General features: G+C 38.2%; 36 protein-coding genes, 2 tRNA genes, 1 pseudogene and 1 other annotated feature. Of the genes and pseudogenes, 11 read left to right on the top strand and 28 right to left on the bottom strand.

The window, feature by feature from the left end; genetic code table 11:
- The coding region (locus JEM49_RS04725; protein WP_201873894.1) for an RNA-guided endonuclease TnpB family protein at nt 1-1,021 on the top strand (1,021 nt) is incomplete at its 5' end.
- A 92-nt stretch (nt 1,022-1,113) separates the two neighbouring features.
- Here the strand turns inward: JEM49_RS04725 and JEM49_RS04720 are convergent.
- Nucleotides 1,114-2,094: a cytochrome C5 gene (locus JEM49_RS04720; protein ID WP_201873892.1), complete on the bottom strand. Its 981-nt coding sequence runs from the start codon at nt 2,092-2,094 to the stop codon at nt 1,114-1,116.
- A gap of 148 nt (nt 2,095-2,242) precedes the next feature.
- Between JEM49_RS04720 and JEM49_RS04715 the strand changes: the two genes are divergently transcribed.
- The gene (locus JEM49_RS04715; protein ID WP_201873891.1) at nt 2,243-3,490 is read left to right on the top strand and encodes an MFS transporter; all 1,248 of its coding nucleotides are present in this window, start codon (nt 2,243-2,245) and stop codon (nt 3,488-3,490) included.
- Between the two features lie 403 nt (nt 3,491-3,893).
- On the opposite strand, the pseudogene JEM49_RS04710 reads toward JEM49_RS04715, so the two are convergent.
- The 18 genes and pseudogenes from JEM49_RS04710 to glpK form a co-directional block, all read right to left on the bottom strand.
- A pseudogene (locus tag JEM49_RS04710) lies at nt 3,894-4,232 on the bottom strand (IS30 family transposase); the annotation flags it as partial.
- Complete coding sequence (gene tet(W), locus JEM49_RS04705) at nt 4,220-6,145, bottom strand: tetracycline resistance ribosomal protection protein Tet(W) (protein WP_201873889.1); 1,926 nt, start codon at nt 6,143-6,145, stop codon at nt 4,220-4,222. The pseudogene JEM49_RS04710 and the gene tet(W), both read right to left, overlap by 13 nt.
- 786 nt (nt 6,146-6,931) lie before the next feature.
- Complete coding sequence (locus JEM49_RS04700; protein WP_233187043.1) at nt 6,932-7,522, bottom strand: multidrug ABC transporter permease; 591 nt, start codon at nt 7,520-7,522, stop codon at nt 6,932-6,934.
- A gap of 158 nt (nt 7,523-7,680) precedes the next feature.
- Nucleotides 7,681-8,328 (bottom strand): ABC transporter ATP-binding protein, encoded by a 648-nt coding sequence (locus JEM49_RS04695; RefSeq protein WP_239464623.1) that lies wholly within the window; start codon nt 8,326-8,328, stop codon nt 7,681-7,683.
- 116 nt (nt 8,329-8,444) lie between these two features.
- Nucleotides 8,445-9,590, bottom strand: coding sequence for a hypothetical protein (locus tag JEM49_RS04690; protein WP_025006262.1), 1,146 nt, complete (start codon nt 9,588-9,590; stop codon nt 8,445-8,447).
- Nucleotides 9,591-9,898: 308 nt separating this feature from the next.
- A complete protein-coding gene (locus JEM49_RS04685) occupies nt 9,899-10,555 on the bottom strand; it encodes a helix-turn-helix domain-containing protein (RefSeq protein ID WP_236697258.1) in 657 nt (218 codons plus the stop codon).
- A gap of 114 nt (nt 10,556-10,669) precedes the next feature.
- On the bottom strand, nt 10,670-11,527 hold the full coding sequence (locus JEM49_RS04680) for a sugar ABC transporter permease (RefSeq protein WP_025006263.1): 858 nt from the start codon (nt 11,525-11,527) through the stop codon (nt 10,670-10,672).
- A gap of 2 nt (nt 11,528-11,529) precedes the next feature.
- Nucleotides 11,530-12,888: a carbohydrate ABC transporter permease gene (locus tag JEM49_RS04675; RefSeq protein WP_201873888.1), complete on the bottom strand. Its 1,359-nt coding sequence runs from the start codon at nt 12,886-12,888 to the stop codon at nt 11,530-11,532.
- 79 nt (nt 12,889-12,967) lie between these two features.
- Nucleotides 12,968-14,191 carry an extracellular solute-binding protein gene (locus tag JEM49_RS04670; RefSeq protein WP_201873886.1) on the bottom strand — a complete coding sequence of 408 codons (1,224 nt, stop codon included), beginning with the start codon at nt 14,189-14,191 and terminating at the stop codon, nt 12,968-12,970.
- Between the two features lie 90 nt (nt 14,192-14,281).
- A complete protein-coding gene (locus JEM49_RS04665; RefSeq protein ID WP_191451270.1) occupies nt 14,282-15,388 on the bottom strand; it encodes an ABC transporter ATP-binding protein in 1,107 nt (368 codons plus the stop codon).
- 22 nt (nt 15,389-15,410) lie between these two features.
- The gene (gene pgmB, locus JEM49_RS04660) at nt 15,411-16,073 is read right to left on the bottom strand and encodes a beta-phosphoglucomutase (RefSeq protein WP_025006267.1); all 663 of its coding nucleotides are present in this window, start codon (nt 16,071-16,073) and stop codon (nt 15,411-15,413) included.
- Nucleotides 16,066-18,330: a glycoside hydrolase family 65 protein gene (locus tag JEM49_RS04655; RefSeq protein WP_191451271.1), complete on the bottom strand. Its 2,265-nt coding sequence runs from the start codon at nt 18,328-18,330 to the stop codon at nt 16,066-16,068. Before JEM49_RS04655 ends, pgmB begins: the two co-directional genes overlap by 8 nt.
- Before the next feature lie 173 nt (nt 18,331-18,503).
- The gene (locus JEM49_RS04650) at nt 18,504-20,225 is read right to left on the bottom strand and encodes a glycoside hydrolase family 13 protein (protein ID WP_201873883.1); all 1,722 of its coding nucleotides are present in this window, start codon (nt 20,223-20,225) and stop codon (nt 18,504-18,506) included.
- A 3-nt stretch (nt 20,226-20,228) separates the two neighbouring features.
- Nucleotides 20,229-21,890, bottom strand: a complete 1,662-nt coding sequence (locus JEM49_RS04645; protein ID WP_098044198.1) for an alpha-glucosidase — start codon at nt 21,888-21,890, stop codon at nt 20,229-20,231.
- 119 nt (nt 21,891-22,009) lie between these two features.
- Nucleotides 22,010-23,188 (bottom strand): acetate/propionate family kinase, encoded by a 1,179-nt coding sequence (locus tag JEM49_RS04640; RefSeq protein WP_191335517.1) that lies wholly within the window; start codon nt 23,186-23,188, stop codon nt 22,010-22,012.
- Nucleotides 23,189-23,321: 133 nt separating this feature from the next.
- On the bottom strand, nt 23,322-24,272 hold the full coding sequence (locus JEM49_RS04635) for a LacI family DNA-binding transcriptional regulator (RefSeq protein ID WP_201873882.1): 951 nt from the start codon (nt 24,270-24,272) through the stop codon (nt 23,322-23,324).
- Between the two features lie 7 nt (nt 24,273-24,279).
- The gene (locus tag JEM49_RS04630; RefSeq protein ID WP_201873880.1) at nt 24,280-25,053 is read right to left on the bottom strand and encodes a tyrosine-protein phosphatase; all 774 of its coding nucleotides are present in this window, start codon (nt 25,051-25,053) and stop codon (nt 24,280-24,282) included.
- Nucleotides 25,054-25,108: 55 nt separating this feature from the next.
- A complete protein-coding gene (glpK, locus tag JEM49_RS04625) occupies nt 25,109-26,608 on the bottom strand; it encodes a glycerol kinase GlpK (protein ID WP_201873878.1) in 1,500 nt (499 codons plus the stop codon).
- Between the two features lie 119 nt (nt 26,609-26,727).
- Here glpK and thiD point away from each other — a divergent pair, with 119 nt between their 5' ends.
- The 4 genes from thiD to JEM49_RS04605 all read left to right on the top strand — a co-directional run bounded on the left by thiD (nt 26,728) and on the right by JEM49_RS04605 (nt 29,673).
- Nucleotides 26,728-27,546, top strand: a complete 819-nt coding sequence (thiD, locus tag JEM49_RS04620) for a bifunctional hydroxymethylpyrimidine kinase/phosphomethylpyrimidine kinase (protein ID WP_446720528.1) — start codon at nt 26,728-26,730, stop codon at nt 27,544-27,546.
- Between the two features lie 133 nt (nt 27,547-27,679).
- Complete coding sequence (locus JEM49_RS04615; protein WP_201873875.1) at nt 27,680-28,675, top strand: SEC10/PgrA surface exclusion domain-containing protein; 996 nt, start codon at nt 27,680-27,682, stop codon at nt 28,673-28,675.
- A 32-nt stretch (nt 28,676-28,707) separates the two neighbouring features.
- Complete coding sequence (locus tag JEM49_RS04610; RefSeq protein WP_087176595.1) at nt 28,708-28,920, top strand: hypothetical protein; 213 nt, start codon at nt 28,708-28,710, stop codon at nt 28,918-28,920.
- A gap of 66 nt (nt 28,921-28,986) precedes the next feature.
- On the top strand, nt 28,987-29,673 hold the full coding sequence (locus JEM49_RS04605; RefSeq protein WP_087176611.1) for a type 1 glutamine amidotransferase: 687 nt from the start codon (nt 28,987-28,989) through the stop codon (nt 29,671-29,673).
- Nucleotides 29,674-29,719: 46 nt separating this feature from the next.
- On the opposite strand, the gene JEM49_RS04600 is transcribed toward JEM49_RS04605, so the two are convergent.
- On the bottom strand, nt 29,720-30,205 hold the full coding sequence (locus JEM49_RS04600; protein WP_087176594.1) for a C40 family peptidase: 486 nt from the start codon (nt 30,203-30,205) through the stop codon (nt 29,720-29,722).
- 226 nt (nt 30,206-30,431) lie between these two features.
- Between JEM49_RS04600 and JEM49_RS04595 the strand changes: the two genes are divergently transcribed.
- Complete coding sequence (locus tag JEM49_RS04595) at nt 30,432-30,788, top strand: ABC transporter substrate-binding protein (protein ID WP_201873872.1); 357 nt, start codon at nt 30,432-30,434, stop codon at nt 30,786-30,788.
- A gap of 12 nt (nt 30,789-30,800) precedes the next feature.
- Here the strand turns inward: JEM49_RS04595 and JEM49_RS04590 are convergent, their stop codons facing one another.
- The 7 genes from JEM49_RS04590 to JEM49_RS04560 form a co-directional block, all read right to left on the bottom strand.
- Nucleotides 30,801-31,721 carry an EamA family transporter gene (locus JEM49_RS04590; RefSeq protein WP_201873870.1) on the bottom strand — a complete coding sequence of 307 codons (921 nt, stop codon included), beginning with the start codon at nt 31,719-31,721 and terminating at the stop codon, nt 30,801-30,803.
- A complete protein-coding gene (locus JEM49_RS04585) occupies nt 31,714-32,634 on the bottom strand; it encodes a DMT family transporter (RefSeq protein WP_201873868.1) in 921 nt (306 codons plus the stop codon). Before JEM49_RS04585 ends, JEM49_RS04590 begins: the two co-directional genes overlap by 8 nt.
- 98 nt (nt 32,635-32,732) lie before the next feature.
- Complete coding sequence (locus JEM49_RS04580; protein ID WP_098037091.1) at nt 32,733-33,374, bottom strand: hypothetical protein; 642 nt, start codon at nt 33,372-33,374, stop codon at nt 32,733-32,735.
- A 261-nt stretch (nt 33,375-33,635) separates the two neighbouring features.
- Nucleotides 33,636-34,130 (bottom strand): hypothetical protein, encoded by a 495-nt coding sequence (locus JEM49_RS04575; protein WP_201873866.1) that lies wholly within the window; start codon nt 34,128-34,130, stop codon nt 33,636-33,638.
- 92 nt (nt 34,131-34,222) lie between these two features.
- On the bottom strand, nt 34,223-34,582 hold the full coding sequence (locus tag JEM49_RS04570; protein ID WP_013438734.1) for a hypothetical protein: 360 nt from the start codon (nt 34,580-34,582) through the stop codon (nt 34,223-34,225).
- Nucleotides 34,583-34,667: 85 nt separating this feature from the next.
- Complete coding sequence (gene purB / locus JEM49_RS04565; protein ID WP_087176900.1) at nt 34,668-35,963, bottom strand: adenylosuccinate lyase; 1,296 nt, start codon at nt 35,961-35,963, stop codon at nt 34,668-34,670.
- A gap of 3 nt (nt 35,964-35,966) precedes the next feature.
- Nucleotides 35,967-37,256, bottom strand: coding sequence for an adenylosuccinate synthase (locus tag JEM49_RS04560; protein WP_087176899.1), 1,290 nt, complete (start codon nt 37,254-37,256; stop codon nt 35,967-35,969).
- A gap of 197 nt (nt 37,257-37,453) precedes the next feature.
- Between JEM49_RS04560 and JEM49_RS04555 the strand changes: the two genes are divergently transcribed.
- From JEM49_RS04555 to JEM49_RS04545, 3 genes are all read left to right on the top strand, one after another.
- The gene (locus tag JEM49_RS04555; RefSeq protein WP_201873864.1) at nt 37,454-38,446 is read left to right on the top strand and encodes a GMP reductase; all 993 of its coding nucleotides are present in this window, start codon (nt 37,454-37,456) and stop codon (nt 38,444-38,446) included.
- Between the two features lie 200 nt (nt 38,447-38,646).
- Nucleotides 38,647-38,720, top strand: a tRNA-Arg gene (locus JEM49_RS04550).
- 8 nt (nt 38,721-38,728) lie between these two features.
- Nucleotides 38,729-38,802, top strand: a tRNA-Pro gene (locus JEM49_RS04545).
- 83 nt (nt 38,803-38,885) lie between these two features.
- On the opposite strand, the gene JEM49_RS04540 is transcribed toward JEM49_RS04545, so the two are convergent.
- Nucleotides 38,886-39,941, bottom strand: a complete 1,056-nt coding sequence (locus JEM49_RS04540) for a DUF871 domain-containing protein (protein WP_191451122.1) — start codon at nt 39,939-39,941, stop codon at nt 38,886-38,888.
- Nucleotides 39,942-40,067: 126 nt separating this feature from the next.
- Nucleotides 40,068-40,315, top strand: a binding site (T-box leader).
- A gap of 60 nt (nt 40,316-40,375) precedes the next feature.
- Here JEM49_RS04540 and asnA point away from each other — a divergent pair.
- Nucleotides 40,376-41,389 carry an aspartate--ammonia ligase gene (gene asnA, locus JEM49_RS04535; RefSeq protein ID WP_201873861.1) on the top strand — a complete coding sequence of 338 codons (1,014 nt, stop codon included), beginning with the start codon at nt 40,376-40,378 and terminating at the stop codon, nt 41,387-41,389.
- Nucleotides 41,390-41,489 lie beyond the last annotated feature (100 nt).

Below are 41,489 nucleotides of genomic sequence, written 5' to 3'. Positions count from 1 at the left end.
GAATTATCTGCTTAAGCCGCTTAAAAAAGAATATCCTTTTTTGAAAAACAGCGATTCTTCAAGCTTGCAGGTAGTTAATGAATTTCTAACTCAGTCTTGGAAGAACTTCTTTCAAGATAAAAGTGGTCAAATTGGCAAGCCTCGTTTTCATTCACGCAAGTATCTGAAAAGGTCTTATACTGGTAAATCGACTATCAGAATTGCAGGTAAAAGATATTTAAAGATTCCTAAATTAGGCTGTGTCAAAACCAGCAAGACTGGAGTTTTGCAAGATGTTAAGATTAAGCGCTACACTGTTCTGCTTGAACCAACAGGAAAATATTATTTGTCTCTACAGGTAGAAATATCTGAACCAGAGAAGTACAGCTTAACTGGCAAACAAGTTGGAATTGATGTTGGCGTAGCTGATTTAGCAATTCTATCTAATGGTTTAAAGTACTCTAGTTTTGACAGCTCTTATTTTGAAAAGAAAGCTAGAATTTGGCAGAAAAAGTATTCTCGACGTAGACATTTAGCTAAATTACTAGTTTTACAAGATAAGAATAAAAGGGTACTTTGTCCTAGAAGCTTAGAGAGTTTCACTAATTGGCAAAAAGCACAAAAGTCAAAAGCCAGATGCCAAGCAAAAATAGCTAATCAGCCCAGAGATTACCTGCATAAATTAACTACGCATTTAGTTAAGCAATATGATGTAATTGCGATTGAAGATTTGAAAACCAAGAATCTTCAGAAAAATCATCACTTAGCCAAATCAATTGCCAATGCTTCATGGCGAATGTTTAGACAAATGCTGGAGTATAAGTGTGAATGGTATGGGAAAAAGCTAGTTGCAGTTGATCCTAAGAATACTTCCAAAATTTGTTCAAAATGTGGCTATAACAGTGGTGCTAAGCCATTAGAGATTCGTGAATGGACCTGTTCTAAGTGTCAAACTAAGCATGACCGAGATATTAATGCGGCAGTTAATATCTTGCATAAAGCAAAGCTAAATGGTCAGGGACTGACCATGGTAACAAGCTGAGTTCCGTGAGTTAGGTATTTGAATAATTCAATGTAAGATCCTAAACACTACTCAGTGTTCCCAGAAATCCGGCACTTCAGTGCCGGTGTAGTTCATTCAAAATTATCTTGTTTAATTACCCGGTAGGTTGCAATTATTAATACCAGGATCGAGCAAGCCATTCCTACGTAGGCCATCGTCCCAATGCGAACAGCATTATTAGCCGCTTCTCTTGCCAGTTGGTTTTCCATAGCATAACCAACTACCCATTTACGCATTAAAACAGGAGTTAAGATAAAACTAAATGTGGTAATCAATGAAGTAATCAAAGTCACATTTCTAGAATATGGTTCTTTAAAAAATTGTGCTAATACACAAAAAGCTGGAGCAATCATCAAAAGCATGATCCACATAATAATCCAGCGACCAGAACTACTATTCATCATTTGCGCACTATTTGTGGCATAACGGTATGAACTCCAGAGCTGACCACCAGTGACTGTATTTAGTAAACTCAAAAAGTATGATCCTTGTTGACCATAATAGCCACCATTATTAGACAATGCTCCTTGAATAATTTGGAAACTATCGGTTGACCCTGCCGATGAAAAGTCGACAGTTACCACTTGCTTCATATAGGTAGCTAAAAACATAGTAACTGAGCCACCTAATTCTAAAGCTCTCAGCATACTTAATTTTCTTGAAGCTTTTAGATGAAATTCAAGACTAAGTACTTGATGGGGATGATGACTGTGGCCGATGACGTATATTCCAACAATTACAACTGCCAATAAGATTAATAATCCCCACCATAATTTGATCATGGCAAGAAATAGTGCCAAGACAATAATTGCAACTGAAATATATGGTCGATCAGAAAAGATTGTCCAGAAATTGAGCTTTACGTGATTATAATTTTCACGTGAAAGATCGATTTTGGTATTAGCAGCAGGTTTAGGATTGCTAATTTTTTTGCTTCTAAATTCTTCACGACTATTTACTCTACTTTTAGAATAATTGATTCGTGATCGATCAGCACCATCTTGTCCATGTTCCTTCTTCATACGATATTCTCGCCGCGACATGTGTGCCATAAAGATAACTCCCTTCTAGAACCATTATCGTAGCACATTATTTCATTAATAATCTTTTTATTATAAAAAATTGGAAAAATATTTAATTTTTTGTATGTGCTAAAATAAACATTAAAACTTATTCTTATTTTTTGAAAGAGATGACACTTTGACTACTATTAAATCACGCAATCTGCCTGCAGGTTGGCATAAAGCTTTTTATACTCTGTGGTTAGGTTGCTTCATCACTGGGATGGGCTACTCAATGACTATGCCCTTTATCTCACTGTTTATTTCTGATTTAGGTAATTATTCTAAGCTGCAAATCAACTTATACTCTGGGCTGGCATTTGCTATGACCTTTATTGCCCAGGCAATAATTTCTCCATACTGGGGCAGCTTGGCTGACCGTAAAGGAAGAAAACTAATGTGTATGCGTGCATCCGGCGTTATGGCAATTACTATTACCTTGACTGGTTTTGCACCAAATGCGATTTATATCGTTGTCATGCGCTTCATTCAAGGGTCATTTTCTGGTTATATCAACAACGCTACGGCATTGATGGCCAGCGAAACGCCGCACGACCGTAGTGGATGGGTAATGAGTCAGATGATGACCGCTGGTACTGCTGGCAACTTGGTTGGTCCATTATTAGGTGGTGCCCTTTCTAGTTTCTTTGGCAATATCTTTGGCGGTGCATGGGGCTATCGTATTCCGTTCTTTATTACCGGTGTCTTGATGTTCATCGTATTTTTAGGAACAACATTCCTAGTTCATGAAGACTTTACTCCAATTTCTCGCGAAAAGATGAAGCCAATGGGCGAAATCATGAAGAGTTTGCCAAGTGTTAAATTAATTATCGTTATGTTCATCACTACGATGTTGGTTCAATCTTCAACTATGTCAATTGATCCTATCGTTTCATTATACGTAAAATCAATGATGCCTCATGGTTCTGATGTTGCATTTGTTGCTGGTATCGTAGCAGCAACGCCAGGACTTGGTACTTTGCTTGCTGCTTCTAAGATCGGTCATAAAATGGATGAAATTGGGCCATTACATGTATTGCGTGTCGGTTTAGTCATCGGCTTCATTTTATTTGCACCAATGGCTTTAACTAATAATCCATGGATGCTTGCCTTCTTGCGTTTCTTATTAGGTATTGCCAGTGCGGGGATGTTGCCTGCAGCTCAAACTGTTTTAACTTTGAATACACCTAAGGAAAGTTTCGGTCGAATTTTTAGTTATAATCAGTCTTTCCAAGCAGTAGGTGCAGTACTTGGATCATTAATGGGTTCTGCCATTTCTGGTTTTTCAAACTATGCGACTGTTTTCTGGGTAACCGGATTTACTTTATTATTGAACTTTATTTTAATTTTGATCTTCGCATGGGGTATTTCTTATCGAAATAAATAAGTAATCGCTTTCACTGCTTTTACTTTTAATCCATAACTGAAACTTGAAAGCACTAAAACTAGCCGAATCCATATTGGATCTGGCTTTTTGTCTCTTAAATTAGTTTTTAAGCTGTCCGCAGCAGCTGCTTTTGCATGAAAACCGGCAATAACTTAATAAAGTTGTCTAATATTTGTTCCACTGTGGCGGAGATCTCTGCTTTTACTTCTTTAAGAGCGATAAGCAGGTAGACCAATGCCTCTTCAAAGGCTAAATCAGGCAGCGCTTCATAATTATTTGTATAAATAATTTAAATAATTTTTTGAGTGCCACGCACAAAGTCTTAATAAAAATAAGGCCTATCAGCGGCTAAACGTGCTTTCACTGATAGACCTTATTCATAAATATTTGGTAGATTGCAAATTTAATCCGAATTTTTGGACAAATTTGTCAGCATAACCTGATACGGTGTTTGCCAGTCGAGTATTTTAAGCGGTCGCTGGTTAATTTGGAGTAACGTCGTCGTTAAATCTTGAGCACTAATGTGCTCAAAACGAGTCCCTTTAGGATAAAAATAACGTAAATTCCGATTAAAGCGTTCATTACTACCACGTTCAGCTGGCGTATAAGCATGGCAGTAATAGGTCTTAATACCATATTGTGATTCAAGTGATACTAGCCCACTAAACTCAGTGCCACGGTCCACAGTAAAGCTGTGCACCGGACCATTAAAAGTGGTTAGGAACTTAGTTAGTGCTTCATTATCTTCTGAAACATATAGCGCACCTTGTCCAGGCGGCTGTTTGGACGGCGGGGCTGGATGACTGGCTTGCCGACAGCGGCCTGATACCCTTTCAGTTCTGTAAGGCATACGCTCTGCCCGTTGGTGTAAAAGGCCAGATCAGTACGGTATGCCTGTATACAGCGGGCGGGAATCTCGCCAGTAAAGACAACTTCATCCTTTTTTACCTGGACCGTTTCGATGGTGGCACAGTATTTCGGTGCATCATGATAAGCCCTGGAAAGATATTCCCGGGGCGCATAGAGGGTGAAGGAGAGATAAGGTTCCAGCAGTTGCGTCCCTGATTCCTTCAATGCCTGTTCCAATACAATCGGGGCCAATGAGCGGAAGTCCGCCGGCGTGCTGACCGGACTGTAATAAAGCCCGTATTCAAAGCAAATCTTACAGTCCGTTACGTTCCAGCCGAACAAGCCCTGCTCCAGCCCGTAACGGATACCATCCCTGACAGCGTTTTGAAAACTCTGGTTCAAGTATCCCAGCGAAACCCGGCTCTCGTATTGTACACCGGAGCCAAGCGGGAGTGGTGTAACAGACAGTCCGATGGATGCCCAAAACGGGTTGGGCGGCACCTCGATATGGATGGTGTGGCTGGCTGCTTTGAGCGGCCGCTCCATATAAATGACGGTGGGTTCCTTTACCACTGTTTCAAGCTTGTATTTTTCCGACAGCAAAGCGGAAACAACCTCCAACTGCACCCGGCCCAAAAAAGAAAGAATGATCTCATGGGTGATGGAATCCACCTCGCAGCGCAAAAGCGGGTCAGTATCCGCAAGTTGCGTAAGAGCGTCCAGCAGCCGTTCTCTTTGCGCTGCCGTTTTCGGCGCAATCGACGTCCGCAGCATGGGGAGGGGGTCCTCACGCCACCTTTTACGAGGGAGCCGGGTTGGGTCCCCTAATACATCGTTTAACCTCACGCTGTCGCTGGGAAGGATAACAATTTCACCCGGATAAGCGGTGTCTGTCCGAACAATTTCCCCTTTGGATGGAATACGCATCTCTGTGATTTTCAGCTTTTCTCTCCCGGCCAGGGCCACCGTATCCCGCAGGCGCAGCGTTCCGCTGTATAGCCGTAGATAGACACGCCGCTGGCCGCAATCTGTATACTCCACCTTGAAAACGCTGCCGCATAGGGCGGCGCTCCCCTGTTCCCCAATCGGTTGGAACAGCCCTGTCACCGCATCCATCAACGGTTGAATGCCAAGGCCCTTTTTGGCGCTGCCATAATAGACCGGGAACAGGGAGGCGTCTTGAACCCGCCGCTGTTCCTCCCGCACAAGTTTTTCCCGGCTGATTGGTTCTCCTGCGATATACTTTTCCAATAATTTATCGTTATTTTCGATGACCGCATCCCATGCTTCTATGTCGGTATTTTCCTCCAGGACTATTTCCGGGGACAGCGACACCGTCTGCTTGATGATAATATCGGCGGAGAGCTTATCCCGAACAGACTGAACCACGCTCTGCAAATCAACGCCAGCCTGGTCGATCTTGTTGATAAAGATAACGGTGGGAATGTTCATTTTCCGCAGGGCATGGAACAGAATACGGGTCTGGGCCTGCACGCCATCTTTAGCGGAGATCACCAAGATGGCCCCATCTAAAACAGCCAAAGAGCGGTACACCTCCGCCAAAAAATCCATGTGGCCGGGCGTATCCACAATGTTGACTTTACATCTGTGCCACTGGAAGGAAGTGACTGCCGCTTGAATGGTAATCCCACGCTGCCGCTCCAAAAACATGGTGTCCGTCCTCGTTGTCCCTTTTTCGACGCTCCCCGGTTCTGAAATGGCTCCGCTGGCATATAGCAGGCTCTCCGTCAAGGTCGTCTTTCCAGCGTCTACATGGGCAAGAATTCCAATATTGATTATTTTCATGTGATTGTCCTCCCTTTACTGCCCCGAAGGGCATAAAAATCCCCAGCAGTAAAATACTTTTACCACTGGGGATGATAATTTGCGGACATACACATATACAGCATACACCTGTTTGTGAGTGCTGTTTTTGGGGATATGTCAAAATTGATAAGGCAAAAGTATTCTTAAATTGGGTACAAAAAACTAAGCCCCTACAAAAGGGACTATCATAATCCTTTGTTCCCACTATTTGATTATAGTTTTATTTAAGAATACCTTGCCGCATATTTTTTACTCCTTTTCTGGAATTGAATTATTATATCACATCAGTTTTAGGAAAACAAGTATCTAAAAGAAATTTTTCTTCCCCTTATATGTAACAATCATACCGGCTTCCTAACGTTCAGAATGGTTTCTACTGTCTGCTGCGGTGTTTGGTTGGAATTGTCCAGCCAAAAGCCGATCCGTGGTGTTGTCTGCATTTTACTAAATACAAATTCAATGTATACAGAAAGAAATATATAAGGAGTGGGAGGGATTCCGCCGTAGTCGGCATTGTAGGAAAATCCAAAAGTTTAGATTTTCTCAAAATGCTTATCTTTTGGTCTTTGGTTCGGAATAGTGTAGTGCTGGCGGTCTATCTATTGTTTTCGGTTGCTTGCTTCTTTACCGTACATGAGCATTGATTGCTGTATTGTAGATCAATTAATACCAATAACAAAAGATTAATAATAGGCAAAATTAAAAAATAAACAAATCGTGTTTTCCAATTTGCCAAAAATGAAAGTGAGGAAAATTGTGTTGCCATTAGATTATCTTCAACGTTCCTTTCTCTCGCGCTAAATCATTAATTTTTCTAACCATAACTAAAATTAACAATATCCAGATCAGCATACTGCAGATATAGGCCAAAATATTGGTCATATTCCCTGAATAAAGCAAAACCCTAACTGGCATAGTCATTGGCAAAAAATATTGTGATACTTCCATCAATGGTAGAGAAATCACTCTATTACCAAATAATCCTGTTAATAGTAAAATTGGAATATTAATCAACGCTTCGTAGACTAACGCGTTAGGAGTTAAGGTGAAGAAAGCCGCGATTAAAATATCCATTGTAGCTGCAGCAATCCAAAGCAAGATAACTATCCCAATGAATTTTAAATCAATTGTGCCCGTTGCTACTGAGAAGATTTTTGCTAAAAGAAATGACAAAGGAAAAGCAAGCAGGCCATAACTCGAAGCTGGTAAAAGAAGAGCAATCAAGGATGCTCGCTCATCATAGCGCGTGTTAATAATATAAGGAAGTGTTCCTTGAAAACGCTGATATCCTATACTTCCTGCAGCGGTAGTACATGAAGCCCATAAACCAAATACTGCACTTCTTATCCAGACCATTGGATCATTTAACCCATGATTAGCGTAAGCAATTGTGTACTGTAAAACGAAAATACTAACTGTACTAGTTATTGTCAACCAAAAGAAATACTGATTAGATATGTACAGCTTAAATTGAAACCAAAAAAGTCTTAAAAACCTCATTAATTCATCCCTTATTATTCTCTTCTAAGTTGTGGTGCTAAGGCAAGGTATGATTCTTCAAGTGTTGCTGGTCTATCAATTCGTTTAACTTTAGACAATTTCACAATATCTTGAACTGTACCTTTTGCGTGAACTTTGCCTGCACCTAATAAAACAATTTGATCTGCTAATGCTTCAACTTCTGACATCATGTGACTAGTTAACAAAATACTAATGTCATTTTGTGCTAAATTCTTAACTACATTTCTGATATTAGTAGCAATTTCTACATCTAAGCCATCAGTAGGTTCATCTAATAATAATAATTTAGGATTTCCTAGAAGTGCACGTGCAATGTGCATTCTTTGTTTCATTCCTTTAGAGAAAAATTGTACCTTTTTATTCATGTCATTACTTAAACTAACTAAATCAAGTACACGTTCTATTTCCGCTTTTTGCTTACGATAAGGTATTTTAGCCAAATCTGCAAAATATGAGAGATTCTGTTTAGCTGTAGCTCGACCGTAAAAGCCCAAGTCCCCACCAAAGGAAACTCCAATATTATCACGTAACCTGGTCTTAATAATATTCTGACCACCGACAATCACTGAGCCAGATGTGGGTAATAAATAACCGCCTACAATAGAGACAATAGTAGTTTTACCAGCACCGTTGGGGCCCAATAAGGCAGCAATTTCACCTTTTTTAATATTAAAAGAAACATCGTCTAACGCTACAAATTTTTTCCATTGTCATGATATACTTTTCGTAAATTTTGAATAGAGAGATAATTTGTCATTTATTTTCTGCTTCCTATATTTTCCTTCTTAAAAGATTTATCTAAAATCAATTGCGCCTCAGCTTTAGCCTCTTCTTTCATGCCTAATTTTATATAGCAACTAATCAGCATTTCTCTAGAAGCTTTTACTCCATCGAAGTTTCCAATATCTGCATGTTCATTAAGAGCTTCTTTAGATGTCATCAATGCATCATGATAATTTTTTAATAAATATTGAGTATAAGCCAAAATACTACATGCTTCAGCAACGTAACCTTTAGAATAAATTCTTACATGCTCTAAATTATTAATTGCAATATGGTAAGCTAATTTATAATCATGTTTTTGAATTTCTAATTGAACTAAATTAATAGCTACTTGTCCCTTATATCGTTCCGCTTGGCTTTTTCCTTTTATACTAGAACAAGTGGAAACATACTTATTAATTCTATCAGTTGCATTTACTAGTAGAGTTTTAGCCATTACTAATGAAAAACTATTTGGCTCCATTACAACTGCTAAACCCAACATATTATCGAATAATGCCATATACAGATCTTTATCTTTGGATCTAGGAATTTCTTTAGATATCAAAGTATATAGTAATTCTTGAGCGCCTTCATAATCATGAAATCTTTTAAGCTTAGTTATTATCAATCTATGGTAAGCTGTAATTACATGATTAATATCTCCTGCTCTCTGAATTGCCTTAGAAAAATATAAGTATGAATCTTTAGAGCCTTTACTTGCACATACAGTTCCACTATATATTAATGCATTATATGTTCCATGCTTTAGAATTTCACTTTTTCTTCTAGATACTATGTCAAAAACTGCATCAAAATTACCTGTTAACAAGATACAGGCATCCATAATATAAGGTAATAATCCTATCTCAGCTTGTAACATATCTGAAACCAGTTTATCGTATGATGGTATTTTTACATTTATTTTTTTAGTATTCCACTCCACAAATTCTCTAGGACTTGTTGTAAACCTCACACCTAAATCATTTAAAAAGAAAGGACTCCGTGAAGATCTGTCTCTTACCGAAGTCCCTTCTAATAATTTTTTAGATATGTTAAGTCGTTCGAGAAAAGCAGAATCTATTTTTTTATCAAATTTAGGAATTGATAAAATTTGATTTATAAAATCTTCTAAATACATCTTCATCTCCTTCCAATTAAACTACAGACGTTATTTTATAATTACAGGTAACACCCAAATCATTGATAATGTCCCCTTTCCTTAAGAACAATTATATTATCATTCATATTTATGCTCTCGACTTATTAGTTTCGTCACACGAAACTATATTTTCCAAGATATTACTCTATTGCCGTATCCCCACATAATAAGTTGATCTTTTATTTGTTTTGCTTTCATCCTATTTCCTTCAAACATATACTTAAAGAAGAAACCTGCAATTCTATAAAACATATAGTGACTTCTACAATCCAACTTTTCTAAATAATCTAGACATTTGTAATATTAGTTTCATTTCTATAACCATAATAGTAGCAGTAATATAGATAATTATTACAAATAATAGCTATTCTCTCGATCATTCTTTCTGAGGCATTATTATTTGAATATTGTTTTAATATTTGACTTATACAATTATTTAATTGTTTTTCAGTGAAGACTTGCATGCAGTTACCAAATAATCTTAGTGCATCAATATCTCCTAACCAAGTATCATGCCTTGTAAATTCTTTTATTATATCCTCTTTTATTCCTACACTTAATTCATCTAATTGTCCTCGAAAAGCTGCTATAGCTACAATGATTCTATACTTAAACACCTTATTACCTGGCAATTTAAGCACTTCTTGCAAACAATTTTCTATTTCATTTTTATCAGAGGTATTAAAAGCTATCCTTACCTTATTTTCAAGTTCTTCAGCTCTTTTCTCATTTTCTGAAATATACTCGTTTTTAATTAGCTCCAAAAAACTGTCTACATCGATATGGTGTGCAAACAAGATTTTAAATAAACTTTCTGCAGAAATTCCTTCTATTCCTCGTTCAATCTTAGAATAATGACTTTTATGAATAATTCCTTGGATCATTTCATCTTGTGTCAATCCTAGACGAATTCTTTGGTGTTTTAACGCTTCACCGATAGTCATCTTTCATCCCTCCAATTTAACTTCAACTATACTATCTTTTTAATTTTCTCTCCATACAAAAACGCCTTGCCCGAAAGCAAAGCGTTTTTTAGCATAAGCAATTTTAAATTTACCTTAACCCTTATCTGCACCAGCAGTAATTCCGTTAACGTAGAACTTCTGCATGAAGACAAACAAGATAGTAATAGGGATCGCGATGATTACACACCCTGCAACGAATTGTGCGAAGTATGCAGTCGCATTACCTTTGGCTGTGTGCACCATGTTGTACAAACCATAAGCGACAGTATAAGTCTTAGCATTTCCTGAAGTTGAAAGAATAATACCTGAGAAAATGAAGTCTGTCCATGGAGCGATGAATGCAGTCAAAGCGGTGTAAACGATCATTGGCTTTGAAAGTGGCAAACCAATGTGTAAGAACACTTGCCACTTAGTAGCACCATCAATTTCAGCAGCTTCGTCAATTGATCTAGGAATAGTATCAAAGAAACCTTTAGCAACGTAGAAGCCAAGTCCGGCACCACCAACATAAACAAGTAACAAACCGAAGAGGTTTAACATGTTCAAGCCTTTTAAGATGTAGTACAAAGCGATCATAGACATGAAGCCTGGGAACATCCCTAAAACCAAAGCAATTTGCAAAAATGGTTTTCTAAACTTAAAGCGAAGTCGTGACAGAACATAGGCAACTGAAATAGTTAAGAATGTCGAAATAACCATCGAGAGAAGAGAAACAATTAATGTGTTAATGATCCAGTTACCGAATGGGTATTGCGGATTAGTAAAAATACCAACATAGTTCTGCAACGTGAATTGTTCTGGCCAGAAGGTCGAAACGAATCCAGTATCATTGTATGAAAAACTTGCTAAGACGATCCACACAATTGGTAAAATCCAGATAATAGCAAGTAATGCTAAGAGGATATACCGAAAGATTAATGAGAGCCGTCTTTGATTTGAATATGACTTCATGTCTAGCCCTCCTTATAAGCGTTAGTGTGGCGATATGCAATCAGCGAGACGACCGCACTAATAATGAAGATTAAGATACCTAGTACAGCTGACGCGTTATAACGCTGTTCCTGACCGAACGTCAAGTTATACAGCCACGTTACCAGCAAGTCAGTCGACCCGGCTCCGTTATACTTACTGTTCATTGGTGCACCACCCGTCAGCAAGAAGATAACGTTGAAGTTGTTGATGTTACCAATGAATTGTTGAATAAGTGAAGGTGCCATAACGAATAGAATTTGTGGGAAAGTGATTGAGCGGAAAATTTGTGCAGCGTTGGCACCATCGATCTTGGCAGCTTCAATTTGATCTTCTGGCAAGTTTTGAATAATTGCAGTTGAAACCAACATTGAAACTGGGATACCGATCCACATATTAACAAGGATAACGGTGATTCTAGCTACTAATGGAGAAGCTTGGTTATCAATGAAGTGAATTGGCGAACTAATCCAGTGTAAGTTCATCAAAATGTTGTTCAAAGCACCTTGGTAGTCTAAGAACTGAGCCATCATCAAAAGTGAAACGAATTGAGGAACAGCCCAAATAATTACAAAGACTGTTCTCCAAAAGGCCTTATACTTAATGCCTTTGGATTCAATCAACATTGCAAGCAAAACACCAAAGAAGAAAGTAGTAGCAGTTGCAGCTACGGCCCAAATCAAGGTCCAGCCCAATACTGGGAAGAAAGTACCAGCTAAGTCACCACTCAACACATTACCGAATGCTTGGAACCCTGTCCAAGAAAAGGCGATTGGGTGCTGACGATCATAGTTAGTAAATGCCATTGAAATCATGAAGACCGTTGGCAAAACTGTGAAGAATAGGATACCCAATAATGGAATAACCATTAAAGTTGCATGTAAACGTGTATCAAGCAAACTCTTAAGTTCCTGAACATTGGTTGGAATATGTTCACCATCACGTTTCAAAATGTAATTGTGTCTAGTAGATCTTAAATTAACAATGTAAAGATAAATCATTGCTATACACAAGATGATTGCTAAAACACCGAACAGCAAAATCAAAACTGAGTTTGAAGGCTGTTTCGTGATATACACACCCTGAGCAGCGTCATAGACAACTTTTTTGCTCTTAATCGGACCTAATGTAGCCAGGATACCTAAAGTTGAGATACCACTAAAGATAAACCAAACAATGAATACAATTTCAGAGATTAATAATGCAAGACCTTTAACCCATTGCTTGTTGGCTAAGGCATTACTACCCATAATGAAGAATGATAACTTGGTAGCAATATCGCCTTTAGACCATACTTCGTGATATGTTGCTTTAGGAGCTACATGCTTTTTCTTTAGAAACATAACTTCTCCCCTTCTTAGGCAAAAAGGTTGGAATTTTTTGCCAACCTTTGCTTATGCTTTAAGAAATATTTGATTTAAATTATTTCTTTGAAATATCTTTTTGCAATTTAGCAAGCTTTGCCTTGTATTGTGCTGGCTTGATCTTGCCGTCGTAAGTACCACTGATAAGTGGAGCTGCTTCGTTCCAGAATGTTGCCATTTGTGGAAGCATTGGTTGCAATACTGAGTTACCTGGCTTAGCCATTTCAATTACAGATTCAGCAACTGGGTCACTCTTAACAGCGCTTGAGTTTACAGCAGCCTTAAGTACAGGAATTTGACCAGCTTCCTTGTGGGCAATTAATTGAGCTTTCTTGTTAGTGATGTAAGCAGCTAAATCTGAAGCGGCCTTAGCATTCTTGGTGTGTGAGTTAACTGCGAAGCCTTCGATACCAAGGAATGCTTCCATTTGTACGTTCTTACCACCAACGTCAATCTTAGGATACTTAGCAACTGCGAAGTTCTTGCCCAAGATCTTCTTAATGTTAGCTGCATTCCATGGACCATCAAGAATAGCTTGTGCGTTACCCTTCTTTAATTGGTTCAAAGCGTTTGAAGTTTGCATTACGCCCTTGTTGTTCTTTTGAGCTGCGTACCACTTCAATGCGTTTACACCGTTAGTTGAGTTAAATGTTGAACCCTTAAGGTCTTCACCGTTAGCGCCGTAAAGCTTTGTACCTGCTGAGAACATTACTGGCCACATTACGTATGCGTTAGTAAAGTCAGTAGCTACAACACCCTTAGAAGTTAAAGTCTTCCAGTCCTTAACGTCGTTTGCAGAAAGCTTAGACTTATTGTAGTAAATGGTTTGAGCTTGTTGTGCGTATGGGAATGCGTAAATCTTGCCCTTCCAAGTTACACCCTTTGAAGCAACATCAATGTAGTTTGCCTTAATGTCTTTAGTTGCTGAAGGTGAAAGTGGGTTAATGTAACCAGCTTCAGCCATTTGACCTAATTGGTCGTTAGGAACTTCGAATACATCGGCAGCCTTTGATGGGTCCTTACCAACGTCAGTCTTAGCGTTAGCTGAACCGTTAGGACTTTGAACAACACGAACCTTGATGTTCTTGTTCTTCTTAGTAAAGTCCTTAGCAATTTGCTTGTAGTAAGGGACTTGTTCAGTATCTACCCAAAGGGTCAAATTAGCACTCTTGTTTGAGCTGCTACTACTTGATGAATTTGATGAGCCGTTTGAACAAGCTGCAAGTGACATAGCAGCTAAAACAGCAGTACTACCTAAAGCCATTTTCTTCCAAAACTTCATGACTTTTTCCTCCTAAAAAACCAAAATAATAAACAATTCTTAACAACAGTAGCCTTTGCTACTTATGGTTGTAAGCTTTAATAAGTTAAATTAGTTAACGATTGCCTTGGTGGTATCTTTGTCAAAGAAGTGAGCCTTGTTAACATCGAAGCCCATCTTGACCATATCACCTGGCTCGTGATAATCACGTGAATTTACAATAGCAGTAAATTCAGTACCATCGACTTCTTGGTGAAGTTGAATGGTTGCACCCAAAAGTTCTGAAACAACAACCTTTGATTCAATTACTGAATCTGGCCAAGTTTCCATAAATGCTTCTTCTGAGTGGATGTCTTCTGGACGAATACCGAAGACTAAATCTTTATCGTTGTAGCCCTTTTCGTTGAGCATCTTTGCTTTACCTTCAGGGATACCGATGTTCAAACCTTTACCGTCTGAAATACGGCCATCCTTGTAGTGAACATTGAAGAAGTTCATTTGAGGGGAACCAATGAATCCAGCAACGAACATGTTAACTGGCTTGTTGTAAACCTCAAGTGGTGAACCGATTTGTTCAACATGGCCAACAGACATAACAACAACTCTGTCAGCCAAGGTCATAGCTTCAGTCTGATCGTGGGTAACATAAATAGTAGTGGTACCCAATTCTTGGTGAAGCTTGGCAATTTCGGTACGCATCGTTACACGTAATTTCGCATCCAAGTTTGATAATGGTTCGTCCATTAAGAAAATAGGAGCTGCACGAACGATTGCACGTCCTAAGGCTACACGCTGACGTTGACCACCTGATAAAGCACCTGGTTTTTTATCCAAATATTCTTCAAGACCCAACATCTTAGCGGCTTTTTTAACTTTTTCATCGATTTCAGCCTTAGGCGTGTGACGAAGCTTAAGTCCAAAAGCCATGTTGTCGTAAATAGTCATATGTGGATACAAAGCATAGTTCTGGAAAACCATCGCAATGTGTCTGTCTTTTGGAGCAACATCATTCATTACCTTGTGATCAATTTCCAAAGTACCTTTACTGATGTCTTCAAGTCCTGCGACCATTCTTAATGTAGTTGACTTACCACAACCTGATGGACCAACGAAAACGATGAATTCCTTATCTTTAATATGTAAGTCAAAGTCATTTACAGAATATTTATCATTACCTTGATACTTTTTGTAAATATGGTTTAAATCAACCTCAACCATTGTTTTCCCTACTCTCTAACTTTTATTTTTCATTAAAAACTTTTTCAATCTCACTAAGTTTCAAATCTGCAGTTGTTGGTACGATGTAGTCAGCTTCTTTTAAAAGTTCCTTATCACCAATACCAACTGCAAATTGACCAGCGGCTTTAATTGATTCCACACCAGCTTTAGCATCTTCAAAACTAATTACTTCATCAGCCTTAAGCCCTGCAATTTCTTGTGCTTTTTCATAAATTTCAGGATCTGGCTTACCGTGATGCAATGTGGCAGGATCAACGATGCCATCGAATTCATCCATAATGCCTAATCTGGTCAAAATCTTAGGTGCATTCTTAGAAGCTGAAGCAATTACCATCTTAAGGTTTTGCTTTTTAGCATCTGCCAAAAGTTCTGGAATTCCTGGCAAGATATCCTTTGGTGTCATTGTTTCAACTTGCTCAACGAACTTGGAATTCTTTTCTGCAGCGAATTTTTCTTTTTCAGCTTCAGTATATTTATCTTCTTGACCACCATATTTCAGAATCAATTCCAATGAATCCATTCTTGAAATACCACGTAAGCTATCAAGTTGAGCATCGTTTAAAGTAATGCCTAATTCTTTTGCCAAGTTGTTCCAAGCTGTTAAGTGAAACTTAGCTGAATTGGTTAAAACACCATCTAAATCAAACAATAATCCTTTAAGCATTCTGAGTTTCACCTTCTTTAAGAGTAAATTTCTTTCCCTTAACTACAACATCTAAGTCTTCACCTTTATGTAAAGTAATCTTAGTTTCCTTATGATCTACATAAACTTCAATCAAGCGACCGCGGTAGTTAATCTTAAAGCCATAGTGATCCCACTTATCAGGAACAAATGGATCAAATTTCAATTGATCATGATCATAACGCATCCCTGCGAAACCTTGAACAATTGCAAGCCATGAACCACTCATTGAGGTGATGTGCAAACCATCAACCGTATCGTTGTTATAGTTATCAAGGTCTAAGCGAGCAGTTCTTTCATAAAGCTCAACGGCCTTCTTTTGCTTGCCAAGTTCTGCAGCCAAAATTGAGTGAATACATGGTGACAGTGAACTTTCGTGAACTGTTAATGGTTCATAGAAGTCGAAGTTCTTTTCCTTTTCTTCCTTGGTGTATTGATCATTTAAGAAGTAGATACCTTGTAAAACATCGGCTTGTTTAATAAATGGTGATCTCAAGATCTTGTCCCATGACCAGTGTTGGTTAATTGGACGTTGATCTTCAATTTCACTAACTGGACGAATGTCTTTGTCTAAGAAATCATCTTGTTGTAAGAAGATGCCGCGTTCCTTATCTTCTGGAAGGTACATCTTATCAACGATGTCTTGCCACTTTTCTTTTTCTTCTTCAGTGACGTGTACTCTTTCTTGAGCTTCCTTTGTAGCAAGTGGCAAACGCTTCAATGTGTATTGCAGAAGCCATCTTGCCATGGTGTTAGTGAACCAGTTGTTGTTAACGTTGTTTTCGTATTCGTTAGGACCGGTTACACCGTGCATAACGTACTTGTTACGCCACTTGGACCAGTGAACTCTGGCTGCCCAGAATCTAGCAGTTCCAACTAAGACGTCCATACCTTCGTTCTTAACGTAACTATCATCACCAGTGTAATCAGTGTACATAGCGATTGCGTGTGGAATGTCTGCGTTACGGTGAATTTCTTCAAAAGTAATTTCCCATTCGTTGTGACATTCAATTCCGTTAAATGTAACCATTGGGAACAATGCACCTGGTAAGCCTTGCTCTTTAGCGTTGTGGTAAGCACCTGGTAATTGATCGTGACGATATTGAAGAAGTGCTCTTGTAACGCTTGGATCAGTTACACATAAGTACATTGGAACGATGTAAGCTTCTGTGTCCCAGTAAGTAGCACCACCGTATTTTTCACCGGTAAAGCCTTTAGGACCTACGTTTAAGCGTTCATCTTCACCGTAGTAAGTCATAAACAATTGACAAATGTTAAAGCGAATACCTTGTTGAGCGGCATCATCACCTGCAATAACAACATCTGATTTGTCCCAACGCTTCTTCCATACAGCTTCATGATCAGCTAAGTTTTCGTCAAATGACTTAGATTGAAGTTTCTTCATCAAGTCATTTGCTACATCGGCTTGATCTTGATCCTTAACGTCACGGCTAGTTACTACAATGACATCTTTTTCAAGTTCATAACTTTCATTTTCAGCTAATTCAACTGATAGCTTTTCACTTAACTTCGCACTTTCAGTTGAGACATCGCCTTGAACAATTTCACCGTTGTGACGCAAGCTTTGCTTAAGCAAAACAGTGAATTGAGGAACATCATAAGGATTTTCTTTAGTCTTGACTTGAATTGTTCTAGCTTTTTCATCTTCACCTAGTGGCAACCAGAAACGTTCATCATAGTTACTATCTTCATTAACAACTGTGCCATCTAATGTAGAATCAAAATCAATCTTAGCGTGACCTTCAAGCACTGTAGCCTTTACTTGAATCAGAGCAGCTTCTTTTTGAACGATATGAAGGAAACGCTTAAATTCAAATTTAACTTTGGCATCTTTTCCTTCGTAAATAAAACTTCTTGTAAGAAGGCCTTGATGCATATCAAGAGATAATTCAAAGTCATCAAATTTGACTTTGGCTAAGTCTAGTTTTTCACCATTAATGGTAATGCCAATGCCAATAAAGCTTGGTGCGTTAGGTGTTTTACCGAAATATTTAGGATATCCGTTCTTCCACCAACCCACACGAGTCTTATCTGGGAACCAAACACCTGCAAGATATGTACCTTGTAAGCTATCACCAGAATAGCCTTCTTCAAAGTTTCCTCTCATACCCATATAATCATTACCGATTGCAGTCATGCTTTCCTGTAATCGTTTATTTTCTGGATCGAAATTATGAGTAATGACCTTCCAAGGATCAATTTCAAAAATTCGTTTCATATACTTTATATCTCCCACAAAATTAAGTGCTCTTTTGTTTACGCTTTCATTATCCTTAAATTGAAAGCGGTTTACAATATCAAAACCATTGTTACCGGTATCAGAATTTGTTAATAAAAAAAGAAGATAGTTCTTAATCTATCCTCTTTTCGTACACTTATTAAAAGTAATTTTTAATCAACCGTGATTACAAAGCCTTTTGGAGCTAATACTCCATTTTGATAATCTTGACTAAATGAATTTTTACAATCAATTTTTACATCATGATCCGTGGTGTTAAAGTACGCTTTAACAGATTCCATTCCGTTTCTATCTACCTCAATCAGGCCATTTTCTGTTACATGTAACTTAATTGTCCCTTTACCGAAGGTTTCATCATGATCTAAACGGAACTTAATCAATTCATGAACTCTTTGCCAAACAGGACCATCTTCCTTTGACCAATCCATTGGTTTACGACAATCTGGATCATTGCCACCTGTCATTCCCATTTCAGTACCGTAGTAAATACATGGACTGCCTTTTTGCACAAATTCAAAGGTTAATGCCTGCAAAGCCAAGTCTTGGTCGCCATTAGCCACTGTTAAAATTCTGGCAGTATCATGTGAATCAAGCATATTCATCATCGCTGCATTAGTTGAATCACGATACTTCATGAGTTGATCAGTTAAACGCTTAGTCATTTGATCAGCCGTCAATTTATGCTTAAAGAAATGATCTTCAATTTGCAAAGTATATGGATAATTCATAACGCCAGTAAATTCATCCCCATTAAGCCATGGACGAGCTGAGTGCCAAACTTCACCAACAATGTAAAAGTCTGGCTTGATATCAGTTACTGCCTTATGGAACTTCTTCCAGAAATGATGATCTACCTCGTTGGCAACATCCAAGCGCCAAGCATCAATATCAAAATACTTCACCCAGTACGTAGCTATCTCAAGCAAGAAATCTTGTACTTCAGGGTTAGCAGTATTTAATTTAGGCATGTGCTTTTCAAATGCGAAAGTATCAAACTGCGGATTTCCTTCACCTTGCAATGGATCATGGTACGGTTCAACTGGATACTCATTAATGTGGAACCAGTTAGCAAAACGAGAACTTGGACCATTTTTAACCACGTCTTGCCACTGCATTGATTGATTACCTAAGTGGTTAAATACCGCATCCAGCATGACTTTCATGCCACGTGCATGGGCCTCATTAACTACTTTGGCAAACAAGTCTTTATCACCAAATTCTGGATCGATTTGCAAATAATCAATCGTGTCATATTTATGGTTGGAGCTTGCTTTAAAAACAGGACAGAAGTATAAGCCATTTACTCCAAGTTTTTTCAAATAATCCAAATGGTCTAATACCCCTTGCAAGTCACCACCATAAAAGTCTTCTCGACCAGGATGATCTTCGGGATTCCAAGGCTTCACATTTTTAGGATCATTAGATTTATCACCATTGGCAAAGCGTTCTGGGAAAATCTGATACCACACGGTATGTCTAACCCATTCCGGTGTTTTAACCATATCAATATCATGGCAATATGGAACCTTAAAATATGAGCCATCTTCCATTAAGGCTGTCTCTACATCGCTGCTGATTGCTCTGTCACCTACAACAACGCTGGTGCCATCGCTACCAATTACTTCAAAAGTATACTTTAAACGGTGAAATGGTGCTTCAAGGGTAGCTCCCCAGTGATCCTCAACTTGACCTTCACCAATCTTAGTCATTTCAATGGTTTTAGCTTGGTTCAATGGTAAATAGTTATCGCAATAATGCACAATAACTTTTTCAATATCATTCTTTGCGCTATGAAAACGAACACGAACATGAGTCGCATCAATTACAAAGCTGTCTTCACTTTCAGTTCTGTGTTTTAATGCTGCTAATTGCATGTTTTAATTCTCCTTTTTCAACACAACACCTGCATAAGGCATCAAAGTTAATTTCCCGTTAGTTAATTGATATTCTCCTGCTTTTAATTTTTCTTCCGTATATCCTTGTGGAATCTCTACTGTAATCTTTTCATTGCTTAATGAAACTGCCACGATTGCACTCTCATCGCTTAAATCACGCTGGTAAATATAACTATTTTTATCAGTTGGAAGCATATAGTAGTCGCCATCTTGGAATAAGCTTTCTTTTTTAAGGGCGATCATCTTTTTATAAAAAGTAAACATGCTAATATCTGAATTTACTTCACTAGCAACTGAAACATGTTTTTCAACAATCCCGTTAATCCAAGGAGTTCCTTCAGTAAAACCATAATTTTTAGTGTCATTCCACGGCATTGGACCGCGAGCTGGCAACTTATGCGTTTCACTTACCATCGTCATTGCATCTTCTCTACTGATACCTGCCTGTTCTGCTTTTTTAATCCATGGTGCCACCGTCTGATCTTCAAATTGATCAACACTAGTAAAATGCAAATTCTTTAAGCCTAATTCTTCGCCATAATAGATAACTGGAATCCCGTGCTGCAAATACATCAAGATAGCCAAACTTTTAGCTTGGGTTGGCGTCTTCGCCACTCTGGTAGCCAGTCTAGCCATGTCATGATTATTCCAGTAAAGAGTTGGCTGAGAAACACCTGCTAAGGTCTGTTGCCAAACAACTTGATTTTGCTTAAAGGCCGTAAAATCAATACCCTTAGGTTGATATTGCTCAGGATAGCGCTTATCTACTTTTGACTCATCATCAGTAAAGTAACGAAAAGTTATAACACTATCCATCAAATGATTACGCTTATTAGTGTAATCAACGGCCAAATTTACGCTTGCACTTGCAGCTTCGCCTAATAGCAAGGCGTCTGGATAATCTTGCTTAATCTTTTCACAAAACGGCCGCATCCATTCCTGAACTTGAGGCAAGTTGGCAAAAAATGGTTCGGCAATAACCGGTTTGTCATCACCAACTTTATTAGGATAATTTTGTCTCAAATCTGCTTTGCCAATATGAATAAACGCATCAAGCCGCAGACCATCAATCCCCTTTTTTAGCCAAAATTCAGCTACTTCAAGCATGGCGTGGCGCACTTCAGGATTTTGCCAATTAAGGTCCGGCATACGCTTATCAAACAAATGGAAATATGATTGACCAGTTCCTGCTGGATCAGGCTCCCAAACGCTGCCACCAAAGAAACTACCCCAATTGTTAGGGCGCTTGCCATCATGACCTGCAAAAATGTAATAATCACGATACAGACTATCAGGATTCTTAATTGCATCTTGGAACCATGGATGCTGATCTGAAGTGTGATTTAAGACAAAATCCATAATAAGATGAATGCCAGCTTCATGAAGTTCTTTAATTAAGTTCTCCATGTCTTCCATTGTTCCCATATGTGGATCAATAGCAAAATAGTTTGAAACATCATAGCCATTATCTACTTGTGGTGAAACAAAAATAGGATTAAGCCAAACGGCATTAACCCCTAAATTTTGCAAGTATGGTATTCTCTTCCGAATACCATTTAGGTCGCCAATACCGTCATCATTACTATCTTGAAAAGACTTAGGATAAATTTGATAAATAATTGCGTGATCATACCAATGTGCCATAATTTTTCCTCCATGCATAGTTTAGTTGATATAAGAAACCGTTTTCAATATGTATAGAGATGTTACCGGTATCAAAAAAGCATATCTTGCGATATGCTTTATCTTTTAATTATTATTTATTATCTCGTAAGTTTAATGACTTCACGAGCGATCATTACTTCCTCATTAGTTGGTACAATCAAAGCTTTAACTTTAGAATCTGGCTTTGAAATAAATTTTTCACCATCAGTTCTGTTAGCTTCAAAGTCAGCCTTTAAGCCTAAATATTTCAAAGAAGACATAATGCCTGCACGAATTCCGGGATCATGTTCACCAATACCGGCCGTAAAGACAATACCGTCTACACCATCCATTTCTGCAGCATAAGCACCAACATAGCGAACTACCCGATTAATGTAAATACGACGAGCTAACTTGGCTCTTGGTTCATCACTTTCAATCAAATCACGCATATCTGATGAAACGCCTGAAATACCTAACAACCCTGATTCTTGATTCAACATATCAATTGCTTGATCAATATCCATACCAGTCTTATGCATCAAGTATTGCAAAGCCGATGGATCAAAGTCACCGCTTCGAGTCCCCATCGTCACCCCAGTTAATGGACTAAAGCCCATCGAAGTATCATATGATTTGCCATTCTTAACTGCAGTGATTGATGAACCTGATCCTAAATGGCAAACAATTAAACGAGCGATGTTAATATTTTTATGCATCATCTTAGCGGCACGAGGGGCAACATAACGTACAGAAGTGCCATGTGCACCATATTTACGCACTGCGTAATCCTTATAATACTTGTACGGAATAGAATATAAATAATGAACATCATCAAGAGTGTGGTGATATGCCGTATCAAAAACGGCAACCTGTGGAACGTTAGGCAGAATACTCATAAAAGCTTTAATTCCTTCTGTTTCAGGACCATTATGCAAAGGTGCTAATTGAGCAATCCGTTCAAGTTTGTGTAAATTATGATTATCAATGACTACAGAATTAGGAAATACTTCTCCACCGTTAACGATTCGGTGCCCTACTCCTTTAATTTCACTTAATTTCTCTACAACATGATATTTCTTTAAACAGTCAATCAATAAGCTTACTGCATCCCTTTGCGTAGGAATCGACATATTTTTAATATATTCGTTACCGTTAGCCAATTTTATTTTAAAAATCGAATTTGGCATACCTACACGTTCTGCTCCGCCTTTTGCAATTACTTCTTCGCTAGGAAAAGAAAAGAGCTTATATTTAAAAGAAGAACTACCAGAATTGATTGCTAAAACTTTTTTCATAATATCGTGACCTCTGTTTTATTCGATGTATCTATAACTTATCTCTTATTTTTAAGTATAGCGCTTTCATTGCAGAGATGGAAAAATTTTGAAATTAAAAAATCACATCGATGTGAAAATCAATGCGATTTTATTATCTAGTAGTCTCTCGTCTAATCAATTCTGGCTTAAGCATAACTTCACCTTGTGGGGAACCAGATTGAGCAATTTTTTGCAATAACATACTTGCTAGCATTTCACCCATCTTAAAAATAGGCTGCTTAATTGTAGTTAACTTAGGATTAGAAACTTGGTCCAAAAAGACACCGTCAAAGCCAATCACACCAAAATCTTCCGGAATCCGAGCGCCCTCAGCTTGCAGCTGCCGGACAACGCCTACCGCAATTCGATCACTAGCACAGACAAAACAAGTATCTTTTTTAAACCCTTTAAAATGCTCATGAATCACATCTTGGGCGGCATGACTGTGGTTAGAAACCCGATAAATCTGCGGAATTAATTGATGCTGTTGCAAAGTATTGATATAACCAGCTTCACGCGAATACTCAAATGGCTCTTTAATATCAATTCCGATAAAAATAATGCGCTTATATAAGCGATCCAATGCATACTGTGTTGCCATCTTCTCGGCAGTTTGATTATCTGTATCAACAAAATCATATCCGCGGTGATTTTCACCAAATAATACGAATGGCTTATCCAGCTTATCGAACATATCATAATCTTTATTCCGCGCACCTGTAATCAAATAACCATCGGCACGACCTTTTTCAATTTGGCTGGGATCAGTTACTAACTGCATGGCGTATTGCTTAGTATTCAATCCTCGAGCAAAGCCAAAAAGCAAGTTTATGTAATATGGCTCGGTTGTATCAATATCTTCTAAAGTAACAAATTTGACTACATTAGCACGATTATTAACTAAAGCTTGGGCAATTGAATTAGGACGGTAATTTAAATCTTCCATCGCCTTTTCAACTATTACTCGCAACTCTGGCGTTACTTGCTCTGGATGATTAATCACCCGAGATACTGTCATTTTTGAAACATTTGCTTCTTTAGCTACATCCGATAATGTTGTCATATATTTCCTATTCTAAATACATCTTTCTAAATCTATCTAAATCATTTTGACCAAAATGAAGTTCTTTTTTGAAAAAGCCATCAAAATCACCCCAACCCGCACGAATTGTTTCAGTGATTCCGCGAATTGCTGGGCCTTCTCCTTTGGTCAGGTTCATTTTAGAAACCATTTTTGCAATCTGATTATCATCAGGGTATTGCTTGGCTAATGCAAAATTGTACAGTTCATTCGTCAACAAATAGTCTTGCGCAATCGTATCATCATCTACGCCAAGAGCAGTCAAAATCAGAGCTGACGTCATACCAGTTCTGTCTTTCCCTGCACTACAGTGATAAACCAAGGCATCTTCTTCTGGAAGCTCAATCAGCTCCGCAAAAATCTTGGCAAACATATGCTGGCTATGAGTATTGAGCAAAACTTGTTGATATATTTCACCCAAATAGTTATCACCCATGTCAGGAATATGATGAATGAAACGGTAAAGCTTATTGTCACCCTTGTTTTCCTTACGGTTTTCAGAATAAATATGCGCATCCACGTAACGCACATTAGGCCATTGCCTATCTGGAGCTGCATTTTGCTCATACTTTGAACGTAAATCGATATCAACTGTAATCCGGCGATCAGCTAGCTTTTGCTCATCTTCATCAGATAAAGAGCTAAGCGAATCAGAACGATATATTTTATTCCACTTTACATGTTGACCTTTATCATTCTTATAACCGCCGATATCTCTAAAATTAAGCGGTCCATCTAAAGCAAGTATTCTATCATGCTCCATTTTGCTTACCCTTTCTTTGCAAAAGTATTAATATATTATATTTTATTATACATCACTAATCATGTGCAAAAACTTGCGTTGCCTTGATTGCACGCTGCCAGCCTGAATATAGTTTATTTCTTTCTGCTTCATGCATCTTAGGCTCAAAGGCTTGCCCAATCTTGAAAATATGCTTTAACTCATCCGTATTTTTCCAATAATCAACGGCAAGACCTGCCAAAAATGCGGCGCCCAAACTAGTAGTTTCTAGTGTTTTAGCCCGTTCGATCTTGATATTTAAAATATCTGCCTGGAACTGCATTAAATAGTTGTTGTTACTTGCGCCGCCATCAACTCGCAGGTTCGGGATCTTAATACCAGAGTCTTTTTGCATCGTATCAACAACATCACGAGTTTGATAAGCAAGAGATTGCAACGTGGCTTTGATAATATCCTTATCTGTTGTTCCACGTGTAACACCGAAAATTGATCCTCGCGCTTCCGCATCCCAATAAGGTGCACCCAGCCCCGTAAATGCTGGCACAACATAAACTTCATTTTCAGAAGTTGATTCGTAAGCTGCCTGTTCAGAATCCGGTGCATGCTTAATCAACTTCATTGAGTCGCGTAGCCATTGGATTGCACTACCTGCTACAAAAATTGATCCTTCCAAGGCATAGGTGATTTTGCCATTAATGCCATAACCAATAGTAGTCAGTAAATTATTGTTAGAGTCAGTTGGCTTTTCACCGGTATTCATCACGATGAAAGCACCAGTACCATAGGTATTCTTTACCATGCCTGGCTTTAGAGCTAATTGTCCAAATAAAGCAGCTTGTTGGTCACCTGCCATTCCTGCAATTGGCACCGTGCCACCAAAGAACATGCAATCTGCAGTTTCACCATAAATTTCTGAATTAGAACGCACTTCTGGCAACATCTGTTTAGGGATGTTTAACAACTTTAAAATATCATCATCCCATTTGAGGGTATGAATGTTAAACAGCATGGTTCTTGCAGCATTAGTATAATCAGTTACATGTTTTTGCCCATTAGTTAATTTCCATACTAACCAACTATCAATAGTGCCAAATAAAAGTTTGCCTTGTTCCGCCTTTTCTTGTGCGCCAGGAACATGGTCCAAAATCCAACGAATCTTAGTTGCACTAAAATATGGGTCAATAATTAAACCTGTCTTTTCTCTAATCTCTTCACTATAACCGTCGTTTTTAAGCTTTTCCGCTAATTTAGTCGTCTGACGTGATTGCCAGACAATCGCATGATAAATAGGATTGCCAGTATCCTTATCCCATACAACAGTCGTTTCACGCTGATTAGTAATACCGATAGCTGCAATTTGACTAGGCCAAATACCAGAATTTATAAAGGCATTGGCAATTGTCGTTTGTACTGCCATCCAAATTTGATGAGCATCATGCTCTACCCAACCTGGTTCTGGAAAATATTGAGGTATTTCTTTTTGAGCAGAAGCTACTTTTTTACCATTATGGTCAAATAAAATAGCTCTGGTTGAAGTAGTTCCCTCATCAATTGATAAAATATATTGCTCAGCCATTTTAAATCTCTTTTCTACAAAAGCGCTTTCTTATAAGTTTACTGTTTTTTCTATGCAGATTCTAGCGATTCTGTTCTTAACTACGTTATAATTTTCATAATATTAAGACTAAGAGGTGTATGAAATTGATTAAAGATCCAAAAATTGCAGTAACTATTGCAGGAAATGATAGTGACGGTAGTGCAGGAATGCCAGCAGATTTGCATGCATTCTATGACCGCGATGTTTACGGAATGGGCTTAATGACGGCCGCTGTAGCAGGCAATACTACCGGTATTTTTGCGCAGCTGATTATGCCCGTTGAATTTATTCAAAAACAATTTGATGTATTGAATGATGACTTTAAGATTAGTGCTGCCAAGACGGGGATGCTTGCCAACAAAGAAATCATCGATTGTGTAGCTGATAATCTTGAAAAATATGACATGGGTAAAATCGTGCTTGATCCAGTAATTATTACTAAACATGGTGCAACTTTGCTTGATGACAATGCTTACCAAACCTTCTTAGATCGACTTTTACCATTAGCTGATGTGATTACTCCTAACTTTTATGAACAGCAAAAACTTACAGGGATGAAACTGGAGAATAAGGAAGAAATTCATGCCGGTGCTAAAAAGTTGCAAGAAATGGGTGCTAAAAATGTTTTGATGAAAGGCAGACACGATGCCGATCAAGCTGAAGTTACCGACATCTTGCTTACTGAAGATGGCAGCTTCCATGAATTTACCAAGCCGCAATTCAAGACTGATCGCGTAAACGGTACTGGTGACACTTTATCTGCTGTAATTACGGCAGAACTTGCTAAAGGTAAATCAATTATTGATGCAGTTAAAATCGGTAAAGATTTTACTTATGAGGCTATCTCCCACCCTATCAACGTTGGTTCTAAATGGGGACCAATTAATCATTGGGCTGCGGAAGATAAAGTAGAATAAAAACGTCGCGTTTTTTCTTATTAGTCTATTTACGCTTTACAGTTAAAAAACAAATAATATTGAATCAACTCAATTTGGTAGTAATTTTAAATTGTATTCAATTAATCATAATTGTTAAGAAAAGGGAGTTTGAATGAAAAATAAATTATTACTAGGCCTCGCTACAGCTACAATACTAGCAGTAGGTAGCGATGCTCTAATCAACACTACTATTAATCAACCACAAGTTTTATTAGCTGCTAAAACTAAGAAAAAACACCATAAAAAACGTCAAGCTGCTAAATATCGTCCACGCCTGCTCAAGAAGCATCCCGCCTACATTATTGGTCAAAGTAGTTTACCTGATGCTAAGTCATTAATTAATACTGGCAAATTACCCAAAGGTACGCACTACTCTTGGAAGAAGAAACCAGAAATCAATCAACCTGATTCATATTCATCTGGAGATGCCAAGATCAAAGTCACCTATCCTGATCACAGCGTAGATATCGTTCCTATATCTTTTAAGCTTTATGGAAAAAATGAAATGGTCATGCCGATAGATTACAAGTTAGAAGACGTGGCTCAAGCGGATCAAACTGATCATGCTACTGATAAATTAAAAAAAGCCACTGAAGAAGGCATGGATTCTAATATCTTTATCGCAGAATCACCAGCCGACGATAAAGAAAAAGTTGACTTCTATCATTTAACCAATGATCAAAAAAAGCGCCTAAACGATTTTGCCGTTGAATTAATTAATGAAGCTAGAGCTGCTCTTGGTGCACCTAGTGTCAGCACAGATGATGAAGTTTTAGCTGCTGCCGACAGAGTAGCAAGTGAATATAACCATGATCATTATGCCTACGATGCTGGTCATGACGTTGATGGCTTGCACCGAGCTTTAGATTCATATGGCGGTTGGGCTGAAGATATGGATTGCCAATATACTAAGCCTAAGAACATGACTGAAATGAAGGAATTCGTCTACAACAGCATCATGGCTTACCTCTTCAACACTATTAGCTGGGAATGGCATCATGCTGCAAGTATTGCTGGAACCGATGGCGGTGAATTGAGCAGAGTCGCTGTTTCATATACTAAGGCTGCAGATGACATGTACGTTACTCACTTCATCTTCTTGCCTTAGTAAGCAAGCTTTAAAAATATAGCGAATTCAAAATGAAGATTACACTTAAAACTATTTTTAACATAGTCTACTTCTGCAATCTGATTTATCAAATTGGTTTCATCGGTTGCAAGCTGCTGACACATAACCCAATCGATTCTACTGAATGGCTTGTGGTAATTTCTAGCATTGTTGCAACTACGTTAATTTACATTATCGTTAAAAAACTTAATTCATTAATTAACCTATATTTTAAAACCTTTTAACGCACATCTAAATCGATTTAGGTTATACTAAGGACATGAATTTCTAAGCAAATAAGGGATGATAAAATGAGCGATAAATTAATCAAAATTGCATATCTTTACGAAGACTTGATGAACACCTACGGTGATTCCGGCGATGTTAAAATTCTTCGTTTTTTGCTTAAGCGTGAAGGCTATGACACACAAGTTGATAACATTTCACTTGGTGACGACTTCAACGCTTTTGACTACGACTTCGTATTCTTCGGTGGTGGCCAAGACTTCGAACAAACTGTGGTTGCTAAAGATTTGCCAAGACACAAAGAAACGCTTGAAAAATACATCAATAGTGACAAGCCAATGCTCTGCATCTGTGGTGGTTACCAATTAATGGGGGACTACTACAAGACAAATTCTGGTGTAACGATTCCTGGTTTGGGCATTTTGCCATTGCATACTGTCTTCAAGTCAGACAAGAGAATGATCGGTGATACTCGTTACATGACCGAATGGGGTGAAGTTAAGGCTTTTGAAAACCACTCAGGTCAAACTTACTTCGACAACAAAGACAAGTTGCATCCCCTCGGCGACATGATCGAAGGCTACGGCAACAACCCACAAGACCACGTTGAAGGCCTGCGCTACCGTAACTTCATCGGTTCATACTCACATGGCCCACTACTTAAAAATACTAATGTTGCTAATGCCATCATGAAAATGATTATCGCTTGGCATCAAGAACGTGTTAGTGAAGCCAAAAAAGTCACAGAATAAAAAATGACCCAGTCAGAATTTCTGACTGGGCTTTTTCATTATCAAATTAATTTAAAACACGTTTAGCAGCTGAGGGATAAAAGTAGGCACTGATAGCCTGCTTTCTCACCCCTTGACTAGGAGTTGCAGCATGCACATATTGTCCATTACCAACATAAATACCAACGTGGTAAGGAGCTGAAGCTGAACCCCAGAATAATAAGTCACCTTTTTTAAGATGGCTTAACGAAACCTTTTTACCCTTAGTAACTTGACCATAAGTAGTTCTTGGTAATGTCTTTTTAGCGGCTTTTTTATAAACGTATTGAGCTAAGCCAGAGCAGTCAAAGGCTGAAGGGCCAGTAGCGCCGTAAACGTAACGCTTACCTACTTGCTTTTTAGCAAGACCAGCAACTGCTTCACGTTTTTCTGTAGTGCTTTGCTCTGCTGCGTGCACAGTTTGTGTTTGGTTAGGAACATTAATAAATGAAATTCCTGTAAAGAATACTGATAAAACTGCGGCAAACTTAACTAAATTACGTCTAAAACTCAATTGACATTTCTCCTTAATTACTTTTTATCTTTCGACGCTTTATATATTACCTGAGAAATATTACAACTATGTTTTAAAAGTAATACTATCTAATTAAGCAAAACTACAGAAAATGTCTCATTTTGTAATTTTGACAAGAAAACGCCTATCTCTTTTTGCTCAACTTGAAAAATTTTTCACTTTTCTATATGCTATTAACATTGATTACAGGAGTTGAACAAACAATATGGAGAAAATAGACAGTTATGCACGACATTTTTTAATACTTATCGCCTTAATTCTGGGGCTTTCTTTGGTCTCAGAATTCCGTGATTTAGCGAACTATGCCCCATCAATGATCGACCTAGTCTGCCTATCTATCGCAACCGCCTGCACCTTTGCTTCAGGAATCACCTTACAATTCAAGAAGCTGAATCTAGTAACTATCATCCTAGCAGGCATCTTAATCTCGGTTTCCGTCTTCTTTTGGATTGAGTTTTCATCTCTTGCCTTAATCATCGTAATTTTTATTATTTACGGTATTATTACATTACTTGTCTGTTTAACTAATTTAATTTATTTCAAAAAAAGAGAGGTCGATTAAAACCTCTCTTTTTTATTCATGTACTTTATGTTTCTTTGGCTGTTTTGGTGTTAAGTTCAAAGCCATAGCTGCTAGCACAACCAGAATTGAACCTACCCAGTCCATTGGCATCATAACTAAACCAAAACAGAGAACTGAGCCTACCGTTGCGGAGAACGGTTCAAATGCATCAAGCAAGCTGGCTGTGGATGGAATAACGTAACGCAAGGCGTTAGCCATAATCTGAAATGGGATAATCGTTCCAATGATAATTACGGCACTGGTATATAACCAAACAGCTGGCTTATTAGGAATAGCTTGGAATTGCGGATGGATAATCACCAAACTGATTCCTGCAAACAGCATCCCCCAGCCAGTCACCACCATGCTGGATACTCTTTTAACAATATTAACTGGAATCAGAGTATATGTTGCTTCACCTACTGCTGAAAGCAGACCCCAGAATAATGCGACCGGCGTAATGGCCAAATGATCAAATTGTCCGTGCGTTGACAGCAAAAAGACACCGATGAAAGCCGCAATCGCAGCCAAGATATCCAACCTACGCATGACTTGCTTATGAGTAAAAGCCAAATATCCTAATACGAAAAATGGGCCGATGAATTGTAAGATAGTAGCGATCGAAGCGTTAGCTACCTGAATACACATGAAATAAAATAATTGCACGGGCAATAATCCGAAGATTCCGTAAGCGAAAATTACTAACGCATCATGCTTATTCTTTAATGTAGCAAGTGGCTTTTGCTTTAAGGCTCCTGCCAAAAGCAGAAGTACGATTCCTGAAATAATCAACCGAATTTGGGTCAACCACATCGGCGTTATTTTATCACTAATATTGAATAAACCTTTAGCAAAAAGACCGGAGATTCCCCACATGACAGCGGCTAAGGCTGCCAGAAAAGTCCACAGTCTACGTGTTTTTGGATCAATCATTATTCAATTTTCCCTTTTTCTTTCTTGGAGAAATATTCAAAGCCATTGCAGCTACAACAACTAAGATTGAGCCAATCCAATCCATTGGCGTCATTACTAAGCCAAAGCAGATAACTGAACCAACCGTTGCAGAGAATGGTTCAAACGCATCAAGCAAACTTGCCGTAGAAGCTTTGATGAATCTAAGTGAATTAGTCATTAGCTGGAATGGAATCAGAGTACCAATTACAATTACGGTAGCCACATCAAGCCAAACGTGTGGCGTATTAGGAATATGTGGCATCTGTGGGTGAACAATCATCAAGCAGATTCCTGCAGATAAAAGGCCCCAACCTGTAACGACTAAGCTTGAAACGCGTTTTAAAACACCGATCGGAATCAAGGTATTAGTTGCTACACCAACGGCTGAGAGCAAGCCCCAGAATAAAACGCTTGGCGTAATGGCAAAGTGATTAAAACGACCGTGTGTCGCAAGCAAAACAACCCCAATAAAGGCACAGATCGCTGCAATCACATCAATCCGGCGCATTACTTGTTTATGCGTAAAGGCTAAATATGCCATTACGAAAAATGGACCGATGAACTGTAAAATTGTGGCAATTGAAGCGTTAGCTTGTTGCACAACGATAAAGTAAAATAATTGCACGGGTAATAAACCAAAAATACCGTAAGCAATAATTACCCAAGCATCATGTTTATTCTTCATCGTGGCGATTGGCTTTTGCTTTAAAAATCCAGCTACGATCAACAAGATAATACCAGATGTGACCATTCTGATTTGTGAAAGCCACATTGGCGTGATGGACGGACTCGTATTAAATAAGCTCTTGGCAAATAAACCGGAGATTCCCCACATAACACAGGCTAGGGCAGCAAAAAATGCCCAAAGACGACGTTGTTTTTGTGTAACCATTCTTCTTAACCCTCAACTATACTAAACTAGCAACCTATATCATAACAAAAACGGACTAGCTTGAACTAGTCCGTTAATTTTTTATTCATTTTAAATTTTTACAGTTTAGCTTGTAAGGAAAGCACGATTGCACTAACACTACCAATAATTCCTATAATGACAGGAACCAACATCTCATGCTGGATAGGTAAAACTGCGAGTAAAAATACTATTGCTAAAATCGCAGAAACACGCATCGTCTTTTTATTTGCAACAATAATAGCAATAAAGACTATTGCTAGCAAGATTACACAAGCAAAATCGCCGTAAAGTGACGCATTCTCAAGCGCCGTCGCGTGTTGGATTTTTAATGGTGCATTCAAAATATCGTCCCAGAGTTTACGTCCAAATGCAATATCTGCTGCTACATTTACCCAGAAAGTAACTATTTCGAAAAATCTGATAAAGAATAAACGATTAAGACGAATGCTAGTAATCGTTTCCCATAATGTATCACGCTTTTTAAAGCTGACAGCTGAATCACCTTTATCGAAGATCCAACCGACTAATAAATAAATGAAAATTGCTATCCCTTGAAATACTACTAAATGCATGAAAACAGAAAAGTTAAAAACTAGTGTCAACATCAGAATTACTACATAAACGAATTCTGAGATCAACAATATTCTCTTCCATTTACGACTATGTAACCAATGATTAAGCTCTTGCTTGTTCATGTGGTCGTCCATTTGCCCATTCATATTCTCACCCTTTTTTAATCATTTGTCTAATTTAACTAGAATTATATTCCTTCTTTTCGATTTGTCCATCATTTTTTCTAAAAAATAAAAAGGCGTAAAATCCCTATATTTTCGCCTTTTATACGTGTTATTTTCAACTATATATACATTTTTAATGACTTAATTTAATTATTTAAATCCAGATATATACATCTGATAGCTCGATACTTATTCTCATTTTGTTCTAATTGTGTTTCTTAAACAAATACATAGCTATATTTTCTAAAAAATTTCTTCATCTTCATTATCTAAATTGAAGAAAATTACATTAGGTGCTGGTGTAGTCTTTCCAGTTCTTTTATCATACTTGCCGCCAAAATATTCATAACGAAATTTCCCTTTACCAAATGGATCTTCACGGCAGAAAAATACCACATATGAAGCCTTGAATTCATTTTCAGGGCATCCCCCTAGTCCGCCAAAGATAATTTCTTCTTGATAGCCATTGGCAATTTCCAAAATATTTTCACCCTCACGTTGTGAACCCACTTGGATAATCAAGCCATATTTATTACGCTGCTTATCTCGTGCGATTGCGTGAACTACTGCTCGTTCTCCCAGAGCATTTCTATTCATATCATCAAGTGACTGCACCTCTGCTATATCGAGTTCTGGAAATACTCGCTGTACCGCAGATAATAAATGCTCATTGTATTTCTTCAAAATTCCAGCAGTTAAGTGGTCAACCATCTCTGCTGATAATTCATCATTTAACATATCAAAACCTCATTCCAAAAAAAGTAGTAGAGTTTTTACTCTCTACTATTTATTACGCAAAAAAGGTGCGAAATTTTTTCGGAATTTGTTTTTTAGTCTTCTTTTCTAAAAAATGGACTCAACACTGAAACTAGCAATCCATAAATAAAGTACCAACGATAAATATTAGCTAAATCTTGATTTTGCACCCAAAGAATTAGAGCAATTACTGTTAAAACTGCTCCCAAGAAAATAGTTGAGCCTAAATTTTTATCTGTAAAGAAACTAGCTCCAGCACCTAATGAAATTAATGCAATCAAACTATAGATTACGACAATAACTGGACCCTTAGTTTGAACATCTACGTCAAGTAAAGTGGCATCAGTGAATAACTGCCAAACAAGAAAACCCGCTAGGGCAATACCAGCAAGCAATACGATTAATCTAACAACAAATGAACCAAATTTTTTCATGATATTTTCCCTCTAACATGTTCCCATTGTACCAAAAAAGCGCTTGGAATTTCTCCAAACGCTTCTTTATTAGGTATTTTATCAATTAGTCCAAACCACACTTCTTGAAGATATCATCAACATGACGTAAGTGATAGTGATAATCAAAGGCATCATCAACGTCTTCTTTAGAAAGGTAGTTCATAATTTCGCTATTTTCAACTAGAGGTTTAAATTGTTTTTGCTCGTTCCATGACTTAGCAGTCAACTTTTGAACCATATCATAGGCCTTTTCACGAGAAAGTCCTGCTTCGTCAATCAACTTAAGAAGCACACGTTGTGAGTAAATCAAACCGTAGGTACGATCCATGTTCTTGAGCATAGTTTCTGGGAAGACATCCAAGTTGCTCAAAATACGGTTGAAGCGGTGCAACATGTAGTCGATACCGATTGTGGTATCAGGCAAAATTACACGTTCAGCACTTGAGTGAGAAATATCACGTTCGTGCCAAAGGGCAACGTCTTCGTAAGCTGTAACGACATGACCACGCAATACCCGGGCCATACCACAAAGATTTTCTGAGCCAATAGGATTACGCTTGTGAGGCATTGCGGAAGAACCCTTTTGACCTGCACGGAAGTGTTCTTCAACTTCATGAATTTCACTTCTTTGAAGTCCACGAATTTCAGTAGCCCAGTTTTCAATACTGGTTGCAATCAAAGCAAGCATTGCGATGTATTCTGCGTGCAAATCACGTGGCAATACTTGGCTGGTGATTGGTTGTTGCGTTAAACCGAGTTGCTTCATAACACTGGTTTCGATCTCAGGTGGAACGTTAGCAAAAGTACCAACAGCACCAGAAATTTTACCTGATTCTACCCCTTTGGCTGCGTGTTCAAAACGTTCAATATCACGGTTAATTTCGGCATACCAACGAGCAAGCTTCAAACCAAAAGTAGTAGGTTCAGCTTGCACACCGTGGGTACGACCCATTTCAACAGTGTACTTGTACTTTCTAGCCTTTTCCGCAATGGTTTCCTTTAATTCATGCAAATCTTTTCTAATGATTTCATCGGCTTGCTTAAGCAAAAGTCCTTGTGCAGTATCTACTACATCAGTAGAAGTAAGGCCGAAGTGAACCCACTTCTTTTCAGGACCAAGGCTTTCAGAAACCGTACGGGTGAAGGCTACAACGTCGTGATGAGTAACTTGTTCAAGTTCTGCCACACGTTCTGCAGTAAATGATGCATTCTTAGCAATCTTTTCTGCATCTTCTTTTGGTACTTCGCCTTGTTCAGCCCAAGCTCTAGTAGCAGCAATTTCTACTTCAAGCCAAGCTGCGTATTTATTTTCATCAGTCCAGATTTTGCCCATTTCGGGTCGAGTATAACGATTAATCATAAATTACATTTCCCATGGATTCTTCAATACGATAGTTTGTTCACGGTCAGGACCAACTGAAACAGTAACAAGTGGTACACCGACCAATTCTGAAACACGATTCAAGAACTTCTTAGCATTTTCTGGAAGAGCATCCCAAGTCTTAACTTGAGTAATATCTTCATCCCATGCTGGAAGTTCTTCATAAACAGGTTTACAACGGTAAAGTTCCTTCAAACTTGCTGGGTAGTAATCAATCTTCTTACCATCAAGTTCGTAAGCAGTAGCAATCTTAATCTTGTCAAAGCCTGAGAAGATATCAAGCAAGTTCAAGCTTAAGCCGTTAATGCCTGACACACGCTTAGCGTGACGAAGGGCAACGGAGTCGAACCAACCAACACGACGTGGACGACCGGTAACAGTACCGTATTCATGAGCAGTGTCACGAATTCTGTCACCAACTTCATCAAGAAGTTCAGTTGGGAATGGACCTTCACCAACACGAGTGGTGTAAGCCTTGCAGACACCGATTACAGTGTTCAAACGGTTAGCACCCATACCAATACCTGAGCAGATACCGCCTGAGATAGTGTTTGATGAAGTTACGTATGGGTAAGTACCTTCGTCAATATCAAGCATAGTACCTTGTGCACCTTCAAAGAGGACCTTTTCGCCGTTATCAAGTGCATCGTTAACTAAAACTGAAGTATCAGTAACGTATTTCTTCATCTTTTGGCCGTATTCATAGTACTTGTCAAAGATGTCTTCAAACTTAAGAGCTGGCTTACCATAAACCTTAGTAAATAATTCGTTCTTAAGTTTCAAGTTAAGGCGTAATTTTTCTTCAAAAGTATCTTTTTCAAGTAAATCACAAACGCGAATACCGATTCTTGAAGCCTTGTCCATGTAAGTTGGTCCAATACCATTCTTAGTAGTACCAATTTTGTTAGCACCCTTAGCTTCTTCTTGGTATTCATCTTGCTTAATGTCGTAAGGCATGATGATGTTAGCACGGTTAGAAATTCTTAACTTGCTGGTGTCGATTCCGTTCTTTTCCAAGTTATCAAGTTCACCAAACATAACTTCTGGGTTGATAACTACACCGTTACCAATTACTGCACCCTTAGATGCGGCAAAAATACCGGAAGGAATCAAACGCATCTTGAACTCTTTGCCATCAATATCAATTGTGTGGCCTGCGTTGTTACCACCATTTGAGCGAACTGCCATTGCGGCTTCTTTACTCAAAAAGTCAGTAATCTTTCCTTTCCCTTCATCGCCCCATTGACTACCTACGACTGCAACTGCTGTCATTTGAAATTCACCTCATAAAAAATTTCTATAAATATTACGTAAGCTAGTCTAGCAATTTGTAAATTATTAGTCAATGCGAAATCCGAATTATTTTATTTTTATTTTCTTTCATAGTTCGATTTCTATATTGACAAATTAAATTTTATCCCATATAGTAGTTTTCGTTTGGTAAAGCACTACATAAGGAGCAAATCAAATTGAGTAATTATTTTAGTATGGAAGCCTTTGATTATGATGATATCCAACTTATTCCTAATAAAGGAATCATCAAAAGCCGTCGTGACGCGGATACTAGCGTAAGGTTCGGAAGCCGAACATTTAAAATACCGGTTGTACCAGCTAATATGGAAAGCGTCATTAATGATGACTTGGCCGTTTGGTTAGCAGAAAACGGTTATTACTATGTAATGCACCGTTTTGAACCAGAGAAGAGAATTCCTTTTATCAAGATGATGCACGAAAAGGGCCTCTTTGCTTCTATTTCAGTCGGTATTAAAGATAGTGAATATGATTTTATCGACGAATTGGTTAAGCAAAACCTTAAGCCTGAATACATCTCAATCGATGTAGCCCATGGTCATTCAGTTTATGTAATTAAGATGATCAAGTACATTAAGGAAAAATTGCCTGATTCATTTTTGACTGCTGGTAACATTGCTACACCAGAAGCCGTACGTGAACTTGAAAATGCCGGCGCTGATGCCACTAAAGTTGGTGTTGGTCCTGGTCGTGCCTGCATCACCAAACTCAAGACAGGATTTGGTACAGGTGGATGGCAACTGGCCGCACTTCGTATGTGTAGTAAGGTGGCTTCAAAACCATTAATCGCAGACGGTGGTATTCGTCATAACGGTGATATTGCGAAGTCCGTTCGCTTTGGAGCAACTATGGTGATGATCGGTTCACTTTTTGCTGGTCACGAGGAATCTCCCGGCAATGTTATCAAAATTAATGGCAAAACTTATAAGCAATATTGGGGCTCAGCCTCTGCAGTACAAAAAGGTGCCTACAAGAATGTAGAGGGTAAACAAATGCTTGTGCCCTATCGCGGATCAATTAAAGATACTTTGCGTGAAATGAAAGAAGATCTACAATCATCAATTTCATATGCGGGCGGACGCGATTTGAACTCCATCAAACTCGTTGATTACGTCATCGTCAAAGACAATATCTTCGATGGGGATAGATAATTAGACATTTTTAGTACAAAATATTTGCATTTTGATTATTTTTTGTTAATTATTTTGTAATAAGATAGTTTTATTATCATTTTTTCGATAGAATAGTATAGGTCTAGTTACTGGAGGGTAGACAGTAACTAGGCTTTTTTTCTTGCAAAAAAATATTGGACATCGTTTATATTTATGTTATACTAATTGAGTTGATAGACGCGCCCTTAGCGCAACTGGATAGAGTGTCTGACTACGAATCAGAAGGTTGAAGGTTCAAATCCTTCAGGGCGCACTTAAAAACGGGAAATGGCTCAGTTTGGTAGAGCACCTGGTTTGGGACCAGGGGGTCGCAGGTTCGAATCCTGTTTTCCCGATAATATCTACTTTTTGAGATGGATCTTTGATTCATCTCTTTTTTTGTACAAAAAAGAAGTATTTCCTAAGAAATACTTCTTCACTAAATACTATTTGCATTCGCTTTTCTGAAAATGACCCGCATATCAGCACCAATATAATCAAGCAATGGCAAATCATAGTCTTTTACTTGTGCCAGCACATTAACCTTTTCATTTCGCGGCAAATCACACTTAGTTACTTCAATTTCACTCTTATATCGCTGATATAAATCATTATCAACTGTTACGCTGCCTTTAGGCCGAGCATAAATATTGTCTTGTGGCTCTGTCGACAATAATTGCTTTTCTCTACTTTCCTTTAGCCGTACTACATCTCTTGCCACATCAGGACGATTATGCCAGTCATTTTCAAATAATTCTGGAATTTCAGTATCCAAATGCAATGTAATAGCTTTTTCTTTTTGGTAATTGGTAATCGATTCAATTGTATCCTTAGTCAATTGCGGATCACCTACAAAAATATCATCACAATCTAGTTTTTGTAATTCTAAAATTGCTGCAAGTGGATTTTCATTTCTTTGTTTTTCAAGTGTAGGCAAGCCCGCAAAGATCGGTCCACGCAACTTACCATTTCCCGAAATAAAGGCTGACGTTTTCAAATTATATTTATGGAGCCATTTATTCTTTTCTTGCATCCAATGTGCATCAAGTCCCGTTTCAGGACGCGGATAAAAATTATGCCCCGCTGTCAAATTATCAAAGTTAGCATTGCTATATTTCAAATTATCAATATCATCTTGCGTAATCGTGCTGGCATTCAGAACGATGGGCATTTCCTTAGATAATTTGGCAATGGTTTCCATACTAAAGCCATCATCCATCCGCAAGCCTGTTAAATTTAAGCTTTTAATTTGATCTATGCCATTAATATTTAGCTTATGCAAAACTTCTTCTGATACATCTGCCACAATTTTTAAGTCTAATTTTTGGCACCAATTAACTAAATTAGCTAGTCGCTTTAATACAATATCATTTTCTGTATCAGGAACTTCCAGTTGGGTGAATACGCACATAAAACCACTATTGCGCATCATCAATAAATAATTATAATTCTCGGCTGTTAAATCATGTCCGAGATAAACAGAAAAACCTAACATTTTAATCCTCTAAAGTAATATTATTTTCTTTTATGTCTATAAGTAAACCGATTTCTAAATTATCATATCACATTTTTGGCTTGCTTTTTTTAGGGAAATACTGTTAAATATATATATCAAATAAATTAAAAAGCTATGAAAAAGACGAGTAAATAATCTATTTCTCTCCAGTGAATTAGTGTTAGTGCGAAACTAATAGACCCTGGATTATTGAAAAACACTTTTAGCAGCTCACCGAAATAACAATTCTTAAAGTAGGTTGAGACGTCTCCGGCACGTTACCACACCGGTGGAGCATGATGGTGCTTCATTAAGAGGTCTATATAATTAGACAATGTGGGTGGTACCGCGGAAAAAAGCCTTTCGTCCCTAGATTACAGGGAGCGAAGGGCTTTTTCTTTACTCTCAAATATTTTCGAGAAAGAGGATTTATTATGACACTTATTTTACCTAAAGATTACCGTCCAACATTGACAGTTCGTGATACTGAAGCAGCAATTGTTTTTATCCGTGAAACTTTCCAAGATAAGCTCGCTTCTATTCTCGGTGTACAAAGAATGTCTGCCCCAATGTTTGTTGAACAAAAGACTGGTTTAAACGACAACTTAAACGGGGTTGAACGTCCTGTTGCTTTTGATATGAAGGCAATGCCTAAGGACGACACCATTGAAGTAGTCCACTCTCTTGCTAAGTGGAAGCGACTCGCCCTTAAGAAGTATGGTTTTGGGATGCACGAAGGTCTTTACACTAACATGAACGCCATTCGCCGCGATGAAGATTTAGACAACTTCCACTCCATTTACGTTGACCAATGGGACTGGGAAAAAGTTATCCGCAAGGAAGAACGTAACACCGATACTTTGGAAATCACTGTTACCAAAATTTTTAGAGCTATTAAGGAAACTGAAAAATTAGTATCTGCGCGCTACCCTGGTTCTACTTATCGCTTGGCTGATCACGTTTCATTCATTACTACCCAAGAGCTTGAAGACCGCTGGCCTGAGCTTTCACCAGATGAACGTGAAAACATGATTGCCAAGGAAGAAAAGGCCGTCTTTATCATGAAGATTGGTGACAAGTTGAAGCGTAGCGGTAAGCCTCATGATGGTCGTGCACCTGACTACGATGACTGGCAATTAAACGGTGATTTGATTTTCTGGTATGAACCTCTTCAAAGTAAGATTGAAATTTCATCAATGGGTATCCGCGTCAGCGAAGAAAGCTTGAAGGAACAACTGAAGAAGGCACATTGTGAAGAACGTGCTAAGTTGCCATTCCACCAAATGCTTTTGCAAGGCGCATTGCCATACTCAATCGGTGGTGGTATCGGTCAATCACGTCTATGCATGCTTTTACTTGGTAAGGCTCATATCGGTGAAGTTCAAGCAAGTATTTGGCCAGAAGACATGGTTAAAAAGTGTGAAGAAGATCAGATTGAATTATTGTAAAATTTTTCTACTACACAAAGTGTCTGGGAAAAAACTAAATCCTAGGCCATGAAAAAAGAACGATGAAATTCTTCGCGAAAATCATCGTTCTTTTTCTATA

The sequence above is a fragment of the Lactobacillus sp. A27 genome (assembly GCF_016742815.1).
Taxonomy (GTDB): Bacteria; Bacillota; Bacilli; order Lactobacillales; family Lactobacillaceae; genus Lactobacillus; species Lactobacillus gallinarum.
Note: the sequence above shows the minus strand (reverse complement) of the source record. Positions and strands in the feature narration are given on the sequence as shown.

Excerpts from the sequence above, each read along its gene's own strand:
- JEM49_RS04720 (WP_201873892.1), bottom strand. The coding sequence starts at position 2,094 with ATGGCACACATGTCGCGGCGAGAATATCGTATGAAGAAGGAACATGGA.
- JEM49_RS04700 (WP_233187043.1), bottom strand. The coding sequence starts at position 7,522 with ATGGTCTGGATAAGAAGTGCAGTATTTGGTTTATGGGCTTCATGTACT.
- JEM49_RS04690 (WP_025006262.1), bottom strand. The coding sequence starts at position 9,590 with ATGTATTTAGAAGATTTTATAAATCAAATTTTATCAATTCCTAAATTT.
- JEM49_RS04685 (WP_236697258.1), bottom strand. The coding sequence starts at position 10,555 with ATGACTATCGGTGAAGCGTTAAAACACCAAAGAATTCGTCTAGGATTG.
- JEM49_RS04680 (WP_025006263.1), bottom strand. The coding sequence starts at position 11,527 with ATGAAGTCATATTCAAATCAAAGACGGCTCTCATTAATCTTTCGGTAT.
- JEM49_RS04675 (WP_201873888.1), bottom strand. The coding sequence starts at position 12,888 with ATGTTTCTAAAGAAAAAGCATGTAGCTCCTAAAGCAACATATCACGAA.
- JEM49_RS04670 (WP_201873886.1), bottom strand. The coding sequence starts at position 14,191 with ATGAAGTTTTGGAAGAAAATGGCTTTAGGTAGTACTGCTGTTTTAGCT.
- JEM49_RS04665 (WP_191451270.1), bottom strand. The coding sequence starts at position 15,388 with ATGGTTGAGGTTGATTTAAACCATATTTACAAAAAGTATCAAGGTAAT.
- pgmB (WP_025006267.1), bottom strand. The coding sequence starts at position 16,073 with ATGCTTAAAGGATTATTGTTTGATTTAGATGGTGTTTTAACCAATTCA.
- JEM49_RS04655 (WP_191451271.1), bottom strand. The coding sequence starts at position 18,330 with ATGAAACGAATTTTTGAAATTGATCCTTGGAAGGTCATTACTCATAAT.
- JEM49_RS04650 (WP_201873883.1), bottom strand. The coding sequence starts at position 20,225 with ATGCAATTAGCAGCATTAAAACACAGAACTGAAAGTGAAGACAGCTTT.
- JEM49_RS04645 (WP_098044198.1), bottom strand. The coding sequence starts at position 21,890 with ATGGCACATTGGTATGATCACGCAATTATTTATCAAATTTATCCTAAG.
- JEM49_RS04640 (WP_191335517.1), bottom strand. The coding sequence starts at position 23,188 with ATGAAAAAAGTTTTAGCAATCAATTCTGGTAGTTCTTCTTTTAAATAT.
- JEM49_RS04635 (WP_201873882.1), bottom strand. The coding sequence starts at position 24,272 with ATGACAACATTATCGGATGTAGCTAAAGAAGCAAATGTTTCAAAAATG.
- JEM49_RS04630 (WP_201873880.1), bottom strand. The coding sequence starts at position 25,053 with ATGGAGCATGATAGAATACTTGCTTTAGATGGACCGCTTAATTTTAGA.
- glpK (WP_201873878.1), bottom strand. The coding sequence starts at position 26,608 with ATGGCTGAGCAATATATTTTATCAATTGATGAGGGAACTACTTCAACC.
- thiD (WP_446720528.1), top strand. The coding sequence starts at position 26,728 with ATGAAATTGATTAAAGATCCAAAAATTGCAGTAACTATTGCAGGAAAT.
- JEM49_RS04615 (WP_201873875.1), top strand. The coding sequence starts at position 27,680 with ATGAAAAATAAATTATTACTAGGCCTCGCTACAGCTACAATACTAGCA.
- JEM49_RS04610 (WP_087176595.1), top strand. The coding sequence starts at position 28,708 with ATGAAGATTACACTTAAAACTATTTTTAACATAGTCTACTTCTGCAAT.
- JEM49_RS04605 (WP_087176611.1), top strand. The coding sequence starts at position 28,987 with ATGAGCGATAAATTAATCAAAATTGCATATCTTTACGAAGACTTGATG.
- JEM49_RS04595 (WP_201873872.1), top strand. The coding sequence starts at position 30,432 with ATGGAGAAAATAGACAGTTATGCACGACATTTTTTAATACTTATCGCC.
- JEM49_RS04590 (WP_201873870.1), bottom strand. The coding sequence starts at position 31,721 with ATGATTGATCCAAAAACACGTAGACTGTGGACTTTTCTGGCAGCCTTA.
- JEM49_RS04585 (WP_201873868.1), bottom strand. The coding sequence starts at position 32,634 with ATGGTTACACAAAAACAACGTCGTCTTTGGGCATTTTTTGCTGCCCTA.
- JEM49_RS04580 (WP_098037091.1), bottom strand. The coding sequence starts at position 33,374 with ATGAATGGGCAAATGGACGACCACATGAACAAGCAAGAGCTTAATCAT.
- JEM49_RS04575 (WP_201873866.1), bottom strand. The coding sequence starts at position 34,130 with ATGTTAAATGATGAATTATCAGCAGAGATGGTTGACCACTTAACTGCT.
- JEM49_RS04570 (WP_013438734.1), bottom strand. The coding sequence starts at position 34,582 with ATGAAAAAATTTGGTTCATTTGTTGTTAGATTAATCGTATTGCTTGCT.
- purB (WP_087176900.1), bottom strand. The coding sequence starts at position 35,963 with ATGATTAATCGTTATACTCGACCCGAAATGGGCAAAATCTGGACTGAT.
- JEM49_RS04560 (WP_087176899.1), bottom strand. The coding sequence starts at position 37,256 with ATGACAGCAGTTGCAGTCGTAGGTAGTCAATGGGGCGATGAAGGGAAA.
- JEM49_RS04540 (WP_191451122.1), bottom strand. The coding sequence starts at position 39,941 with ATGTTAGGTTTTTCTGTTTATCTCGGACATGATTTAACAGCCGAGAAT.
- asnA (WP_201873861.1), top strand. The coding sequence starts at position 40,376 with ATGACACTTATTTTACCTAAAGATTACCGTCCAACATTGACAGTTCGT.